The organism is Bacteroides sp. Marseille-P3684 (genome assembly GCF_900291465.1).
Taxonomy (GTDB): domain Bacteria; phylum Bacteroidota; class Bacteroidia; order Bacteroidales; family Bacteroidaceae; genus Phocaeicola_A.
Map to the genome: position 1 here is coordinate 1 of NZ_LT985808.1, position 57,671 is coordinate 57,671.

Consider the following 57,671-nt stretch of genomic DNA (forward strand, 5'->3'; position numbering starts at 1 on the left):
TGCCGACGGCTTCCTTCAGATTTCACCTCGCGATGAACACCCTTGCCTGGGGCTATGTAATTCCCGCTATTAGGGCTTACTCGGGACTTGCACCCGTTAGACAACACTCATGCCGAGCGTACTAAAATGACGTCCCGGCTGTTCTGTTCCAACAACCGGGACGTCAAATGCGATCAGTACGCTATCTATATACTCAGAAAAGTCAATTCATCCACACCGGCTTTTCCTCCCCTGCACTCCAGATACCGCACAGGGCGATGTCAAACACAAGCACCGAGTGGGCGGGGATGTTGTCGCGGTCGGTGGTGCCATACCCCAAGGCTGCGGGAATATAGACCAACCAACGGTCGCCCTTGTATTGCCAGTCGGACAGGCGACGGTCGCCTTCGTACATCTCCTGCAAGGCTGTGGTAAAACCGGTGACCAGTCCACTTACGGCGAACGTGGAGGGAGTGGTAATCTCATAGTCCAAGTCGGAAGTGAACGTTCCGTCGAAACGCTCGCCATTGATAAGGGTACCCTTGTAGTGCACGTACACCGAGTCGGTATACAGCACGGAGCGGCAGTCAGACGCCCCCAAGGCCGCATCGGCAAGTTTCCGGGCGTCCTGTAATACCTTCACGTAGATATAGTCATCCACCTCACCTTCCGCCACGGGAACATTGACGCCCGTGGAGCCGGTGCCCGAAGTATAATCCTGCAAATAGGAGCGGAAGATCTTCCATTCTCCCGAAGCCTCATGGGCATGCGCCACATCGGCAATGGAGTCCAGAAAATGTTCGTTGCGCACTTTCCAGTCGGCGTACGGGTCAGCCTCCTTGGTCTCATCGCAGGATGTCAATGCTCCCATACTCAACAACAGCAGCCCAATCAGCAGAAACAAACTTTTCTTCATAGATTCATCCTTAAATCAGTGTCTTCAACAGACTGGTTATACTTACCTTGTCGGCGATGATGCCGTTCAGCTCTGCAATGGGCACACGCTCCTGCTGCATCGTGTCGCGGTCACGCAGCGTCACGCAGTTGTCTTCCAGCGTCTGATGGTCGACGGTGATGCAATAGGGGGTACCGATGGCATCCTGACGGCGGTAACGCTTGCCGATGGAGTCCTTCTCGTCGTACTGGCAGTTGAAGTGGAAGCGCAGGTCGCTGATGATTTCGCGCGCCTTCTCAGGCAGACCGTCTTTCTTCACCAGGGGGAGCACCGCCAACTTCACGGGAGCGAGTGCGGCAGGCAGTTTCAGCACGACGCGGGTCTCACCGTTCTCCAGGGCCTCTTCCTTGTAGGAAGCACACATCACACTCAGGAACATGCGGTCTACACCGATGGAAGTCTCGATGACGTACGGGGTATAGGACTCGTTCAGCTCGGGGTCGAAGTACTTGATGCTCTTGCCGCTGTACTTCTCATGCTGGGACAGGTCGAAGTTGGTACGCGAATGGATACCCTCCACCTCCTTGAAGCCGAAGGGCATCTTGAACTCGATGTCCGTAGCGGCATTGGCGTAGTGGGCCAGCTTCTCGTGGTCGTGGTAACGGTAGTGGTCTTCGCCGAAGCCCAGTGCCTCGTGCCATTTCAGACGGGTCTCCTTCCACTTCTTGAACCACTCCAGCTCGGTGCCGGGGCGAACGAAGAACTGCATCTCCATCTGCTCGAACTCGCGCATGCGGAAGATGAACTGACGTGCCACAATCTCGTTACGGAAGGCCTTGCCGATCTGGGCAATGCCGAAGGGCACTTTCATGCGGCCGGTCTTCTGCACATTGAGGAAGTTCACGAAGATGCCCTGCGCCGTCTCGGGGCGGAGGTACACTTTCATGGCACCGTCAGCCGTCGAGCCCATTTCGGTGGCGAACATCAGGTTGAACTGACGCACCTCGGTCCAGTTCTTGGTACCGGAGATGGGGCAGACGATTTCCTCATCGAGGATAATCTGGCGCAACTCGTTCAGGTCGTTGGCGTTCATTGCCTTCGAATAGCGTTCGTGCAAGGCGTCGCGCTTTGCCTGGTGTTCGAGCACGCGTGCGTTGGTGCTGCGGAACTGAGCCTCGTCAAAGGCGTCACCGAAACGCTTGGCTGCCTTTGCCACTTCCTTGTTTATCTTCTCGTCGTATTTGGCTATTTGGTCTTCAATCAGGACATCCGCCCGGTAGCGCTTCTTCGAGTCGCGGTTGTCTATCAACGGGTCGTTGAAGGCATCCACGTGACCCGAGGCCTTCCAGATGGTAGGATGCATGAAGATGGCCGAGTCGATGCCCACAATGTTCTCGTGGAGCAGCACCATGCTCTGCCACCAATATTGCTTGATGTTGTTTTTCAACTCTACACCCATCTGACCGTAGTCGTACACTGCGCCCAGACCGTCATAGATGTCGCTTGACGGAAATACGAAACCGTACTCCTTGCAGTGCGACACGATCTTCTTGAATACATCTTCTTGTTGTGCCATTGTATTTAAATCTTTTTCTTTGCCCGTATGCTCGGTGGGCAAGCTGGCCTCTACATAAGGTCCGGACTTGCCGCCCCTTCGTATGGAAGGAAGTGCAAAGTAAATGATTTTTTTCGTATCCGTCCGTATCTCCTTGCCAGTCTTATTATTCTTTCACACTAGAATGGCAGTAAATAAGGGCTTTTCGTTACAATCTCACACATCGGGACCGTACCGGATGACAACTGCGAAACGACTTCCGGCTCCTGCTTGCACCGCTGCCCAAGGGGCGGCGGAATGCTATATATAATAAGGTATAGGAGGACGGAGTTCCCTCCACCGGCATGCCTCCCGGTCCGTCCGATATTAAAATTCCCTAAAAAGGGCAATGCCGGCTGATTTTCAGGCGGACGTCCTTTTGCCGGTTGGAGAAAAGCGATACATTTGCATTAACAACATTGTTAGTCACTTCAGTTAAACCAATCTGACAGCACCATGCAGACAACAGACAGACACACGGAAGACACTGAGACCAAAATCCTTAAGGCTGCCGAGAGGGAGTTCCTGGAAAAGGGCTACGGAGGAGCGAGGACCACATCCATCGCCGAGGCCGCCGGCGTCACGCACGCCATGCTTCACTACTATTTCCGTACGAAGGACAAGCTTTTCGAACGGATTGTCACCGAGAAGATGGGACTGCTGAGCGAAATCATGCTGAGCGCCATCGAGGAGAGCGACCTGCCCCTGCCTGACAAGATACGGCAGGGGGTGGAGCGGCACTTCGACTTCCTCACGGCAAACCCGGACCTGCCGCGCTTCATCGTGAACGAAATCTACAGCCGTCCGGAACGTATCAAACTGATGACGGGGGAGCTGCAGCCGACTGCCACCCGGGTGCTGCACAACTTGCAGACGGAAATCGACCGTTGTGCGGCACAGGGACTTTGCCGACGGGTGGACGCACGGATGCTGCTCGTCGACATCGTGTCTCTCAATGTATTCCTGTTCATCGCCACCCCAATCCTGCAGGGGGCGCTGGGAGGTCTCTTCGGGAGCAGGGAGGAATTTTTCCGGATGCGCAGGGAGGAGAATGTACGGACCATACTGACTAAACTGGGAATCGAATGAATACGCTCAGACATTACTGGCTCCTGGCACTGATGTGCTGCACCGCCATACACCTCGCGGCGCAGGAGCTGACCCTGGAGGAATGTGTCGGACGGGCGCAGGCGAACTACCCGCTCATCCGCAAGTACGACATCCTGGAACGGACGACCGCGGTCAACCTCTCGGACATCCGCAAGGGCTGGCTGCCGCAGCTGTCGGTCTACGGACAGGGCACCGTGCAGAACGAGACGCCTTCCTTCCCGGACGCGCTCGCAGGGATGCTCCGACAGAACGGGATGAACCTGGAGGGACTGGACAACTGGCAGTACAAGGTCGGCGCGGACCTCAGCCAGACCGTGTGGGACGGCGGGGCGTCCCGGTCGCAACGGAACGTCGAACGGGCACGCGAGGCGGAGCGGCGGACGTCGGTGGACGTGCAGCTCCATGCCGTCCGGCAACGGGTGGAGGACCTCTTCTTCGGCATCCTGCTCGTGGAGGAACAGGTGCGTCAGACGGAAGCCACCCTGTCGCTGCTCCGGAGCAACCTGGAGCGGCTGAGGGTGATGCACCGCAACGGCACCGCCATGCAGTGTGACGTCGACAGGATGGAAGCGCAATGTCTCGTCTCCCGGCAACAGCTGACGCAGGCGGAGAGCACGGCGGCAACCTTCCGCAGACTGCTCGGACTCTTCGTCGGGGAGCCGCTGGAGGGACGGACGCTGGCGCTCCCGGACGCGGAGCTTCCCACGGACCTGACGCCGGCACGCCCCGAGCTGAAGCTGTTCGACGCACGGTTGCTCACCAACGAGGCGCGGCAGGCGGACGTCACGGCGGGCGTCATGCCCCGTGTCGGACTGTTCGCCCAGGCGTACTACGGCTATCCGGGATTCAACTACTTCGAGAGCATGATGCAGCACGACCTCTCGCTCAACCTGCTGGCAGGCGTAAGAGTCTCCTGGAACATCGGGGCGCTCTACACGAAGCGGAACGCCCGGCAACGGCTGCGCCTCTCGTCCGCCGACATCGCTGCCGAGCGGGATGCCTTCCTCTTCAACAACCGGCTGGAGGTGCGGGAACAGCTCGACCGCATCGACGAGCTGAAGAGGGTCATGGAGGACGACAGCCGCATCGTCGAACTGCGCACCAACGTGCGGCGGGCTGCCGAGTCACAACTGACGAACGGGGTCATCGACACCACCGACCTGCTGGGCAAGCTGACCGACGAGAACCGGGCACGGCTCGACGCGTCCTACCACCGCATCCAGCTGCTGCAACACATTTACCAACTTAAACACACCGTGAACCAATGAAACAGACTGCCTTTCTCCTTGCTGTCGCCTGCCTGGCGGGTGCCTGCGGGAACGACCGGGACTATGATGCCACGGGCATCTTCGAAGCCAACACCGTGACCGTCTCCGCCGAGACGGCGGGGAAGATTCTCCGCCTCGACCTCGACGAGGGCGACAGCCTCACCATGGGACAATCCGTCGGCATCGTCGACACCACTCAGCTCGCCCTCCGGCGGAAACAGCTGCAAAGCCGGCAACGGGCCGCCGAACAGACCTCGCCCGACATCGCCGCACAGGCGGCAGCCCTGCGTGCACAGATTGCACACCAGCAGGAGGAGTGCGCCCGCATCGGACGGCTGCTGGCGGACGGAGCGGCGACCGGGAAACAGGCGGACGATGCACGCGCCCGGCTGAACGTCCTGCGCGGACAGCTCGATGCCCTCCTCTCCACCCTCGGCAAGAACCGCAGCTCCATCAGCGAGAATGCGTCCGCCTTGCAGTATGAACGGGAGGAGGTCGAGGAACAGCTGCGGAAGAGCCGCATCACCGCCCCGCTCACGGGGACAGTCCTGCTCAAGTATGCCGAAGCGGGGGAATATGCCACGCCGGGGCGTCCGCTGTTCAAGATGGCGGACCTCGACAAGGTCTACTTCCGCTGCTACTTCACCGCCGCCCAGCTCGCCCACCTCAGGTTGGGACAGGAGGTGACCGTCATCGCGGACTTCGGCGGGGACGAACAGTACGAATACCCGGGACGTGTCACCTGGATTGCGCAGGAGAGCGAGTTCACGCCCAAGGCCATCCAGACCCGCGACTCCCGGGCGAACCTGGTGTATGCCGTCAAGGTAGCCGTGAAGAACGACGGACGGCTGAAGCTCGGACAATACGGGGAAGTGCGCCTATGAACAGCCTCATCGACATCCGCGGACTCACCAAGGACTACGGACGGACCACCGCCCTCCGCGAGGTGACCTTCTCCGTCCCCGAGGGGAGCATCTTCGGGCTCATCGGACCCGACGGAGCCGGGAAGACCACCCTCTACCGCATCCTTGCCACCCTGCTCACCCCCGACCGGGGTACGGCGACCGTCGCCGGACTGGACGTAGCCCGTGAGTTCAGACAGCTGCGCACGCTCATCGGCTACATGCCCGAACGCTTCTCACTCTACCCCGACCTGACCGTCGACGAGAACCTGCACTTCTTCGCCTCGCTCTTCGGCGTGAAGGTCAGGGACCACTTCGACCTCATTGCCCCGATATTCAGCCAGCTCGCCCGCTTCCCCAACCGCAGGGCAGGAGCCTTGTCCGGCGGCATGAAGCAGAAGCTGGCACTGAGCTGCGCCCTCATCCACCGTCCGCGCATCCTGCTGCTCGACGAGCCCACCACCGGGGTGGACGCCGTGTCGCGCAGCGAGTTCTGGGGGATGCTCGCCACCCTGAGGGAGAAGGGCATCACCATCCTCGTCTCGACCTCCTACATGGACGAGGCAGCGCGTTGCGACCGGATTGCCCTGCTCCACCGGGGACGCATCCTCGGCATCGACACGCCCACGCGCCTCACCGCCCGGCTCGGGGACCCGCTCTACGCCGCTTCCGCCGGGGAGATGTACCCACTCCTGCTTGCCCTGCGCGGCATGCCGGACGTGAAGGACTGCTACACCTTCGGGGCGACACTCCACGTGGTCGCCGACGAAGGGTTCGACCCGGACGGGACGGAGACCGCCCTCCGCCGGCAGGGACTGGCGGACGTCCGCATCCGTCCGGTGGAAGCCACCATCGAAGACCTGTTCATCAAACTTGCACAACATGAAGACTAGCGAAAACGTCATCTCCGTCCGCCACCTCACGAAGCGGTTTGGCGACTTCACCGCCGTCGACGACCTCAGCCTCGACGTCCGGAAGGGGGAAATCTTCGGCTTCCTGGGCGCCAACGGAGCCGGCAAGACCACCGCCATGCGCATGCTCTGCGGACTCAGCCGCCCCACGTCGGGCAGCGGCACGGTCGCCGGGTTCGACATCGTCCGCCAACCGGAGGACATCAAGCGGCACATCGGCTACATGAGCCAGAAGTTCTCACTCTACGGGCAGCTCACCGTCCGCGAGAACCTCACCCTCTTCGCCACCATCTACGGCATGCCGGCATCCGACATCCGACGGAAGGCCGACGAAGCCTGCCGCGCCCTGGGCATGGACGGCGTCCGCGACCGCCCCGTCAGAGACCTGCCCCTCGGCTGGAAGCAGCGGCTCGCCTTCACCGCCGCCACCCTGCACACCCCGGACATCGTCTTCCTCGACGAGCCGACGGGCGGAGTCGACCCTGCCACCCGCCGGAAGTTCTGGGAGATGATTTACCGGGCTTCGTCCGAGGGTATGACCCTCTTCGTGACGACCCACTACCTCGACGAGGCGGAGTACTGCCACCGCGTGTCCATCATGGTCGACGGACGCATCCGGGCGCTCGACAGTCCTGCCGGGCTCAAGCAGCAGTTCCGCGCCGCGACCATGGACGAGGTGTTCCGCATCGTGGCACAGGATGCCCGTCGCACGTAAGCCCGTCCCCGTTCACCGATTGCCAACAACCAAACAGCCAAGCCATGTCCATCTTCCGCTCACTCATCCGGAAAGAGGTGCTCCACCTCCTGCGCGACCCGCGCACGGTCACCGTCGTGCTCGTCATGCCCGTCGTCCTGCTGCTGCTCTTCGGCTTCGCCATCTCGACCGAAGTCAACGGCGTCCGGCTCCTCGCCGTCGTCGGTCAGCACACCGACGAGACCCACCGCCTGCTCGAACGCTTCCGCTCCAACCCCTGTTTCACGCTCGAAGGCATCGTCGCCCCACACGAGGCGGACGACCTGCTGCGGCAGGGGAAGGCGGACGCCGTCCTCGTCCTCCGCACCGACGGCGGACAGCTCACCCATCAGGTCATCACCGACGCCTCGAACACCAACCTGGCGCAGACCGCCACCGCCTACATCGAGAGCGTCGCATCCGGCGAGTCCTCCTCGCCCATCGTCCTCCATACGCTCTACAATCCGCAGCTCAAGAGCGCCTACCAGTTCGTACCCGGCATCATGGGGATGATATTCATCCTCATCTGCTCCATGATGACCTCCGTGTCCATCGTCAGCGAGCGGGAGTCGAGCACCATGGACCTGCTGCTCGTGTCGCCCGTCCGTCCGCGGACCATCATCCTGGGCAAGCTCGTCCCCTACTTCCTGCTCTCGTGCCTGCTCCTCGGACTGATGCTCACCCTGAGCTACACCGTCCTCGGGCTTCCGTTCTCACCGAGCGCACTGCACGTCGTCTGGCTGAGCCTCCTCTACATCATCCTCGCCCTCGGACTGGGGATGCTCGTCTCCACGCTCGTCTCGACCCAGGTGGCGGCACTCCTCGTGTCGGGCATGCTGTTCATGGTGCCTGTCATCATGCTCTCGGGCATGATTTTCCCCGTCGAGAACATGCCGGTGGCGCTGCAGGGCGTGTCCTGCCTCATCCCGGCACGCTGGTACATCTCCGCCCTGCGCGTACTGATGATCCAGCAGCTGCCCGTCCGCCACATACTGCCCCAGACCGCCGTCCTCGCCCTCATGACGCTCGTCGTCCTGACGCTGGCTGCCAAGAAGTTCAACCTACGAAAATGACCCGCCCATGCAGACTCGAATCCTACGCATCCTCCTCAAGAAGGAACTCACACTGATGCTGCGCAACCCGCTCATCCCCCGCCTCATCGTGGCCATGCCGCTGCTCGTCATGCTCGTCATCCCCCTGGTGGCGGACCTCGACGTGAAGGACGTCGGCGTGGCGGTGGTCGACCGTGACCACAGCCTCCTGTCACGCCGCCTGGTGGCGGACATGGACGCCTCGGCATCCCTCACCGTGACGGCAGTCTGCGACACCTACGACGAGGCACTCCGCCACATCGAGCGAGGCGACGCGGACGTCGTGCTGACCATCCCCTCCGGCTACTTCCGCGACCTCAGCGGGGGCAAGTCTCCCCACCTCGACCTGAGTGCCAACGGGGTCAATGCCACCAAGGGCATCCTCGGCGCCCAGTACGCATCCCGTTCGCTCCTGCAGACGCTCACACGGTGGTCGGCGGAAGAAGGGACGGCTCTCCCCGAAGCTGCGACCGCCAGCGTCCTCAACCGCTACAACCCGACGCTCAACTTCCGCAACTACATGATACCCGCTCTCATGGTGGTGCTGCTCATCCTCATCTGCGGCTTCCTGCCCGCGCTGAACCTCGTGAGCGAGAAGGAGAGCGGGACCATCGAGGCGATGAACGTCACCCCCGTGGGGCGGTTCACCTTCGTCCTCTCCAAGCTCATCCCGTTCTGGGCGATCGGCCTGCTCGTCGTCACGGTCGGGATGCTCGTCGGCTGGCTGGTCTACGGACTCGTCCCTGCGGGGCACATCGCGTACATCTACCTTGCCGCCATCCTGTTCACCCTCGTCATGTCGGGGCTTGGCGTGAGCATCGCCAACCGTTCGTCGACCCTTCTGCAAAGCATCTTCGTCATGTTCGCTTTCATCGTCATCTTCCAGCTGATGGGCGGTCTGTTCACCCCCATCGCCTCCATGCCCCGTTGGGCACAGGTCCTCACCTACGCCATTCCCCCACGCTACTTCATCGAAATCATGCGTGCGGTCTACCTGAAGGGCGCCGGCATCGCCGACCTGTGGCAGCAATACGCCGCCCTCGCCGCCTTCGCTCTCCTGTTCTGCCTCGTCGCCGCGAAAACATACCGGAAGAGAGAATGAAGCAATTGACAAGGGACAATGGACTAGGAACAATTGCCTTTCGGCATGAGGTTGTTTCCACCCGACCATGAATGTAGGGGCGACATAACACAATTGACAATTGACAATGGACAATTGACAATTACCTTGCGGCGTGGGGAATGTGACTGCAAGGCGATAATTGTCCATTGTCAATTATCAATTGTTAATTGAATATGTTGGACCGGGCGACCAGACCGGTCGCCCCTACACCGTGGGTATTTCCCTATTGTCACAATGACACCGTTTTCCCGGTTTTAACATCACATTTTCCCGATTTGCCGTTTTTAGCTAACGCACAAATCCGCAAATTCGTCCCTTCTGGAAAATCGCGCGTTAAATATTTTAAGAAAGGCCCGTCAGAACGTGCCTAAATAAACGTAAGTTTACACAAATACATCCTTTCTAACATGAAAAGAGCATCCGCCTCCCCCCTTTTTACGGTCAAAAGCACCTGTGACTGGCTTCGTACGGACGCGTCCGCACCACCGTACCGACGTGTCCGCACGCTCGTAGTCGTTCGTCCGTACGAAAACAGGCACCTGTCCCCATTTTTTAGCGACCGAAGGGGCACGATTTCCGATGTGTGAAATTGCGTCCTTCCGTATGAAAAGACCGACGGAAGGGAATAAATACGGAGAAGAATACGGCAAAAGGGAAGGGAACAGTCGGAAAAACCGTCCATGTGCATTTCACGAATCGCCCGAGAAGCCCCTTCCCGGTCACCAACTCGTATTTTGCCGCAACGAAGGCCCTTCACGGACGGTTCGTTTGACGTTTTGACAGAATGACAATCGGGGGTGATTGGATTAAAAAATCTTATCGGCCGGGGTCACCCTTGCACAATCACTTGCCACCACTTATTTTTACGCCCAAAAAAGAATATGAAACGTTGTGTGCTTCAGGCTCTCACGCAGAGCCTTTCTCGCCCCCTCCTCGCCCTCGCAGTGTTGGGACTCCCCCTCCTCCCCGTCCGTGCCACCACCGGGAACGAAGATGACATACCACACCACCGCATCGACCTGACAGGCAACATCCTGACAGCAGACCTCTGGCAGGTCGGAGTGGGTTATCACTGGATGGCGCTGCCCTACGTCGGTGTCGGCGGTTCCGTCGGTTTCTGGGGAGCGTTGCACATGGAAGGTACCCCACGCGGCAAAGGGTGGACAGTCACCGACGACCCTGAGTCCCCCACCAACCTCTACCTCCGTCCGTCGGTCTTCCTCGTGTCCCCGCCCCTCCTGCGGACACACTTCACGAACTTCCATCTCACCGGAGAAGCCGGACTGCTGCTGAACATCCCCTACGAACGGGTAGACATCACACGCTACGACAGGGTACCGGGCATCCCGACCGACTATGACCACATCAGCAGCCACAAGGGGCGCATCCATGCCTTCGAGCTGCGCGTGGGCGTCTCCTCCGGCATCGACGACGGACTGACCCTCTCCGTCGGCTACCAGCTCTCCACCCTCGACCCCTACGCCATGCGGCGGGACCTCTCCTACGAAGGGGTGCGGTTCGACACGTTCTACCCCAAGGCGCGTGTCCTGCACGGTGCCTACCTCTCGCTCTCGATTTACCTGTAAGCCCTCCCGATGCGGTGTCCGCTTCTTTCTCCAACGGAAGAGGCGTCCCGTCACCCCGTCTGCCGCTTTCTTCCCGACATGCCCTGCGCCCGTCGGGATGCTAATATTCCTTCATTTTCCCGAAAAGACGGACGAAAAAGCAAGGGATTCCGCGACAAATTGACTATTTTTGCGCAATATACATGAACAGTGGAACAACAGCTATGAGCGATAACATCCAAGACACAGAGACACCAACCAACGAACATTCGGACTATCGGCCTGCCGACACACGCGATGACAACGTGCGCCACCAACTGAGCGGCATGTACCAGAACTGGTTTCTGGACTATGCCTCCTACGTGATTCTGGAACGTGCCGTGCCGCACGTGAACGACGGACTGAAGCCCGTGCAGCGCCGTATCCTCCACTCCATGAAGCGGCTCGACGACGGACGCTACAACAAGGTGGCAAACATCGTGGGACATACGATGCAGTTCCACCCGCACGGCGACGCCTCCATCGGCGACGCCCTGGTGCAGCTGGGTCAGAAGGAGCTCCTTATCGACCATCAGGGAAACTGGGGAAACATCCTCACGGGCGACGATGCAGCGGCTCCGCGTTACATAGAGGCACGCCTGTCGAAGTTCGCCCTCGACGTGGTGTTCAACCCGAAGACGACGGAATGGAAGCTGTCCTACGACGGACGCAACCGCGAGCCCATCACGCTCCCGGTGAAGTTCCCGTTGCTGCTGGCGCAGGGTGTGGAAGGTATCGCCGTGGGACTCTCGTCGAAGATACTGCCCCACAACTTCAATGAGCTGTGCGACGCCGCCATCGCCTACCTGCACGGCCAGCCGTTCCACCTCTATCCGGACTTCCAGACGGGCGGTTCCATCGACGTGTCGCGGTACAACGACGGCGAACGGGGCGGCAGCGTGAAAGTCCGTGCGAAAATCAACAAGCTGGACAACAAGACGCTCGTCATCACGGAGATTCCCTATGGCAAGACCACTTCGACCCTGATAGACTCCATCCTCAAGGCAGTGGAGAAGGGCAAAATCAAGATACGGAAGGTGGAGGACAACACGGCGGCACATGCCGAGATACTTGTCCACCTGGCACCGGGCGTGTCGTCGGACAAGACGCTCGACGCGCTCTATGCCTGCACTGACTGCGAGGTGAACATCTCGCCCAACTGCTGCGTCATCGACGACAAGAAGCCCCACTTCCTCAGCGTGAGCGACGTGCTGCGCAAGTCGGTGGACAACACCCTCAACCTGCTGCGGCGCGAACTGGAGATACGCAAGGGAGAGCTGCAGGAAAGCCTGCACTTCGCCTCCCTCGAGAAGATATTCATCGAGGAGCGCATCTACAAGGACCGTCCGTTCGAACAGGCGGAGGACATGGATGCCGCCTGCGCACACATCGACAAGCGTCTGACTCCCTTCTACCCGCAGTTCATCCGCGAAGTGACAAAGGACGACATCCTCCGCCTGATGGAAATAAAGATGGGACGCATCCTCAAGTTCAACAGCGACAAGGCGGACGAGGCCATCGCACGCATGAACGAGGAGATAGCCGAAATAGACAAGGAACTGGGCAACATGGTCGAGGTCACCTCGCGCTGGTTCCGGATGCTCAAGCAGAAGTACGGCAAGGACCATCCCCGCCTCACCGAAATACGCAGCTTCGACACCATCGAGGCTACCAAGGTGGTGGAGGCGAACGAGAAGCTGTACATCAACCGCGACGAGGGCTTCATAGGCACGAGTCTGAAGAAGGATGAGTTCGTGGCGAACTGCTCGGACATCGACGACGTCATCCTCTTCTACAGCACGGGCAAGTACAAGATTGTCCGCGTCCCCGACAAGATGTTCGTGGGGACGGACCTCATACACATCGATATCTTCAAGAAGAACGACAAGCGCACCATCTACAACGTGGTCTACCGGGACGGTGCCCAAGGCGACTACATGATCAAGCGCTTCTTCATCACCGGCATCATACGCGACCGCGAATATGACTGCACCTACGGCAAACCGGACTCGAAAGTGGTTTACTTCACGGTCAACCCGAACGGGGAGGCAGAGGTCATCAAGGTCACGCTGAAGCCTGTCCCCCGCCTGCGACGCATCACCTTCGAACGCGACTTCGCCGAGGTCCCCATCCGTGCGCGTGGTGCCCGCGGCAATCTGCTGACGCGGAACGAGATTCACAAGATTGCGCTGAAGCAGCGTGGCGGTTCGACGTTGGGCGGACGGAAGGTGTGGTTCGACACCGACGTGCAACGCCTGAACTACGACGGACGCGGCAAGTACCTGGGAGAGTTCCAGAACGACGACCAGATTCTCGTGGTGCTCAAGAACGGCGACTTCTACACGACGGACTTCGACGAGAACAACCACTTCGAGCGTAACCTGAGCTTCCTCGAGAAGTTCGACCCGACGAAGGTGTGGACGCTCGCCCTCTTCGACCACTCCCAGAAGGGACACCTCTACCTGAAACGCTTCGTCTTCGAGAGCACGGCACGTCACCTGAACTACATGGGCGACAACAAGCGCAACGAACAGGTACTCCTCACCGACGAGTGTTATCCGCACCTGCAGGTGGTCTTCGGGGGCGAAGACAGCTTCCGCGAACCGCTCGACATCGAGGCGGAAGAGTTCGTCGCCCAGAAAGGCTTCCGTGCAAAAGGCAAGCGGGTGACCTCCTACCAGGTCGCCGCCGTCAATGAGCTGGAGCCGACACGCAAGCCCGAGCCCAAGCCTGAACCGGAAAAGAAGGAAGAGCCCGAGCCTGTGAACGAGGACCCCGACGCACACAAGAGTGACAGCGACATCATCGACGAAATCACCGGTCAAATGAAACTGTTCTAGCCATGAGACGTAGTATCCTGCTCCTCGCCATCCTCTTCACCTGGGCGGTCTCCGCGCTGAGTCAAGAGAACAACAGCCTCCCCATCAACCACTTCGTGACACGCTCCACGCTGGTGGGCGTCGGTTACACACAGATACTGGACACCTACCTGTCCCCCGCCGAATATGCGGGCATCGAAGGACGCTTCCTGCACGAACGCATGCGCATGACCAAGCTGTTCGGCGGACGTGTCTCCACCCAAAGCATGGTGCAGAGCAACCTCGCCTACACCGAGAATCGGTCCGGCTCCGGCAGCGAGTTCGCCGGGATGGTGAACTGGACCTACGGACTGCACTACCACTTCCCGATAAACGGGAACCTGCGTATCCTCGTGGGCGGACTGGGCGACGGAAACCTGGGCTTCATCTACAACACGCGCAACTCCAACAACCCGGCACAGGCCAAGGCATACATCAACCTCACTGCCTCGGCGATGGCGTTCTACAAGTTCCGCATCGGACAACGACCCTTCTCCGTACGTTACCAGGTGAACGTCCCCTTCATAGGGGCGATGTTCTCCCCGGGTTACCAACAGTCGTACTACGAAATCTTCACCCTGGGCAACCACGACAAGGTGGTACGGTTCACCTCCCTGCATAACCAGCCGTCGATGCGTCAGCTGCTCACCCTCGACATCCCGGTTGGAGGGACGACCCTCCGCGTGGGCTATCTGGGCGACTACCAGCAGTCGAAGGTGAACAACATCCGCTGCCACACATACTCCCACGCCTTCATGGTGGGCTTCGTGAAGAACTTCTATCTCATCAAACACAAAGACCCGTTGCGCAAGCAACTGCCGTTCTAATCCTCCTGCAACATGAAACATTCACATGGACTTTTTCATACCTTATTCTATCTGCTGACTCTCGGACTGTTCTCGTGTATTGACGCCGAAACGTACAACGACAGCCCACGGGGCAACTTCGAGGCATTGTGGCACACCATCGACGAGCAGTACTGCTTCCTGGACTACAAGGCACAGGAGTACGGGCTTGACTGGGACGAAGTGCACGAACGTTACAGCCGCGATATCGTCGACAACATGACGGACAAGGACCTGTTCAATGTGTTCGACCGGATGCTTGCCGAACTGCGCGACGGACACGTCAATCTCTACACGGGCTTCGATGTGGCACGTTACTGGGACTGGTACGAGGACTACCCGAAGAACTTCAGCGACAGCATTCAGCGCATTTACCTCGGCAAGGACTACCACATCGCCTCGGGACTGAAGTACAAGGTGCTCGACGACAACATCGGCTACATCTACTACGAGAGCTTCAGCGATGCCGTGGGCAACGGCAACCTGAGCGACATGTTGCAGGAGCTCGCCATCTGCAAGGGGCTCATCATCGACGTACGCAACAACTCCGGCGGACAGCTGACCAACGCCGACCGCATTGCCGCCCGCTTTACCAACAAGAAGGTATTGACCGGCTACATCTGCCACAAGACCGGTCCGGGGCACAGCGACTTCTCCGAACCTTATCCGGTCTACCTGGAGCCATCGGGCAGCGTGCGCTGGCAGAAGCCCGTCTGTGTGCTGACAAACAGAAGCTCCTACAGCGCCACCAACGACTTTGTCAACACCATGAAGCAACTGGAGAACATCACCATCGTGGGCGACCGCACGGGAGGAGGCTCCGGTCTCCCCTTCTCCTCGGAACTTCCCAACGGGTGGTCCATCCGTTTCTCTGCCAGCCCCATGTACGACCCGCAGATGAACCACCTGGAGTTCGGCATCGATCCGGATGTGCAGGTGGACATGAGTGCCGATGACATGCGGCGCGGCAAAGACACGATAATCGAGACCGCACGCCGCATTTTGAATGAAAAGGCTTTGTGATAAAGAAAAATCCGTTTATCTTTGCACCGCTAAATAAGGTAATATGCCTTCCTGCGCTTGTGGCGTAATTGGTAGCCGCGCCAGACTTAGGATCTGGTGTCTTACGACGTGTAGGTTCGAGTCCTATCAAGCGCACTTCATAAAAACGCCGAGTAGATATTCATTAACTACTCGGCGTTTTTTATTGGCAGGAGCTTTACCTTTTTTGACACAATCGATGGAATGACCTACTACCTAACCATCAATAACAGGCTGAGAGACGAAGAATATTGATAAAAACCATAAGACCTAAAATAAGAACCCATGGCACGAAATTTTGGAAAAACCTGGTGGGGAGAACAGTGGCTGGGTGCATTGACGCACATCGACTACGCCAACCGTATTCCACGCGGGGCTTCGTATGCACGCAAAGGAGCTGTAACAAAGCTTGCAATCAATAAAAATAAAGGAGAAATCAAAGCGACTGTCCAAGGAACACGCAAATACAAGGTCCTCCTATCCCTTCCTCCTTGTTCTCCTACGAAAGTGAAACAACTGATTAACAAGATACTTTCCCAACCCATGATCCTTTCACGCCTGTTGAATCGTGAGCTGGACCCAGCATTGTTGCAGATAGCTCAATCGATTCATCTCAATCTGTTTCCCCGGACGTGGAATGACCTTAAAATGAGTTGTAGCTGTCCGGACTGGGCTGTGCCGTGCAAGCACATTGCTGCAGCCATCTATAAGGTGAGCCAGGAAATCGATAACAATCCTTTCCTGATCTTCGAATTGCATGGGGTCGATTTACTACAAGAGATACGAGACAGAGGCATTCGTCTGGATACGAAAGAGCTCCTGTCTCCCGTGGAATGGCACACATTGGTGCATCCGGATAAAGAGAGAGAAAGGACTTCAGTGCCCGAAAGATTCACGCCAGATATGTCCAACCTCCCTCCGATGGGAAAATTGCAATGCAAACTATTGCAACCGTCCCCTGCATTTTATGACGCTGGAGATTTCCTGTCCATTTACCAGAAGGGCACGGAACGGTGCAGCCGGTTAGCAGCAAAACTCCAGAGGTACGGAGTTCAGGCACTACCTCCCGAAGCTTACCAACAGGAAACGATATACCCATCCACAAAGTTACAAGTTCGTTTCAATGACCACGACCAGCCCTCCGCCCAGTTGTCAGACAATGCTATGGATGAGTCCCGAACCATATCTTTCTCTACACTGTTTGCCTCGCTGCTGAGCCTGAATCCTGATGACCTGGGTCGCTATCAACCCGAAGTGGAGCTACTCTATCAGGTAGCCCAGTGGGCACTGGGACTGTGGACTATGGGAGCCGTGGTTCCCCAAATAGTAAGCCTGCGGGAACAGAGCTATGTCGTCCGCTGGCTACCTACGCCACTGAACGAATATGTCTCCCGATGCTCGACCGAGCTTGACCGCGTACTGCCTGCAGGTCTAGTTGAGTATCAAGAAGGCGACCAAGCCCTGCCAGTGGAACATCCTGAACAGTGGCTGACATCGTTCTTCTTGAAACAAGTGCAGACATGGGCTGCTCCCACCACTTTGATTCATCCAGTCAGCAACCTGTTCTTCGGGACAGGACCTGTATCATTCTCACAAATCGGAGAGAAGAACATTCCTGGTGGTATAAAAGCATGGACAGATTGCCTTTTCATGGGGAATCAACGTTTCCGCCCGCTTCTCCAAGTCGATGAGACCTCACACGGATTTGCTTTGTCCATCCAGGTAACGGATACTTCCTCTCAACAGTCCTTGCCAATCCCGCTATCCGTTATACTGTCAGACAAACAGTACGAAACCAGCCGCTATGAGATTCTGAAAGATTTATCCGTCTTGACCAAGAAGATTCCCAAGCTTACGGCTTACATGAATGAAGGGGCGACAGAACCTGTATTTCTCTCCATGCAGGATATCGTTCCTTTCCTTTTTGAAACAGTCCCCTTCATACAGCTCTTACAGGCTAAAGTCCTCCTTCCCCAATCCATGAAGCATCTGATACGGCCCAAAGTGTCGGTGCAGTTGTCAAAACGCGCTACGGACAGCCGAGCATTTATCCGATTGGATGACCTGCTGACTTTCCACTGGCAGATAGCCTTGGGTGATGATTGCCTGCCGCCTTCAGAGTTTGAGAAGTTGTTAGGCAATGCTTCAGGCCTTATCCGCTATAAAAAGCAATACATCTATGTCGATGCCAATGATTTGGCACGTATCCGGAAGACAGTCAACGAAAGCAAACCGCTGTCCACCGCACAGATGCTACAGGTAGCTCTGTCGGGCGAGTATGATTCCGCACCCGTCTTACTGACCCCTGAAGTGAAACAGCTGATTCAAGGATTAAGGGAACAGCGCGAAATAGCCCTTCCGGACAATCTGCATGCAACACTTCGCCCTTACCAACAGCGAGGATACGAGTGGATGTACCGCAACCTCCAACTGGGCTTTGGCTCCATAATAGCTGATGACATGGGATTGGGGAAGACCTTGCAAGTAATCACATTGCTGTTGAAATTAAAGCAGGAAGGTGCACTTGTACAGAAAAAGGCCCTGGTAGTGGCTCCTACTGGATTGCTCACCAACTGGCAACAGGAAATCAAGCGTTTCGCTCCTTCATTGTCGGTCATGATGTATCACGGAGGAAAACGTTCTGTTGACACATTCACTGCTGATATCCTATTGACATCCTATGGCGTGCTACGCTCGGATTCCGCCCTCATAAAGAAAGAGCGATGGGAAATCATGGTCATTGACGAAGCGCAAAACATCAAGAATCACACGGCAGCCCAAAGCAAGGCAGTACGCAGCATTCCTGCAACTACCTACATTGCCATGAGTGGCACACCCGTCGAGAATCGGTTATCGGAATTTTGGACACTGATGGACTTTGTAAATCATGGCTATCTGGGGACAGAGAAACAATTTAGTTCACAATATGCACAGCCCATCCAGTGCCATGGTGATCAGCAGGTCTGTGAACGATTCAAGAAAGTGACGGCTCCCTTCATCATGCGACGGTTGAAAACCGACAAATCCATCATCAGCGACTTGCCTGACAAGATAGAACATGATGAATATATCCTACTGACACCCGGCCAGGCAGCACTCTACCAACAGACCTTGGAAGAGGCCATGAAAGGCATAGAAGACATCAAGGAGGGAGAAGACACCCAGGCAATGTTCAAACGACAGGGATTGATCCTCCAAATGATTATGGCCCTGAAGCAGATTTGTAACCACCCCACTCAGTTCTTAAAAGATGACAACAGAAAGGCAGAACTTTCAGGCAAGACGATGTGGCTCCTCGATTGGGTACAGAGTATTGTGGAGAGTCATGAGAAGGTGCTCATCTTCACCCAATTCAAAGAAATGGGAGATCTGTTGTCGACTTTCATACAAGAGCGCTTGGGACAAGCCCCGATGTTCTATCACGGCGGTTGCACCATCAAACAACGCAACTCGATGGTGACTCGTTTCCAAAACGACCGCACCGAACAGGTATTCATCCTTTCACTCAAAGCGGCAGGGACTGGCCTAAATCTGACAGCTGCCACTCACGTCATCCATTATGATTTGTGGTGGAACCCGGCTGTAGAGGCACAAGCTACAGACCGTGCCTACCGCATTGGGCAACATAAGAATGTACAGGTACATCGCTTGATAACCCGAAATACTTTTGAGGAAAAAATAAGCCGGATGATTCAGGAGAAACGGCATCTCGCCGAATGGACTGTAACCTCCGGTGAGAACTGGATAGGCAAACTTTCCAACCAAGAACTACGTGAGCTCTTCGGATAATCCCCAATCGGTCATTAAGAACTTTGAGCGGTTCGATGGCCTATTCAGATTAAAAAAAGGCTGCCCCGAACGAACGGGACAGCCTTTCTGTCTTCAAATATATTACTGTAAATCGTGAGTTTTCACAAACTCGGTATGCGGTGTGAGGAGTTACTCCACTTCGCTGTAGTCAAGCACATTCTTGCGGTTGGCAAGGATACGGTCGTATTCCTCTTTCGAGCCTACGATGATTTTGTCATACTCGCGCAAGCCCGTACCGGCAGGAATCAGGTGACCGCAGATAACGTTCTCCTTCATACCTTCCAGCTTATCCACCTTACCGTTAATGGCAGCTTCGTTGAGCACCTTGGTCGTCTCCTGGAAGGAAGCGGCTGACATGAAGCTCGAAGTCTGCAATGCGGCACGTGTGATACCTTGCAGAATCTGCGTCGAGGTAGCAGGCACAGCGTCGCGCACTTGCACGAGACGGAGGTCACGACGCTTCAGCATACTGTTCTCATCGCGCAGCTTGCGTGCTGTGACAATCTGGCCCGGAACGAGTGTCTCTGAGTCACCCGCATCGGTAACGACTTTCTTGCCCCAGATGCGGTCGTTCTCCTCCATGAATTCGAACTTGTCGACAATCTGTTGTTCCAGGAAGCGGGTATCACCCGGCTCGTTGATTTCCACCTTGCGCATCATCTGACGCACGATGATTTCGAAGTGCTTGTCGTTGATCTTCACACCTTGCAGACGGTATACGTCCTGTACCTCATTGACGATGTACTCCTGTACTGCCGTGGGACCCTTGATGGCAAGGATGTCAGACGGCGTGATGGCACCATCGGACAAAGGCGTACCGGCACGCACATAGTCGTTCTCCTGAACAAGGATCTGCTTGGACAACGGCACGAGGTACTTGCGGACATCACCGACCTTCGAGGTCACGATGATTTCACGGTTACCACGTTTCACCTTACCCATGGTCACCTCACCGTCAATTTCGGAAACCACGGCGGGGTTCGACGGGTTACGTGCTTCGAACAACTCGGTAACACGGGGAAGACCACCGGTGATATCGCCTGCCTTACCTACGGCACGCGGAATCTTCACAAGGATGTCACCCGGCTTCACGGTCTGGCCGTTCTCGACTACCACGTGACCGCCCACCGGCAAGTTGTACGTACGGATGAGCGAACCTTCTTCAGACATGATACGTACGGAAGGCACCTTGGTCTTGTCTTTCGACTCGGTGATGATGATTTCACGCAGACCGGTAGCTTCGTCCGACTCCACCTTGTAAGTCACACCTTCGATAACCGATTCGAACTCAATCTTACCGGCAGCTTCGGTGATGATTACGGCGTTGAACGGATCCCACTTGGCAATCAACTTGCCTTTCTCTACCACTTCGCCGTCGTTGGCATAAAGCTTCGAGCCGTAAGGCACGTTGTGGGTCGAGAGTACAATGTTGGTATTCGGGTCGATGAAGCGTACTTCAGCCAGACGGCCTACGACAATCTTCACCGGTTCACCAGTCTCTTCTACGGTATCCACCGTACGCAGCTCCTCAAACTCCAGACGGGCGTCATGTTTTGCCACAATGCTGGCATTGGCAGCCAAGTTACCGGCGATACCACCGGCGTGGAACGTACGCAGCGTCAACTGTGTACCCGGCTCACCGATGGACTGTGCAGCGATGACACCGACAGCCTCTCCCTTGTGTACCATCCGGCTGGTGGCGAGGTTACGTCCGTAGCACTTCGCACACACACCCTTCTTGGACTCACAGGTCAATACCGAGCGGATTTCAACGCTCTCAATCGGGGAGTCTTCAATCTTCTGGGCAATCTCTTCGGTGATTTCTTCACCGGCTGCCACAATGAGTTCACCCGTAGTCGGGTGGATAATATCGTGAACGGAAACACGTCCGAGGATGCGTTCATACAGGGTAGCGATGACCTCATCGTTGTTCTTCAACGCGGTACATACCAAGCCACGGAGTGTTCCACAGTCTTCTTCATTGATAATCACGTCGTGCGACACATCGACCAGACGACGAGTCAGGTATCCGGCATCGGCAGTCTTCAATGCAGTATCCGCCAAACCCTTACGGGCACCGTGGGTAGAGATGAAGTACTCCAACACGGACAAACCTTCCTTAAAGTTCGAAAGAATCGGGTTCTCGATGATCTGTGCACCTTCTGCACCGGCCTTCTGCGGCTTGGCCATCAAACCACGCATACCGGACAACTGACGAATCTGCTCTTTAGAACCACGGGCTCCGGAATCCAACATCATGAATACGGAGTTGAATCCCTGGTCGTCGGCAGAAATGGTCTTCATCAGGATGTTCGACAAGTCGTTGTTGACGTGTGTCCATGTATCGATGACCTGGTTGTAACGTTCGTTGTCGGTGATGAAACCCATGTTGTAGTTCATCATGATTTGCTCCACCTCCTCGTTTCCTCGTTTTACCAGTTCTTCCTTCTCCTTTGGGATGATGATATCGCCCAAGTTGAACGACAGACCTCCCTTGAATGCCATGTAGTAACCCAGGTTCTTGATACCATCCAGGAAGTCGGCTGCACGTGCCACACCGACGCGCTTGATTACGTCGCTGATGATGTCGCGCAAAGATTTCTTCGAAATGATGGTATTGATGAATCCGGCTTCAACAGGAACAATCTCATTGAAGATGACACGACCGACCGAAGTCTCACGCATCACTTTGACAATGTTGCCATTCTCGTCCAGGTCTTCTACGATGACTTTCACCGGAGCATGGATATCGACCTTGCCCTCGTTGTAAGCAATCAAGGCTTCTTCCGGACCATAGAAAATCAGGCCTTCGCCCTTGGCACCCTTACGCAGCTTGGTGATGTAGTACAGACCAAGCACCATATCCTGTGCAGGCACAGTAATAGGCGCACCGTTGGCAGGGTTGAGGATGTTGTGCGACTGGAGCATCAGCATCTGTGCTTCCAGGATAGCCTCGTTGCTCAGCGGCAAGTGGACCGCCATCTGGTCACCGTCGAAGTCGGCGTTGAACGCCGTACATGCCAACGGGTGCAGCTGGATAGCCTTGCCTTCAATCATCTTCGGCTGGAATGCCTGGATACCCAGACGGTGCAATGTCGGCGCACGGTTGAGCAATACCGGGTGACCCTTCATCACATATTCCAGGATGTCCCAGATAATCGGTTCCTTGCGGTCTACAATCTTCTTGGCAGACTTCACGGTCTTCACGATACCGCGCTCGATCAGCTTACGGATGATGAACGGTTTGTAGAGTTCGGCAGCCATCAGCTTGGGAATACCGCACTCGCCCATCTTCAACTCCGGACCAACGACAATAACCGAACGTGCGGAGTAGTCGACACGCTTACCCAACAGGTTCTGACGGAAACGTCCCTGCTTACCCTTCAAGCTGTCGGAGAGTGATTTCAACGGACGGTTGGCATCCGTCTTCACCGCACTCGACTTACGGGAGTTGTCAAACAGAGAGTCCACAGCCTCCTGGAGCATACGCTTCTCGTTACGCAGAATGACTTCAGGTGCCTTAATCTCAATCAGACGTTTCAGACGGTTGTTACGGATGATGACACGACGGTAGAGGTCGTTCAAGTCGGAAGTGGCGAAACGTCCGCCATCCAACGGAACCAAGGGGCGCAATTCAGGCGGGATGACCGGCACGATGCGGATAATCATCCACTCCGGCTTGTTGCGTCCACGCGATGCACGGAACGACTCAACCACCTGCAGACGTTTCAAGGCTTCCGTCTTGCGCTGTTGGGAAGAATCACTGTTGGCACGGTCGCGCAACTCATAGGACAGTGCATCCAGGTCCAGCGAAGCCAGCAGGTCATAGATGGCTTCCGCACCCATTTTAGCAATGAACTTGTTGGGGTCAGTGTCTTCGAGCATCTGGTTCTCCCGGGGAAGGGTATCCAGAATGTCCAGATATTCCTCTTCAGAGAGGAGGTCATATTTGTTGATGCCGTCTTCAGCCTTCACACCCGGCTGAATGACAACGTAACGTTCGTAGTAGATAATGGAATCAAGCTTTTTGGTCGGCAATCCGAGCAGGTAGCCAATCTTGTTGGGCAATGAGCGGAAATACCAGATATGTGCCACCGGAACGACGAGCTGGATGTGTCCCATACGCTCACGACGTACTTTCTTCTCGGTCACTTCCACACCACAACGGTCGCAGACAATGCCCTTGTAACGGATACGCTTGTACTTTCCGCAATGGCATTCATAGTCTTTCACCGGACCGAAGATACGTTCGCAGAACAGACCGTCGCGTTCCGGTTTGTAAGTACGGTAGTTAATGGTTTCAGGTTTCAGCACCTCGCCGCTCGAATTCTCAAGGATTTCTTCGGGAGAAGCCAAACCGATGGAGATTTTAGTAAAGTTACTCTTTATCTTTGTTTCTTTTCTGAAAGCCATACTTGTTTGATTATAATGTAAAGAGTTTAAAGAGTTGTATATTGGTAGAAGATTGGGATTCGGAAGGATCCCGTCACTTCCGAATCTCAATCACATATCAGATTATTCCAGCGTGATGCTCAAAGCCAGACCTCTCAACTCATGCAGCAATACGTTGAGCGACTCGGGGATACCCGGGGTAGGCATCGGCTCGCCCTTCACAATGGCTTCATAAGCTTTCGAACGTCCAACGACATCATCGGACTTAATGGTCAAAATCTCTTGCAGGATATGGGCAGCACCGAAGGCTTCAAGTGCCCAAACCTCCATTTCTCCGAAACGCTGACCACCGAACTGTGCTTTACCACCCAAAGGCTGTTGGGTAATCAATGAGTACGGACCAATGGAACGTGCGTGCATCTTGTCTTCAACCATGTGACCGAGCTTCAGCATGTAGGTCACACCGACGGTTGCCTGTTGGTCAAATGCCTCACCGGTTCCACCGTCATACAAGGTCGTCTTGCCATAGCGGGGCAGACCGGCCTTATCGGTCCATTCATTCAGGTCATCCAGGGTAGCACCGTCGAAAATCGGTGTTGCAAACTTCACACCGAGCTGCTTTCCGGCACGTCCGAGAACTGCCTCGAAAATCTGACCGATGTTCATACGCGAAGGCACACCCAGCGGGTTCAGTACGATATCTACCGGAGTACCGTCTGCCAGGAACGGCATGTCTTCCTGACGAACCACACGTGACACGATACCCTTGTTACCGTGACGTCCGGCCATCTTGTCACCGACACCGATCTTACGCTTCTTGGCAACGTATACCTTCGCCATCTGCACGATTCCGGCAGGAAGTTCATCACCGATTGTGATGGCAAACTTCTTGCGCTTCAACTCTGCATCCAGCTCTTTGTATTTCTTCAGGAAGTTGATGATCAAGTCGCGGATCATGTCGCTCTTGTGCTCATCAGCCACCCACTTGCTCAACTGAACGGCGGTGTAGTCCAAGCCTTCCAGGTCGCGACGGACAAACTTGGCACCCTTGGCAATGATTTCCGTACCCAGGTAATCCTTCACGCCCTGTGACACCAGACCGTCGGTCAACGTCATCAGCTTGTCTACCAGGATACCCTTCAGGTCAGCCACCTTGGCATCAAACTCTTCATCGATTTTCGGCAACAGGGCCTTGTCTGCCATCTTCGAGCTACGGGTCTTGATTGCACGCGAGAACAGGCGCTTGTCGATAACCACACCCTTCAACGACGGAGAAGCCTTCAACGAGGCATCCTTCACGTCACCTGCCTTGTCACCAAAGATGGCGCGCAGCAGTTTCTCTTCCGGTGAGGGGTCAGACTCACCCTTCGGCGTAATCTTACCAATCAGGATATCGCCCGGCTCGATGCGTGCACCGACACGTACGATACCGTTCTCATCCAAATCTTTGGTGGCATCTTCGCTCACGTTGGGGATATCGGAAGTCAATTCCTCCATACCGCGTTTGGTCTCGCGCACTTCCAATGAGAACTCTTCCACATGGACGGAAGTCAGGATATCTTCACGGACAACACGTTCGTTCAGCACGATGGCATCCTCATAGTTATATCCCTTCCAAGGCATGTAAGCCACCAGCAGGTTCTTACCCAAAGCCAGCTCACCGTTCTCGGTAGAGTATCCCTCGGTCAGGATATCGCCTTTCTTCACACGTTGACCCTTGTCGCAAATCGGACGCAAGTCAATGGTCATATTCTGGTTCGTACGACGGAACTTGGGAATGCGGTATTCCTTCAAGGCCGGTTCGAAACTTACAAACTCTTCATCCTCCGTCCGGTCATAAAGGATGCGGATGGTCGTGGCATCCACGAACTCGATCACACCATCTCCCTCGGCTGTAATCTGCGTACGGGAATCCTCACACAACTGCTTCTCGATACCGGTACCCACAATCGGAGCCTCGGTACGGAGCAAAGGTACTGCCTGGCGCATCATGTTCGAGCCCATCAATGCACGGTTCGCATCGTCATGCTCCAAGAAGGGAATCAACGAAGCTGCGATAGAGGCAATCTGCTGGGGCGACACATCCATCAGTTCTACCTGTCCCGGTTCAACTACCGGATAATCTGCATCCTGACGAGCCTTGACCTTGCTGCGGATGAACGTACCGTCGTCATTCAACGGCGCGTTGCCCTGAGCAATAATCTTGTTCTCCTCTTCTTCAGCAGTCAGATAGACAATATGTTCATTATCCAGGTCCACCTTGCCGTCACCGACTTTACGGTAAGGCGTTTCGATGAAGCCCAGATCGTTAATCTTAGCATAAACACACAACGAAGAAATCAAACCGATGTTCGGTCCTTCCGGTGTTTCAATCGGACACAAACGGCCGTAGTGGGTATAGTGCACGTCACGCACCTCGAATCCTGCACGGTCACGCGACAGACCGCCGGGACCCAACGCAGACAGACGACGTTTGTGGGTAATCTCGGCCAGCGGGTTTGTCTGGTCCATGAACTGTGACAAGGCGTTAGTTCCGAAGAAGGAGTTGATCACCGAAGAAATCGTCTTCGCATTGATCAGGTCTGTCGGAGTAAACACCTCATTATCGCGTACGTTCATGCGCTCACGAATCGTACGTGACATACGAGCCAGACCGATGGCAAACTGGTTGGCGAGCTGTTCACCAACCGTACGCACACGACGGTTGCTCAAGTGGTCGATATCATCAACGACGGCTTTCGAGTTGACAAGCTCGATAAGGTACTTGATGATTTCGATAATATCTTCTTTCGTAAGCACTCTGACATCCATATCGGTGGAGAGGTTCAGCTTACGGTTGATTCTGTAACGTCCTACGTCACCCAAGTCATATCTCTTCTCCGAGAAGAACAGGTTGTTGATGACCTCACGTGCACTGGCATCATCAGCCGGGTCAGCGTTACGCAACTGACGATAAATGTACAGGATGGCTTCCTTCTCCGAGTTGCTCGGGTCTTTCTGGAGCGTATTGAAAATGATGGAATAGTCCGACTGGTTAGCCTCCTCCTTATGAATCAGCACCGTGGATACGCCCGATTCGATGATTTCATCAATGTGCTCCTGTTCCAAGATGGTCTCACGGTCAATGATGACCTCGTTACGTTCAATGGAAACCACCTCGCCGGTATCTTCGTCTACAAAGTCTTCCACCCATGTCTTCAATACACGAGCAGCCAGCTTACGCCCAATATATTTCTTTAAGGTTGTCTTGTTGACCTTGACTTCTTCCGCCAGATTGAAGATTTCAAGAATATCCTTGTCATTCTCAAAACCGATAGCTCTCAACAACGTGGTGACAGGCAGTTTCTTCTTACGGTCGATGTAAGCATACATCACATTGTTGATGTCTGTGGCAAATTCAATCCAAGAACCTTTGAAGGGGATGATACGTGCCGAATAAAGTTGGGTACCATTGGCGTGTACGCTCTGTCCGAAGAACACGCCGGGCGAACGGTGCAGCTGTGAAACGACAACACGTTCGGCACCATTGATAATGAACGTTCCATTATCCGTCATGTAAGGAATGGGGCCCAAGAAGACATCCTGTATCACTGTGTCGAAATCCTCATGATCCGGGTCAGTACAATACAATTTCAGTTTGGCTTTCAAGGGCACACTATATGTCAGTCCACGCTCCAGACATTCAGCGATAGAGTAACGGGGCGGGTCAATGTAGTAGTCCAAGAACTCAAGAACAAAATTATTTCTTGTGTCAGCAATGGGGAAGTTCTCCGCAAAGACCTTATACAAGCCGTCATTTTTACGCATTTCAGGAGGCGTATCCAGCTGCAAAAAGTCGCGGAATGACTTCAATTGTACTTCCAAGAAATCCGGATAAGGCATCGGATTTTTGATAGAAGCAAAATTAACTCGTTGATTTACAGTATTTGAAGACATCTGTTAATGAATTTGTAGAACTTAATTTAATTATAGACACAAAAAGGTTAAGAACCCCTAAGTAGTGAGGTTCTTAACCGAGTTACCTGATTACTCAGGCTATTCTTATTTAAGTTCAACTTCAGCGCCAGCTTCTTCCAAGGTCTTCTTCAATGATTCAGCTTCGTCCTTAGCAAGACCAGCCTTCACTGTGCTAGGAGCACCGTCTACCAAGTCTTTAGCTTCTTTCAAGCCAAGGCCGCAAGCTTCTTTCACAGCCTTAACGACTTGCAATTTAGCTGCGCCTGCGCTCTTCAACACTACGTCGAAGGAAGTCTTCTCTTCAGCAGCAGCGGCACCACCGGCAGCGGGACCAGCAGCAACTGCTACAGCTGCAGCAGCAGGTTCAATACCATATTCTTCTTTCAGGATAGTTGCCAGTTCATTAACTTCTTTTACTGTCAAGTTAACCAATTGTTCTGCAAAAGCTTTCAAATCTGCCATTTTTGTATGATTTTAATTGTTTATTACTAATTGATTTTGATAATTATTCGGGTCTTTCACCAAGAGTCTTAAGAACTCCGTGAAGGGTGTTGCCACCTGATTGAAGAGCAGAGATAACGTTCTTCGCGGGCGATTGCAGCAATGCAATGATTTCTGCGATAACTTCGTCCTTGCTCTTGATATTGGTAAGAGTATCCAACTGATCAGCTCCTACGTAGAAGCTTTCCTCAGCATAAGCTGCTTTCAGGCCCGGAATGCCATCTTTAGCTACTTTCTTGAGCAGCTTGGCGGGAGCATTTGCTACATTGGCAAACAATACAGCAGTGGTACCTTTCAAGCAATCATATAACGGAGAGTAATCTTCCTCCAAGCTCTCAAGGGCCTTGTGAAGCAACGTGTTCTTCACAACCACCATCTTGATTTCCTGCTTGAAGCATTCTCTTCTCAAGGCTGCGGTTTCACCTGCCGTCATGGCAGTCACGTCAACCAGGTAGAAATGTCCGTATTCCTTTACAGTCTCAGCCAGCTGAGTTATAATCAAACTTTTATCTTCCTTTCTCATGATTCCTCCTTGTTATTAGTTTTCCTCTACTGATTTCGGGTCAACCTTAATGCCCGGACTCATTGTACTAGAAAGATAAATACTCTTGATATATGTACCTTTAGCCGCAGCAGGTTTCAGCTTGATGATTGTAGCCAGGAACTCTTTCGCATTCTCACGGATTGCATCAGCAGAGAATGAAATCTTACCGATGGAAGCGTGAACGATACCGCTCTTGTCTACCTTGAAGTCAATCTTACCTTGCTTAACCTCTCTGACAGCCTTGGCAACATCCATAGTTACAGTGCCACTCTTGGGGTTCGGCATCAATCCACGCGGACCGAGGATACGACCCAGAGCACCAATCTTACCCATGATAGACGGCATGGTGATGATCACATCAACATCAGTCCATCCACCTTTGATCTTTTCGATATATTCATCAAGACCAACATAGTCAGCGCCTGCCTCTTGTGCAGCAGCTTCAGCATCCGGTGTACACAGAACAAGGACTCTTGTAACCTTACCTGTACCGTGAGGAAGTGAAACGACACCTCTCACCATCTGGTTTGCCTTACGAGGGTCAACACCTAGACGTACATCAATATCGAGTGAAGCGTCGAACTTGGTATAGGTCACTTCCTTCACCAACTCTGCAGCTTCCTTCAGTGAGTATGCTTTCCCTGCTTCAATTTTCGATGCAGCCAACTTTTGATTTTTTGTCAGTTTACCCATTGTAATTGAAGTTTATTAGTTATTACCCGGGAAATCCCCTTTAATACTGATACCCATACTTCTAGCTGTACCGGCAACCATAGTCATGGCAGCTTCTACAGTAAAGCAGTTCAAGTCTACCAACTTGTCCTGAGCAATTGCGCGAACTTGATCCCAAGTCAGCTCAGCCACCTTCTTACGGTTGGGTTCTGCAGAACCGCCCTTAATCTTGGCAGCTTCGAGCAATTGAATTGCTACAGGAGGAGTTTTGATTACGAAATCAAAAGACTTGTCCGTGTAGTAAGTTATGATTACAGGCAAAATCTTGCCTGCCTTGTCCTGGGTTCTGGCGTTGAATTGCTTGCAAAACTCCATGATGTTGATTCCCTTGGAACCCAAAGCAGGACCTACGGGAGGTGACGGATTTGCAGCGCCTCCTTTAATCTGTAATTTGATTAATCCAGCAACTTCTTTAGCCATTGTCTTCTTGTTTTATATAAATGTTTATTGTAAAGAACGACATACGTAACAGGATACGTCATTCTTTCTCTACTTGCATAAAGCCTAATTCAAGCGGTGTCTTACGCCCGAATATCTTTACCATCACTTTCAGCTTCTTCTTTTCGCTGTTCACTTCTTCGATCAATCCGCTGAAACCACTGAAGGGACCTTCCGTCACCTTGACAGTCTCACCGATTTCATAGGGGATGTTCTCCTCCATTTCCGGTTGTCCGTCAACGATACCCAGGATACGGTTTACTTCAGATGTTCTCAAAGGAGTCGGGTTATCCATGCCACCTAGGAAGCCAATCACATTGGGAGTGTTTCTCAAATGATGAGTGACTTCACCCACCAAAGCTGCTTCCACCAAAACGTAACCGGGGAGATAGCTCCGTTCCTTCACAATCTTCTTGCCATTGCGAACCTGGTATACTTTTTCGGTCGGAATCAGTACCTGAGATACATACTCGCCCAGGTCACTATTGCGGATATCTGCCTCGAGATATTCCTTGACCTTGCTTTCTTTTCCACTGACGGCACGCAGTACGTACCACTTCTTTTCAATCTCAGACATACTTTTTCAGATTAATGCGGGTAGACAAGTTCCATAACCCATTGGAAGAAAGAATCCATAGCGAAAACCACCAGCGCGATGAGCAGGGAAGCATATAAAACAACTACCGCACTGTTAGTAAGTTCTGAACGAGTTGGCCAAGACACTTTATGGACAAGTTCGTCATAAGATTCCTTACAATAATTCACTAAACTCTTAAACATATTCATTTTGTATTTAGCACGGGAAGAGAGGCTCGAACTCCCGACACCCGGTTTTGGAGACCGGTGCTCTACCAACTGAGCTATTCCCGTAAATAAACTCCCGACTAGGACCAGTCGGGAGTTTACCTATTCTATTCTTATGGATTAGTCGAGGATTTCAGTAATCTGACCTGCACCTACCGTACGACCACCTTCACGGATAGCGAAGCGGAGACCTACGTTCAATGCAACCGGATAGATCAACTCAACAGTGATAGTTACGTTATCACCCGGCATTACCATTTCAGTTCCTTCCGGCAAAGTGATTTCACCGGTACAGTCCATGGTACGGAGGTAGAACTGAGGACGATATTTGTTGTGGAACGGAGTGTGACGACCACCTTCCTCTTTCTTCAAGATATAAACCTCTGCCTTGAACTTAGAGTGAGGCTTAACCTGACCCGGGTGGCAAAGAACCATACCACGTTTGATTTCGTTCTTGTCAACGCCACGGAGCAACAGACCTACGTTATCGCCGGCTTCACCCTGATCCAACAATTTGCGGAACATTTCAACACCGGTAACAACAGTCTTCTTGTCTTCACCAAGACCGAGGATTTCAACTTCGTCACCAACCTTAACAACACCGGTTTCAATACGGCCAGTAGCAACAGTACCACGACCAGTGATTGAGAACACGTCTTCAACCGGCATCAAGAAAGGTTTATCAACATCGCGCGGAGGCAGAGGAATCCAAGTATCAACAGCATCCATCAACTCCATGATCTTCTCTTCCCATTCAGGAACACCGTTCAAGGCACCGAGGGCAGAACCACGAATGATAGGAGTGTTGTCGCCGTCGAAATCGTAGAACGAAAGGAGCTCACGCATTTCCATTTCTACCAATTCCAACATTTCCTCATCATCAACCATATCGCACTTGTTCAAGAATACGACCAAACGAGGAACGTTTACCTGACGAGCCAACAGGATGTGCTCACGAGTCTGAGGCATCGGACCGTCGGTTGCAGCAACTACGATGATAGCACCATCCATCTGAGCGGCACCAGTTACCATGTTCTTCACATAGTCGGCGTGTCCCGGACAGTCTACGTGAGCGTAGTGACGGTTTGCAGTTTGGTATTCAACGTGAGAAGTGTTGATAGTGATACCTCTTTCCTTCTCTTCAGGAGCGTTATCGATCTGATCGAAAGACTTAACTTCAGAAAGACCTTTCTTTGCCAACACAGTCGTGATAGCAGCAGTCAAAGTAGTCTTACCGTGGTCAACGTGGCCGATCGTACCGATGTTAACGTGCGGTTTTGAACGTTCAAATTTCTCTTTAGCCATAGCTTTATTGTTTTTTATCGATTAGTAATTCAAAAATAAGCTGCATTTATAAGAGCTGTTAACGAGACTTGAACTCGTGACCTCTTCCTTACCAAGGAAGTGCTCTACCACTGAGCTATAACAGCAGGATTACAAAGAAAAGAGCGGAAGACGGGACTCGAACCCGCGACCCTCAGCTTGGGAAGCTAATGCTCTACCAACTGAGCTACTTCCGCGTTTTTCCTGTGGGCAAAGATGGATTCGAACCACCGAAGGCGTAAGCCAGCAGATTTACAGTCTGCCCCATTTGGCCACTCTGGTATTTGCCCGTTTCTTCTGAGCCTCTTGTCGGATTCGAACCAACGACCCCGAGATTACAAATCACGTGCTCTGGCCAACTGAGCTAAAGAGGCGTTTATGCATAGCCGTTCCACTAGTCCTAGTGAAACGGCTGCAAATTTAGGTATTTATTTTGAATCACAAAAGCTTTTGTGAACTTTTTTACTTACCGCGCTGTTTTTCCTTGAATTTCTGTAACTGCTTGGCCAGCGCATCCAAACTCAAATCAACGGCTTCTTCAAATGTGTCGCAAACCTTCTCCGCATACAGGTCCGAGTTGGGTACATAAACCTTGATACCCGCTTCCTTATTTTTGGCAGTTTCGGGCTTCACGACTTTCAGTGACACCTCTACCTTTCTTATTTCATCGCAATACTTCTCTAGCTTGGCAACTTTCTTCTGGATAAAAGCTTGCAGTTGTTCCGAAGCATCAAAATGAATTGATTGAATTCTGATTTCCATATAAACCTCCTTTTCTTTAGGCTCTAGGATGAGCTTGTTTATAAATCTGTTTCAGTTCCTCGAAACTCGTGTGCGTATAGATTTCCGTAGTCTTCAGGCTCGCATGTCCGAGCAGTTCCTTCACCACTTCCAGATTGACATCATGATTCAACATCGAGGTGGCAAATGTATGCCGTAATACGTGCGGACTGCGTTTCTTCAACGTAACGACTTCCGACAAACTTCTTTTCACCAAATTATACACAAGTCCGGGATATAGCCGCCGACCGTCCGTCCTGACAAACAGGGCATCGGAGTCGCGCACCGGAACAGCTTCGTTTCTGAGTTGGATATAGGCCTCCACATCATGGCGAAGCTCTTCGCCAAAGGGGATCAGGCGTTGTTTGTTTCTTTTTCCTGTCACCTTGATTACGGAAGCACTGAAATCGACGTCCTTGTCATCCAGCCCGATGAGCTCGGCCTGACGCATGCCCGTCAGATAAAAGGTCTCCAGAATCAAGTGGTCGCGAACGCTTTCAAAGTCGCCTTCGTCCGGCGTCTCGTCCAGAAGTCTGTCCATGTCCTGCTCTTTCACAAAAACAGGCAAAGGCTTTTTCTTCTTCGGACCGACCATCTTCAGCATGGGATTCTTCGTCACCAAGCCTCGGAGAAGCAGGAACCTGTAGAATGAGCGCAAGGCACTCAGCTTACGGTTCACCGAAGTTGCCGTGTAGTCATCATCCATCAGTGTCATCACCCATTGGCGGACAACATCCACATCCATCGTCTGCCACGTCAACTCCGCATCCACATTCGCGAAGTATGCTTCAAACTGCCGCAAGTCATTCCCGTAACTCAACAACGTGTCCGGTGAATAGTTGCGTTCCACTCGAAGATACTCCAAGAAAGAATCTACCAACATAAGAATCGTTGCTACTATAATTCAGCAACGAATATATGGAAATTCGGCAATAAATTCAAGAATTTTGCGAAATAATTATTCTTCTGTTTGCTGAAGTTTCTGTACGTAGATGGCATGTTCCATCTTAAGTCTTTTAAGTACAGACGGTTTGTCATACTGTTGTCTGCTTCTCAGCTCTTTGATGACACCGGTCTTTTCAAATTTTCTCTTAAACTTCTTCAGCGCTTTCTCAATGTTTTCGCCTTCTTTTACAGGTACTACAATCATTTTGCTTTTGTTTTTATAGAGTTAGTTATTAATTATATGCATTGCAAAGTGGGCGCAAAATTACATATACTTTCCTTATTTACAAAACATTCCTTCACTTTTCTGAAAAAAGGATGCAAAAAGGCTCCCGCCTGCCTCTCATGCGAGGCGGACGGGAGCCCTATCTGCAAAAACGACAGTATGCAAGTTTATTTGATGTTCGGGTTCAGCTTGTTCCACTCGGAGATGGCAGGAAGAACGCCCATGGCGATCACTTCGTCGCGCAACTCGCAGAGGTGAGCATAGCTCTTGTCCAGAGCAGCCTGCTCTTCAGCAGTTCCGTTCAAGGCATTGCAGTGGCAGCCATCAGCCGTGATGGAAGTTTCCCATGCCATCATGATGTGGTCGTATTTTTCATTGGAAACATACGTACCTGCCGGCCAGCGGAAAGCCTTGCCACCCATGGCAGCTGCAATCATCTCGATGGAAACGTATGCCGGGCTCTGGAAGGAAGAACGGCCACGAAGTGCGATGATGTTGGCACCACCCTTGGTCACCTTCTGCTGGATTTCAGCCCATTGCTCTTTGGTCAGCGCATCGGTACCGATGATGTCGGTCAACGGCTTGCCATTCACCTTGGCAGTAGAGGCAAACACAGCCATCTGCTCGCCGTGACCACCGTATGTACGGCAGTTTTCAACAGCATCCATGGCTACACCGAAGTGTTTTGCCAGTTCGCTGCGCAGACGGGTTGAGTCGAGGGCAGCAAGTGTAGTCACCTGAGAAGGTTTCAAACCGGAATATAACAAGGTAATCAAACCGGTGATGTCAGCGGGGTTGAAGATAACCACAATGTGTTTTACATCGGGGCAGTATGCCTTTACGTTCTTACCGAACTCTTCGGCAATAGCAGCATTACCTTTCAACAAATCCTCACGGGTCATACCGGCCTTACGGGCAGCACCACCTGAGTTCACGATATATTTAGCACCGGTCAAAGCTTCCTTGATGTCAGAAGTGAAAGTCACATTCACACCTTCAAAGCCGCAGTGGTACAGTTCTTCAGCCACACCTTCCAAACCCGGAGCATAGGGGTCATACAGACAGATGTTTGAAGTTAAACCCATCATGATAGCTGTTTGAGCCATGTTTGAACCGATCATGCCGGCTGCACCTACGATAGTAAGTTTTTCGTTTGTCAAGAAATTCATAGTCTATCTATTTTGATTACATTTTGTCTAATTCTGTTCGCAAATTTAGCCATTTATTTGAATTGTGTCCGTCAGCAAGATTTAATAATTTATAAATGTAAGTCCAAGTGTCGCTCGTGGAACGGACGTATGCCATCAGCCTGCCATTTTGTTCAGACGAGTTGGCAATCCGGCGGCATTCCTCACTCTTTGTCAAACCGACGGAAAGCTTCGGCAACGGCATGAAAGGCTTCCTTGGGTGCCCAGGGAGGCATCCTGCGTGAACGCGCATCGTCTGACGGATAGGTCTTTACCAGGCTGTAAGAGGTCATATCGGGGTCGAAGCCCTGTTCACGGTAAGGGGAGATGGGAAAGGAGAAAACATAAATGAACAATCCCTGAATGCCTGAATCCTGCAACAGACTGATTTGCGTCCGGACATAGTCCGCCTGTTCCCGTTCACTTCTTGTCGGGGTGACGCCTCCTTCATACACAGGCGCCCCTTCGGCATCCGTTCCCTGCAGGATGGCATATCCGGCTCCTCCCCTTTTGGCAGCCCCTTCATAGGCACAACAACCGACCTCCATCACGATGACCGGCTTGCCCTGTTCCTGATAACGGCGGATGCCTGCCACATAGTCCGCATCGGTCTGCACATCACGATAGTAATCCACCCCAATCAGGTCAAACATTTCCCAGTTTACGGTTTCCCAGGTACCGGAAGAATAGGTCACACGCCCTTTGAAGTGCGAACGGACGGCACGGCAGACAGCACTCAGAATCCGGTTCAACGTCGCAATGCTCGCTTTCGCCTTCCCCACATAGGCTTCTCTTTCCTGGATATCGGACGGAGGCATCAGGGAGCTCACCCTTTCTGCAATGTTGTTACCGGGGAGCACCCCTTCATTGAACAACGAGTATTCACATCCTGCCACGAACACCAGGTCGATGCCTTTGCTTCGTAATTCCTCCGCGGCCTTCGCTGCTTCAGTCATGTAGGCCACCGTTTCCCCGGCTCCTACATTCATCTTCCACGGATTGAAGAACACGGTCAGTCCGGCTGCATGTGCGATTTCAGTCGCCATCTTCAGACGCTCTATATCCTCACCTTCAATCCGCACGGCATTGGCATGCAACGTATGGGCTATCACACCCATGTCATATTCCACCAAAGCGGCATCAAACGTATCCACCGAGCAGGACTCGGGGGTAAATTTCAATCCGACATCATAGACCACGCCTCGCCAGCCCAACGTCGTCTGCGCCAGACTGCCCGTACATAAAAAGGGGAGCATCATGATTAAAAGTTTTTGAAGATTCATAGTTTCCAAATCTGTTAGAGTTGGTCCTCAACCAGCAAAAGCCAAACAGGTTCTTTTATCTGTATGGGATTCTTCCTGCTGAAAGTCCTCACAAAGGTATCAAATAAAGTCCTCAATACAAACTGCCATATTAGTTGTAAAAGAGAAGTCTATTCCACAGACAATCACATTGCAAGCAAAAGCGCCCTTATACCTTTCACAAATTCCCATTTTCCCGTTTTCAGCTAACGTGCATTCTTGAATAAAGAGACAAAACAGCAAGCGAATGCAAAAGAACGCTAACAGAAACGCCCGAAAAAGGCTTTGATTTTAGAAAACTATACATTTCGTTTTCGGAATATTGCCCAAACGTGCCCGGAACAATAGTGTTTCGCGAGCCAAACAATATAGTTTGAGGCGTCAAACAATATAGTTTCACCTGCCAAACACGATTGTTTCGTGCCCGGAAGTCAAATCTTTGGAAAATAAAAGAGAAAAATTCGGAGTTTCACTCTCTGGAAGAAGTGCTGTGTCAACAAATCAGAAGGTAATAAAAGAGCAGGGGAACAGCCAAGGCAGGTATCAGAAAGAGATGCCACAGACTTTATTCTGTCCGTCGGTCAACCGGAACAGGGACAAAGCCGACAATGTGTATTTTGCGAATCGTTTGAGAAGGCCTGTTTTGGGCACGAAGCTGCATTTTGGTGCGAAGAAGGGCACTGTAGAAGGCTTCATTTGACATTTTGTCAAACTGGGGAAACAGCTCCCGTCGGTCGGGGAAACACGAACAGGGACAGGTGCACCCTCTCCGCAAAAGGGAGAGGGCGACACCGGATCAGTTTCCGTCGGGCTTTTCAATCTCCGTGAACGGAGAGAGGCTCCACTTGAACGTCTCGAAGCTGTCAGGATGGGCGGGGTCAAAACTCTTGTAGTCACTCCGCAGGTATTGGACTAGGGGCAGGCCGGCTTTCTTCATGCCTTCGATGACACACTTCGCCACTTCATAGGCACCGAAGGCATTGAAGTGGGTGTTGTCCTTCAGCTCTCCGGTCTGACCGGGATAGGTATTGGCAGGATAGTGAACATAGAGCTGCCTGGAGTCTTCCTCTCCCAGTGTCTCACAGAGCACCTTGGTCATCTCCTGCAGGTCGATGAGGGGCAGGTGCTCGCGGGCTGCAATGTCGCGGATGGCAGCAGGATAATCCTCGTGGGTGTCCAGAATGTGTCCGTCTGCAGAGAACTGGCGGCGGCGCGTCGGTGTAATCAGCACAGGATAGGCGCCCCGGGAACGTGCCTCGTCAATGAACTGCTTGATGTAATAGGAGAAGGAGTAATAGGCACCGATGCCGGGACCGCGCTGTTTCTGGTCGTTATGTCCGAACTCCACCAGCACATAGTCGCCTGCCTTCAGTTGGGTGAGCAGTTTCTCCAGACGGAAGCCTGCGATGAAGGTGTTGGCAGCCAGTCCCGACTCGGCATAGTTGGCGATGCAGACCTTGTCGGTGAAAAAACGGGGAATCATCTGTCCCCAACTTGCCCACGGTTCGTTGTCGTTGTCGACAACCGTGGAGTTGCCGCAGAGGAACACCGTCGGCACATCATCCACCCGTTCGATGACGAGCGAATGCAGGCGGGGTGCGTCTCCGTTGAACTCCAGTGTCAGCTTGTCATCCCAGTTAAGCTTCTTGCGTTCGCGAGGTTTGATTTTCACCCGACGGTCGCCTGCTATCAGTGTGTTCCGCTTGTTGACGGTGAAAGACTCGGTACGCAATTCCCCCTTCCGTGTCGGGATGTTCTCGAGGAACAACCGACGGGACTCGCCACGGACGGTCGTCATGCCTGCCGACTTCCGGCTGCCCAGTGTCACCGTCACACGATAGTTGCCGTCGGGCACTTCGACTGAAAAGAAGAAGGGAACATTCCCCTTACCGTCCCAGGCAGGCTGGAGGTCATAGCCATAGCCCTTCTCATCGGAATAGACACTCTCGGACGTCACCTTGGTGAAGCCCTTCTCCGTCTTCTTCCCCGTGGAGAAGTCAAAACGGAACGTCTGTGCCTGGACAAGGACAGAGCCAGCCACCAGCCACACAAACAACAGAAACTTTTCTTTTTTCATACTTGTACAGGTTAAGTTCGCATGCGTCCCGCTCGTCAGCGGACAAGCCGTCAGTGAACAGACCTGCCTGCCGCAACCCGGACTTGCGAAAGTTGAATACATGAGGGTCACAACGCTTGAGTCCTCCTTCCTCCACATCCGGACGAAAGAGGCTTCACCCTGCAAATTTACAGGTTCGTCCTCATCCCTTCCATGTATATTTCCTCCCTTTCCCTGCAAAATACTCCTTTCCCGTCCGTGATTTGTGCTAAATTCCATCAATGCGTACGGAGACACATCCCTCTTTCTGCAGAATAGCCCTACCTTTGGTCATCGAAATCAAAAACCATACGACCCATGAAGAAATCTTTATTAGCCCTGACGGCATGCCTGCTGAGTGCAGTTACCCTGACGGGACAACCCCGATACGACTACGACAAGCTGCAACGCGAAGACCTGGGACGCGGCGTCGTAGCCATCCGCAAGGACGCTTCCACCGTCTGCCTTTCCTGGCGCTACCTCTCCTCCGACCCGACAGACACCGGCTTCAACATCTATCGCAACGGACGGAAAGTGAACACGGCTCCCGTCACGGCCTCGACCTTCTTCGAGGATACATACACCGACGACAAGGCGGCAGTCTACGAGGTGCGCCCCGTAAACCAAGGCAGGGAGAACCACCGCAAACGGGGACAATATACCCTCCCGGCACATGCCCCGACAGGCTATGTGAATATCCCTCTCAACCGTCCGTCTGACGGAACGACTCCCACCGGGGATACCTATACTTATATACCCAACGATGCTTCCGTCGGTGATGTTGACGGAGACGGGGAATATGAAATCATCCTGAAGTGGGACCCGAGCAATGCCCACGACAACTCCCACGACGGCTATACGGGGGAGGTGCTGCTCGACTGCTACCGCCTCAACGGTGAACAGCTCTGGCGCATCAACCTGGGACGGAACATACGCGCCGGGGCACACTATACTCCCTTCATCGTCTATGACCTCGACCACGACGGCAAGGCTGAAGTGGTCGTCCGCACAGCCGACGGGACTACTGACGCAAAAGGAAACATCATCGGCAATGCCCGGGCAGACTACCGTTTTGCCGGAGAACCCGGACGCACAGCCAAACACTCTACCCTCCCCTACAACCAGGGACGCATCTTCGAGGGGAAGGAATATCTCACGGTATTCTCCGGACTGACGGGAGAGGCACTGCACACCATCGACTACATTCCGCAACGGGGTGACCCGCAGAGTTGGGGCGACAGCCGTGCCAACCGTAGTGACCGTTTCCTGGCAGCCGTAGCTTATCTGGACGGCATTCACCCCAGCGTCATCATGTGTCGCGGCTATTACACCCGTACCGTCCTTGCCGCCTTTGACTGGGACGGCAGGCAGCTGCACGAGCATTGGGTGTTCGACACCGACCAACCGGGCAACGAGGCGTATGCCGGACAGGGGAACCACAACCTGCGTGTAGGGGATGTCGACGGCGACGGATGCGACGAGATTGTCTACGGTTCCATGACCGTCGACCATGACGGACGGGGACTTTATTCCACCGGTATGGGACATGGCGACGCCCTCCACCTCACGCAGTTCTCTGCCGATGACCCGCACCTCCAGGTATGGGCCTGCCACGAGAACAAGCGCGACGGCTCCACCTTCCGCGATGCTGCTACCGGAAAGGTCATCAGCCAGGTACCCTCGGACATCGACGTGGGACGTTGCATGGCTGCCGACATCGACCCGGTCAACCCGGGTGTGGAGATGTGGTCCATCCGTTCGGGAGGCATCCTCAACGTCAAGGGGGATGTGGTGGCACGTCGCCCCCGGAGATTGCCCATCAACATGGCGGTATGGTGGGACGGTGACCTGCTGCGCGAGATGCTCGACGGCAACACCGTGAGCAAGTATGACCGGAACACCGGAGAATGCCGTCCGCTCATCACTTTCGACGGGACGCTGAGCAACAACGGAACGAAGAAGAATCCCTGTCTTCAGGCGGACATCGTGGGTGACTGGCGGGAGGAGGTGCTCCTGCGTTCGGCAGACAACGCATCGCTCCGGCTGTACGTCAGTCCCATTCCAACAGCCTACCGCTTTCACACCTTCCTGGAAGACCCGGTATACCGCATCAGTGTCGCAACCGAGAACGTAGGCTACAACCAACCGACGCAACCGGACTTCTACTTCGGACCGGACCTGAGAGGGACCTTCCGTGGATGCCGACTCGATGACTAAACGGCCCATCCCGGAATACGGGATAGCCAAATAGTCAAAAAAAGAGGGTGGAATGGGAGCTTCAGGACTTGCCGTTCTTGCTAATTTGCTATTTTTGTAGCCTTGGAACCATAACTGAAGCAACCATGAAAGAAGCGATCATCGAACGACTGGAGCAGTTGCGCCGCTGCCTGCGCGAACACTCCTTATCCGCATTTATCATTCCCAGCACCGATCCTCATTCGGGTGAATACGTCCCCGACCATTGGCAGACCCGTGAATGGCTCACGGGGTTCAACGGCAGTGCGGGTACTGCCGTGGTGACTCTCGACGATGCAGCCCTCTGGACCGACTCCCGCTATTTCCTCCAGGCTGCTGAACAGCTCGAAGGGACAGGCATCCGACTCATGAAGGACCGTCTGCCTGACACACCTTCCATCCCCGCATGGCTGGGCGACACCCTCTCAGCTGGAGCTACGGTGGGCATTGACGGATGGGTGAACTGCATCGCCGACGCTGAGGAGCTGCGCCACGAGCTGTCCGCTTACGGACTTCATCTGCGCACGGATTACGACCCCGTGCAGGAGTTGTGGGACAACCGTCCAGCCCTCCCCGACTCTCCCGTCAACATCCATCCGCTGGAATATGCAGGCGTGAGCTGCCGGGAGAAGTTGGCAGCCATCCGTCAGACCATCCAAAGACAAGGCGCGGAAGGCATCCTGCTCTCCACGCTCGACGACATAGCCTGGACACTCAACCTGCGCGGCAACGACGTGCATTGCAACCCCGTCTTCGTGAGCTATCTGCTCATCACCGGACACGAAGCGGTCCTCTACATCAACCCGAAGAAACTGACACCCGACGTGAAAGCCTACCTCTCCGAAGAAGGAGTCATGACGGAAGACTACACCGACCTGTGTGACGACCTGCACGACTATCCGTATGCCACACTCAGCCTGGACCCCGCACGTACAAGCGAGGCCGTCCGCCAGTCAGCAGGCACGGCACACACGCAGGTCCTGCTCCACACATCGCCCGTTCCACTGATGAAGGCTGTCAAGAACGATGCTGAAATAGCAGGATTCCATGCAGCCATGCTGCGCGACGGCGTGGCGATGGTACAGTTCCTCAAGTGGCTGGAAGAGGCTGTTCCGCAAGGTGGGGAGACCGAGATGAGCATCGACCGCAAGCTCCATGCGTTCCGTGCCGGACAAGCCCGGTTCAAGGGAATCAGCTTCGACACCATTGCCGGCTACAAGGAGCATGGCGCCATCGTCCACTATGAAGCGACACCGGAGACCGACAAGGCATTGGCTTCCGAAGGACTGCTGCTGCTTGACAGCGGTGCACAGTACGCCGACGGCACCACAGACATCACCCGCACCCTTGCACTCGGACCGGTGAGTGACGACGAGATGCGGGACTACACCCTGGTGCTGAAAGGGCACATCGGACTGACCCGTGCCTGCTTCCCCCAAGGAACATGCGGCACCCAGCTCGACGTACTGGCACGACAAGCCATGTGGCGTGAAGGGGCAAACTTCCTGCACGGCACCGGACACGGCGTCGGTGCTTACCTGAATGTGCACGAAGGTCCTCACCAGATACGCATGAATCATGTCCCCACCCCACTCCGTCCGGGTATGACTGTGACCGATGAGCCGGGCATTTACCGGGACGGACGCTATGGCATCCGTACGGAGAACACCCTGCTGGTCGTCCCCTACCGCACCACGGAGTATGGCGAATTCTATACCTTCGAGCCGCTGACACTCTGTCCCATCGACACACGTCCCATCGTCCGCTCACTCCTGACGGAAGAGGAAACGGAATGGCTCGACAACTACCACCGGACCGTGTATGAGAAGCTCTCTCCCCTGCTCGACGAGGAGCACCGCGTCTGGTTGAAAGAGAAAACTAAACCGCTTGGCAATTGACAAGGAACAATTGACCATTTAAATCTGTATACCTATTATTTATGGCACTGATCAAATCTGTACGGGGCTTTACGCCCCAAATCGGGGAGGACTGCTATCTCTCCGAGAACGCGACGGTTGTGGGTGATGTGGTAATCGGCAACCATTGCAGCATCTGGTTCAACGCCGTGCTGCGTGGCGATGTGAACAGCATCCGCATCGGCAACAATGTGAATATCCAGGATGGCAGCGTGCTCCATACGCTCTATCAACGTTCGACCATCGAAATCGGCGACTATGTCTCCGTGGGGCACAACGTGACCATCCACGGTGCACGGGTCGACGACTATGCACTCATCGGCATGGGCTCCACCCTGCTCGACAATGCCGTGGTAGGCAAAGGCGCCATCGTGGCTGCCGGTGCACTGGTGCTGAGCAACACCGTCATCGAACCCTACACTTTGTGGGCAGGTGTTCCTGCCAAGTTCGTCAAGAAGGTATCGCCCGAGCAATCGCAGGAACTGAACAAGAAGATTGCGGAAGGCTACCTGATGTATGCCGGATGGTATAAGGAAGAAGAGTGATTCCCCGTCATCGGGGAACCGTAACATGCAACCGGCGCTGACTCTGCGTAGATGAGAGCCAGCGCCGGTTTTTATTTTCTGCGGAAGGACGGAAGGAAGGGTCAGAGATTTCCTATCTCGTCCAGGTTCTTCTGAATGTCCGCATCACTCAAGGTGTAGTTCTGCAAGTCCCCGGAGAGGTACTTGTCATAGGAAGCCATGTCGATGAGTCCGTGACCGGAGAGATTGAACAGGATGACACGCTCCTCGCCCGTCTCGATGCACTGCTTGGCCTCGTTGATGGCGGCGGCAATGGCATGACAGGATTCGGGAGCGGGGATGATACCTTCGGTGCGTGCGAAGAAGCAACCTGCCTCGAATGACTCCAGCTGGTTGATGTCGACAGCCTCCATCATCTTGTCCTTCAGCAATTGCGAAACGATGACACCGGCACCGTGGTAGCGCAAGCCACCGGCATGGATGTTTGCCGGAGCAAAGTTGTGCCCGAGCGTGAACATGGGCAGCAACGGCGTATAGCCTGCCTCATCTCCAAAGTCATACTGGAACTTGCCGCGTGTCAGCTTCGGGCAGGATGCAGGTTCCGCAGCGACAAAACGGGTCTTCTTTCCTTCCAGGATATTGTGACGCATGAAGGGGAAGGAGATGCCGCCGAAGTTGGAACCTCCGCCGAAGCAACCGATCACCACATCGGGATACTCACCTGCCAGTTCCATCTGCTTCTCGGCTTCCAGACCGATGACAGTCTGATGCAGGGTGACATGGCTCAAGACGGAACCGAGCGTGTATTTGCAGTTGGGTGTCATGCGTGCCAGCTCGATGGCTTCGGAGATGGCAGTACCCAATGAACCCTGGTAGTTGGGATGTGCGGTCAGAATGTCTTTTCCGGCACGGGTTGACATCGAAGGCGACGGAGTGACCTGTGCCCCGAAGGTCTGCATGATGCTACGCCGGTAAGGCTTCTGCTCATAGCTGATTTTCACCTGATAGACAGCAGACTCCAGTCCGAAGACCTTTGCCGCATAAGACAGGGCGGCTCCCCACTGTCCGGCACCGGTCTCTGTGGTGACGTTCGTCACACCCTCCTTCTTGCAGTAGTAAGCCTGTGCCAAGGCGGAATTGAGTTTGTGGGAACCCACAGGGCTGACGCTCTCGTTCTTGAAATAGATATGTGCCGGGGTCCCCAATGCCTTTTCCAGTCCGTAGGCGCGCACCAGAGGTGTGCAACGATAGTACTTATACATCTCACGGACTTCTTCGGGTATTTCAATCCAGGCATCTGTCTGATTCAATTCTTGCCGACAAAGTTCCTCGGCAAAGATGGGGTACATATCCTCCGGCTTCAACGGCTGCTTGGTTGCAGGATTCAAGGGTGGCAACGGCTTATTCACCATGTCTGCCTGAATGTTGTACCAGTAGCGGGGAATCTCGTTTTCAGGCAGCATGTAACGTTTCGTTTTTTCTTTCATTGTTCTTATTATTTACAAATTTCATTTACAATATGCAAGGCATCTCATCATTTTTGCCAACAGGTTGCAAGTTTAAGTAATAATTGTGGGAATGGCAAGAGCTGGAGGGAAAATGTGTATATTTGCACAAGTTGGGTTGAAGATATGTGGAAAATAGACATAAAATAGGAGTATAACAGGAAGGTATAAGTATTGCTAAATAACAACTATGATTTACGGTTACATACGTGTCAGCAGTGATAAAGAACTTAATATTAGAACTTTTGAAAGCTGGCGTATCACGCCGAAAAATAGCTCCAAATAAAGAAGTATATGAATAAGCATCGTTTATAAACGATATTTATACACACTTTATATCGTATATAAACGATAAAATGTATATCTTTACACTAGATTTTAGTATTAATGCGAAAGGTATATGACAAAAGATTTGATAAAACTGCTTATTTCGGAATATCAATCATATGTATCAGGAGTTGAACTCATCCCTCGTGATGTGGAACTTGTGGACGGACTTAATTATGTATTTGTGGGATTGAGGCATGCCGGTAAATCATACTTGATGTTCCAACGCATAGCGCAATTGATAGAGCAAGGGCATAAAAAAGAGGAAATATTATATTTCAATTTTGAGGATGACCGAATAGATTCCTTGGAGGTAAAAGATCTCGACTTAATAAAAACATGCTATGAGGAAATGTATGACTCTCGTCCAATATTCTTCTTGGACGAGATACAATTGGTGGATAGATGGGAAAAGTTTGCGCGTAGGTTGGCAGACCAAAAATATCAAGTATACATCACTGGCAGCAATGCAAAAATGCTGAGTAGCGAGATTGCAACCACACTTGGAGGCAGGTATATGATATATGAAGTGTACCCTTATTCTTTGAAAGAATATCTGAAAGCCAGTGGTATTGATATATTTGAAAAGAATGCAATGTTTGTATTTGGAAAACAGATTGTGAAGTTGACGAATACTTATTTTCAACATGGTGGGTTACCGGAAACTGTAGGCATGAAAGAAACACGTTCATGGATGAGCAACCTGTTCAGCAAAATATTCTTCGGCGATTTAGTGGCAAGATACAGAATACGCAATGATTATGCGTTGCGTGTGATGATACGCAAAATGGCTGAAAGCGTGAAGCAGCCTCTTTCATATAACAGAATTGCAAGCATTGTCAGTAGTACAGGCAAAAAACTAAGTACAGATGCAGCTATCGATTATATAGGATATATGACAGACACTTGGCTCATATTACCCTATGAGAATCTGTATGGCAAGTTACAAGACAAGGAGACAAATCGCAAATATTATTTCACGGATAATGGCCTGCTCCATCTTTTCCTTGTTGATGCCAATACTTCTTTGCTTGAAAACATTGTAGCAGTAACCCTCCGACGCAAATATGGTGATGGAAGTTATTTTTGGAATAGCAAGAATGCAGAAGTCGATTTTGTAGTTCCTGAAGAAAAACTGGCTGTACAGGTGTCATATTCCATGACTGATGCAAACACATCTAAACGTGAGATAGATGGACTAATAAAGCTACATTCGATTCAACCAATCAGCACAATGATTGTCGTAACGATGGAAGAAGAGAACATTATTGAAAAAGATGGTTTTCATATAGAGCTTGTCCCTTTATGGAAATGGTTGCTTAAATTCTAACATATTTGGAGGATTACATTCTCTATATGATTCATTAAGGTTTAGAAGACTCACCAAACCACAAGCAGCTTTTCCTATAAAAGCAATTCACAGAGATATGACACTATCTTTTTGCAACCAGTTCTTCACTTCTGCTTGACAAATTTACCCAAAACATACGTTTCAGCTAACGCGTATTTTTGAGGAATCGGGCAAAGTAGGTTATTTTAGGAATATTCATGCGAGACGGAACGCATAGATATTCAGAAGCAGGGGCAAAAACGAATATTTATACTGCGAAACAATATTGTTTGAGAAGTCAAACACTTGTGTTTGGCACGTGAAACAATATTGTTTGACGACCCAAACAATATTGTTTCGTCCGTCGAATAAAAATGTTTGGAGTAAAAAAGACCTGTTTTACGGTTCTTATACATTAATTTATGTTCATTCACCTTTAGTTTATCCGTCAGGACGCACAATGCGAGCGTGTGATTATGCACAGCTTTCGGCTGAAGGAAGAACTCACCGCGGCTATATCCAATCAATACATAGACAAAAGACAGGCAAATGCGGTCCTATCATTTCAAAGTGTATTTTGCGAATCGCCTGAGAATTCAAAAAAATCCAGCAAGCCGTATTTTGGCGCGAGCATCGCCGTTTTCAGGGCATTCGTTTGACAAATTGACAACACCGTCTTTCAGATGAGAGGGAAGTGTCAAAATGATAATATCGCTTTCAGAAAAGTGTTAGACAATTTGCGAATATAGGAATAAGGAAGTATCTTTGTACACATAAAGACAAGGCATTATGTATATCGAGTTCGATAAAGACTACTTGCGTGAGTTGTACGAGCTAGGACGCACAAACGACAAGAGGCACCGCTACCAACCTGAAGTAATAAGGGGCTACCAGAAAGCTGTTTTTCTGCTTTCATCTGCCAATGCTATTACTGACTTGTTCCAGAACAATGCTCTAAATTATGAAGTCTTGCAAGGTGATAAAAAGGGTATCTCTTCCGTGAGAATAAACCGCAAATACAGGCTTGAATTTACCGTACATGAAGTCTTTAACGAGCAAATAATTACACTTTGCCGTCTATTGGATATCAGCAACCATTACAAATGACATTCGATATGGAAACAGCAAAGAAAACATATGCACCGCATGAGTTACAGCCGTCCACACCAATACACCCCGGTGAAATACTGAAAGACGAGTTAGAGGCTCGCAACATATCGCAAAGGAAGTTCGCCGCCCTCATCGGCGTTTCTTACTCCGTACTTAACGAAGTTGTGAACGGTAAACGCCCAGTAACAACTGAATATGCATTGAAAATCGAGGCGGCAACGGGCATCCCTGCCCATGTATGGGTAAACATGCAGTCTGCCTACAATATGCAGACTGCACGGCGAAACAGTAAACTTGCCGCTGTGCTTGAAAACATACGCAAAGCTGTTGCAGTTCTCTGACAGGGTATAGGTAATCCTCCCACCTGCCTCCTCCCCTAAGCCCGGGAATATTCCTGCTTATCGTATGTGTGCAAAAAAGCCGTGCATCCATGTACAACGTACATGAGACACACGGCTATGTTTGTGTTGCATGCGTCGAACACACCACTGCCTTACTTCTGCTCCCGCACAAAGACCACGCAACAGGTGCCCACCAGCAGCAACAGACCTGCCAGCAGGAGCATGCTGCCTTCCGGTGCCAACCCATCGTCAGGGGTAAGGACACGCAGAATCAAGCCACCGGTAGCTGCCGCCACAATCTGCGGCACACAAATCGTTCCGTTGAACAAACCGAGGTAGGTGCCCATGTGTCCACCGGAAAGGGAGTTCGTCAGGATGGTGAAAGGCAGGGCAAGCATGGCTGCCCAGGCGCAACCTATCAGCAGGAAGGACACGAAGAGAGCATAGACATCGTGCATGAAAAAGGTGGAGATGAAACCGGCAGCACCCAGGAACAGGCTCAATGAATAGACGAAGCGCCAGTTCTTGAACAGGGGGATGACGGCAGCCCAAATCACGGAACCGACGGCTTGCACGGCAAAGTAGACACCGACCCAGTCGCCTGCCGTCTGATATTCCACCGAACTGGTGTCGAGCACCACACGGTTCACACCGTCGATGACACGTTCCACCACGGGGGCATCGAAGACATTGGCGGCAATCGCCCCGTTGGTGTAGGTCCACATGAACATGAAGGCTGACCAGCAGAAGAACTGTACCAGTCCTACGGTCCAGAAGGCTTTGGGGGCACGACGCAGGAGGGTGAAGACACCAACCTTTTCCGTCCGGGTGTCGTCGGCTATCCCGTGGTATTCGGCATAGAGAGCGGGAGGATACTCCTTGACCTTTGCCGTGGTGTAGACCACGCAGAGGATAAGGATGAAGGCACCTATATAAAAGGAATAGATGACGGAGTCGGGTATCACACCTTCGGGTGCAACCTTGCTGATGCCTACGGTTGCAAACAGGAAGGGAAAGAGGTAGCCTGCCAGGCTGCCGGCATTGCAGAGGAAGCTCTGGATGGAATATGCCAGCCCCTTCTGCTTCTCATTGACCATGTCGCCCACCATCATCTTGAAGGGCTGCATCGCCATGTTGATGGAGGTGTCGAGCAGCATCAGCGAGAGCAGTCCGAAAATCATGGCAGTGGAGACGGTCATGCCGAAACTGCCGGCATTGGGAAGGAGGCACATGACCAGTACCGCCACCAGTGCCCCCACAAACAGGTAGGGGATACGACGTCCGAAGCGCGTCCAGGTGCGGTCGCTCAATGCACCGACGACGGGTTGGACCAGGATGCCCGCCAGCGGCGGAAGAATCCAAAAGAAACTCAGGCTGTGAGGGTCTGCACCCAGGGTTGAAAAGATACGGCTGATATTTGCACTCTGCAAGGCGTAGGCTATCTGCACGCCAAAAAATCCAAAGCTGATGTTCCACAACTTCCAGAAACTTAAATCCGGCATTACTTTCATGGCTGAACAAAACGGTTTTAGTTTGATAATATATAAAGGTGTATATAAAGAGAGACTTTATTGAGTTGCAGTGGGAAAGTAATGGAGATGACGGCGGGCGACGTGTCAGAGGTTCATCACCTGCTGTTCGAAGGTATCCTTGTCGCCCCGGGCCTTGCCCCGTATCTTGCTGCGGTAGTTGTAGACCGTCGCCAGGGAGTAGCCCAGGAAGTGGGCGATGCTGTTGGCGTCGGTCACTCCCAGTCGGATGAGCGCAAAGATACGAAGTTCTGTATTGAGTAGTTCATTCTGTTTGGGATAAATTTTGCCCTCATCGGTCAAAAGTTGGTTAAAATCGGTGATAAAATTGGGGAAAAGGTCAAGAAATGACTTGTCAAACTCCTTGTAGAACGCTTTCCGCTCGTCTTGCAGGAAGTTGTCCGAGCGTACCAGCTTGACCAGCTCGTCCATCTTCGAGGCACGCAAGAGCTTGTCGAGCGAGAGTCGGTATTGCTCCAGCTTCTCCAGGTACATCACGCAGCGGTCCAGGTAACGGGCAATGTAGACCTCCTTGATTTTGCCTGTTTCTTCCAGCGTACGGTTGGCAGCCATCAGCTGTCCGTTGGCAATCGAGAGGTTCTGACGCATCTGCGCCAGCTTCTTCATGCTGATATAGAGGTAGACGGCAAGCGTGATGAAGAGAATCGCCAGTATGCTCACACTCACGGAGATGACGTACTGAAGGTCGTGCTTCTTCTCTTCCAGGTCACGGTAAGCGCGTTCGACGATTGGGTAGAATTCCGTGACTTCGAGGAAACGCAGACGGGCGTTGCATGCCACCGCATCCTCCATGGAGCATGCCATATAGCGGTATGCCCGTGCCAGGTCTCCCTGTTCATACATCAGCCTTGCCAACCGTTGGAGGGAGGCATATTCGCGGGCAGCCATACGGATGTCAACCAGTGCAGTACGGGCAAGGTAGTAGATTTCGTGCTCCACATCCCCCTTCTTCTGCCAGGCCTCGAACAGCGTGTAGTTCAGGTAGGCACGGTTGGGCATGGTCATTCCGTCTTCATCATGCGACGCCAACAGCGACAGCGCCTCGTCGGGGTTGCCGGCAAGCAGGAGCCTTTCTGCACGGACGATGTCGGTGGAGAGTCCCGGACCAATGATGCTGAGGATGGAGTCGCGATAGGCTTCCGTGATTTTCAGGTATTTCTCCTTGGCAGGTTGGTAGGCGGTGTAGTCGGCAAGCCAACCGTGATACGCCCGTTGGGTGTGGTAGTAGTAGAGCAGTCCGCCTGTCGAGAGAGCATCTTTATGCACGCGTGCCAGTTCGGTGCCTGCCTCGTTGTACATGCCCATGACACCCATCACTTCGGCACGGTTGATGCGCACTTCGTTTTCCAGGTCGAGACGGTTCAGCCGGGGCAGCAGCCGGGCTTTGCGTTCGACATAGGCAAGGGAGGAATCTGCCTGGTAATGCAGGTATTCATAGAACAGTGAGCCACAAAGGTCGCATTGCTCCTGTGGGGTGGTTGCCGTCTGCAGGACTTGCTTCAGGCTGTCAATCCTCGCTTCCTTCAGACGGTGGTAGTCGCTCTTGTGACGGATGGTCCGGTCCAGTTGTTCCAATATTTCTTTGGTCTGACGGTCGTAATCCTGTCCGAAAAGTGGAGCCGCCGTCCACCCGAACAGCATCCCCATCAGGAGAAAACAGGTCTTCATGGCTTTCATTTGCATATCTTTCGTGGTTCGTAGCGACAAACATACGAAAAAAGAGGTAGAAGCACTCCATAAACACCTTTATTTTTCCGGAAAAAGCTTCCTTCTGACTTATATTATCCGGGTATCCGGTAAAAGCTATTCACCTCATTTACAAAGGACTAATATTTCTACTGACTTATATTTATTTTCCAGCCTACCCAAAGGCTGTTGATAGTGCCTATCTTTGTACAAAACCAAATGAGAATATCATGAAAACGTTGCTAATGACTTTGATGACCTGCTTGCTGGGAACAGTCTCGCCGACGGTTGCCGCAAACACCTTCCATGTAAAGAAAGTATCACCCCCGTTCTGGTGGGCTGACATGAAGAATCCCCAATTGCAAATCATGCTCTATGGTGACGACCTTGCATCTGCCGACGTCTCCATCCGGGGCGAAGGCGTTCTCCTGCAAGAGACCGTCGTACTGGATAATCCCAACTACCTCCTATTATATGTCGACCTGTCACAAGCCAAGCCGCAGACGTTTGACATCCTCCTTCAGAAGGGACGGCAGAAAGCCATGGTGCCCTATGAACTGAAGGCACGTACGCGACGGGGCAGCGACATCCAAGGCTTCGATGCATCCGATGTGCTCTACCTCATCATGCCCGACCGTTTCGCAAACGGTTCGACAGCGAATGACGTTATCCCCGGCATGCTCGAACAGGGTGTGGACCGCACGGAGCAATATGCCCGTCACGGGGGAGACCTGAAGGGCATTGCCGATCACCTGGACTATCTGGCTGACCTGGGCATCACCGCCATCTGGCTCAACCCCATTCAGGAAAACGACATGCCCGAGGGGTCCTACCACGGCTATGCCATCACGGACTACTTCCAAGTCGACCGTCGGCTGGGTACGAACGAGGAGTTCCGCGAACTGACCCGGCAGGCACAGTCCCGTGGCATGAAGGTGGTCATGGACATGATATTCAACCACTGCGGTGCAGAGAATCTGCTGTTCAAGGACAAGCCTTCGAAGGACTGGTTCAACTTCCGCTCGGAATACGTACAGACTTCCTACAAGACGGCTTCCGTCTTCGACTCCCATGCGGCAGACTATGAACGCACCATCGCTACCGATGGTTGGTTCACCCAGTCAATGCCCGACTTTAACCAACGCAACCGCCACGTGGCGCGTTACCTCATCCAGAGCAGCATCTGGTGGATCGAGTATGCGGGTATCAACGGCATCCGTCAGGACACGCATCCTTATGCCGACTTCGACTTCATGGCGCAATGGTGCCGGGAGGTGCTTGCCGAATATCCGCACTTCAACATCGTGGGCGAGACCTGGCTCAACAGCAACGTGCTGGTGTCTGCCTGGCAAAAGGACAGTCGGCTGGCAGCTCCGCGCAACTCGTTCCTGCCCACCGTGATGGACTTCCCCCTGCAAGGGCTGATGAACCGTGCCTTTGACGAAGAGACCACCGACTGGAGCGGCGGGCTGTACGGGCTCTATGACTACCTGACGCAGGACTTCGTGTATGCCGACCCGATGCATCTGCTCATCTTCCTCGACAACCACGACACCTCCCGTTTCTATACGAAGGAAGAGCAGACTGCCAACCTCGACCGCTACAAGCAGGCACTGGCCTTCCTGCTCACTACCCGTGGCATTCCACAACTCTACTACGGGACGGAGATTCTCATGGCGGCAGACAAGGCGGAAGGTGACGGATACCTGCGCCGCGACTTCCCGGGCGGTTGGCAGGGCGACAAGACCGACTGCTTCACCCGTGCCGGACGGACGGAACTGCAGAACGAGGCGTTCGACTATGCACGCAAGCTCCTCAACTGGCGAAGGGGCAACGAGGCCATCGCCAAGGGGACGCTGAAGCACTTCTCCATCGCCAACGGGGTGTATGTCTACGAACGGCGCTACGGAGACCATTCGGTGGTGGTCATGCTCAACGGGACGGACCGTCCGCAGACGCTTGACCTGAAGCCTTACGCCGAAATCCTTCCGCGGAAGGAGGCGACGGACTTCCTGAGCGGACAGACCCGTCAGCTGACCGACAAGCTGGAACTGAAGGCACGCGACGTACTCCTCCTCGAATTCTGACCGGAACACAAACAAATCATCCCTATACCATTATCCTTATGAAACATTCACTCATACTCACCCTCTGCTGCTTCCTCGGGCTTTCCGCCGGGGCACAGCAACTGAAATCACCCGACGGCAACCTGACGCTGGACTTCAGCCTCAACAACCAGGGAACGCCGGTCTATGAACTCACGTACAAAGGTCACCCCGTCATCAAGCCGAGCCGGCTGGGACTGGAACTGAAGCGTGAGGATGCCAACAAGAAGACCGACTTCGAATGGACCGAGCGCAAGGATGCCGACCGTCTCGATGCCAAAGCTGACCTGATGACCGGATTCAGCATCAACCGGACGCAGACCGCGACGTTCGATGAGACATGGACCCCGGTGTGGGGCGAAGAGAGCCGCATCCGCAACCACTACAACGAGCTGGAGGTGACGCTTGACCAGGCAGCCACACAACGGCAACTGGTGCTCCGCTTCCGCCTGTTCGACGACGGACTGGGCTTCCGCTACGAGTTCCCGCAACAGCCGGAGCTGAACTACTTCGTCATCCGCGAAGAGCGCACGGAGTTTGCCATGGCGGGAGACCACACGGCTTTCTGGATTCCCGGCGACTATGACACGCAGGAGTACGACTACACCACCTCGCGCCTCTCCGAGATACGGGGACTGATGAAGAAAGCCTACACCGAGAACTCCTCGCAGACGCTCAGCTCGCCCACCGGCGTACAGACGGCTCTGATGATGAAGACCGACGACGGACTCTACATCAACCTGCACGAGGCGGCACTCGTGGACTACCCGTGCATGAACCTGAACCTCGATGACCGCAACCTCGTGTTCCGCTCCTGGCTGACACCGGACGCACGGGGCGACAAGGGCTACATGCAGACGCCCTGCCACACGCCGTGGCGTACGGTCATCGTGAGCGACGATGCCCGCGACATCCTTGCCTCGCGCATCACGCTCAACCTCAACGAGCCGTGCAAGCTGACGGACACGTCGTGGATCAAGCCTGTCAAGTATGTGGGCGTCTGGTGGGACATGATTACCGGACGGGGCACCTGGGCGTACACTGACGACCTGGCAAGCGTGAAGCTGGGCATCACCGACTACACGAAGACCAGACCCAACGGCCGCCACTCCGCCAACACGGAGAACGTGAAACGGTACATCGACTTTGCAGCGAAGCACGGCTTCGACGCCGTCCTCGTGGAAGGATGGAACGAAGGATGGGAGGACTGGTTCGGCAAGAGCAAGGACTATGTCTTCGACTTCGTGACACCGTACCCGGACTTTGACGTGGACGAGCTGCAACGCTATGCCGCCTCGAAGGGCGTGAAGATGATGATGCACCACGAGACCTCCTCGTCCGTGCGCAACTACGAACGCCACATGGACCAGGCGTACCGCTTCATGGTGGACCACGGATACAACGCCGTGAAGAGCGGTTACGTGGGCGACATCCTTCCGCGCGGAGAGCACCACTACGGCCAGTGGATGGTCAACCACTATCTATACGCGGTACAGAAGGCCGCCGACTACAAGATTATGGTCAACGCCCATGAGGCGGTGCGCCCCACCGGGCTGTGCCGCACCTATCCCAACCTGATAGGCAACGAGTCGGCACGTGGCACGGAGTATGAAGCCTTCGGCGGCAACAACGTCAACCACACCACCATCCTGCCCTTCACCCGCCTCATCGGCGGACCGATGGACTACACGCCGGGCATCTTCGAGACACACATCGACAAGATGAACCCGGACAACCACTCGCAGGTGCGCTCCACCCTCGCCCGTCAGCTGGCACTCTACGTCACCATGTACAGTCCGCTTCAGATGGCAGCCGATGTGCCGGAGAACTACGAGCGGTTCCTCGACGCCTTCCAGTTCATCAAGGACGTCGCCATCGACTGGGACGAGAGCCGTTACCTGGAAGCGGAACCGGGCGAGTACGTCACCATCGCCCGACGCGCCAAGGGCACCGACAACTGGTTCGTGGGCTGCACGGCAGGCTACAACGGACATGTGTCCAAGCTCGCCTTCGACTTCCTGACCCCGGGAAAGACCTACGAGGCAACCATCTACGCCGACGCCAAGGATGCCCATTGGCAGACGAATCCCCAGGCATACACCATCACCCGCAAGAAAATCAACTCCCGCTCCAAGCTCACCCTGCGTGCGGCTGTGGGCGGAGGCTATGCCATCAGCATCAAGCCGGTGGAATAAGCCACGGCACATACATTCTTACTTTACTATCGGATTCTTAACTTAAACACAATAGCATGAAGATGAACTCAATCATTCAAGTCTCCAGCAGACAACTCATGGTCCCGGCAGCATGCCTGATGCTCTCCGTGCAGGCTTTCGCACAGCAAGCCATCACGGTGAAGGGCGTTGTCAGAGATAAGGCCGGCATGGAACTCATCGGCGCAAGCGTCGCCGTCAAGGGTTCGACGAAGGGTGTCATTACCGACATCGACGGACGCTTCACCTTGAAAGCCAACCAAGGTGATGTCCTGGTCATCTCCTTCCTGGGCTACCGCACCCGGGAGGTCCCCGTCTCTCCCACGATGGATGTTACCCTGGAAGAGGCAACTGAATTGCTCGACGACGTCGTGGTCATCGGCTACGGTACGGTGAAGAAGGACGATGCCACCGGCTCGGTGAGCGCCATCAAGCCCGACGAACTGAGCAAGGGTATCACCACCAGCGCACAGGACATGCTCGCCGGCAAGGTCGCCGGTGTGAGCGTGATAAGCAACGACGGCGCTCCGGGCAGCAGTTCGACCATCCGCATCCGAGGCGGCTCGTCGCTCAACGCATCGAACGACCCGCTGATTGTCATCGACGGACTACCCATCGACAACAGCGGCATCAAGGGTATGCCCAACGGACTCTCCATGGTCAACCCGAACGACATCGAGACCTTCACCGTCCTGAAGGATGCTTCTGCCACCGCAATCTACGGTTCGCGTGCCTCCAACGGTGTCATCATCATCACCACCAAGAAGGGCAAGAGCGGTTCGGGACCGAAGGTGAGCTACAACGGCTATGTCTCCATGGCAACCGCAACCAAGAAATACGACGTCCTCAGCGGCGACGAATACCGTGCCTACATCCAGCACCTGAAGGACAACGGCGCACAGCTCGACACCCCGCTGGGCGATGCGAACACGGACTGGCAGGACGAAATCTTCCGCGAAGCCGTGAGCACGGAGCACAACATCTCCGTCACCGGAGGCTTGAAGAACATGCCTTACCGCGTCTCGATGGGATACAACTACAACGACGGCATCATCAAGACGTCCAACTACCAGCGGTTCACGACCGCAGTAAACCTCGCCCCGTCGTTCTTTGACGACCACTTGCGATTCAACATCAACGCGAAATACATGCACGGGAAGAACCGGTTCGTGGACGCCGGCGTCATCCTGGGTTCGGCACTCGCCATGGACCCGACACGCCCGGTCTACTCGGACGACCCCGACGCCGTGAAGTTCTTCGGCGGCTATTACCAGAAGTCGGTGGGCTTTGCCGTGTCCGACCCCAACTGGACCGCCAAACCCTATGAGAACTCTCCGCGCAACCCGGTCGCCGAACTGCATCAGAAGAACGACGGCTCCCGCAGCGACGACTTCATCGGCAACATCGAGATGGACTACCGCGTGCACTTCCTCCCCGACCTGCGCATCCATGCCAGCCTCGGCGGTGAATATGCAGAGGGCACGCAGCGCACCGTCATCTCGCCCTACTCCTACAGCAACAACTACTACGGATGGGACGGCATGCAGACGGAGTTCAAGTACAGCACGACGCTCAATGCCTACGCCCAGTATGTCAAGGAGCTGGGCAACCACACGCTCGACGTGATGGTCGGCGGCGAGGAACAGCACTTCCACCGCACCGGCTACTCGCAGGGCGCCGGCTGGGACAGCTACCTCCAGCAGAAGTACAAGGAGGAGAAGCGCAGCGAGAAGGCATACGGCACCCACAACTCCCTGGTGTCCTACTTCGGCCGTCTGAACTACACGCTCCTCAACCGATACCTGCTCACCTTCACGATGCGCTTCGACGGTTCCTCCCG

41 protein-coding genes and 6 tRNA genes (1 of these 47 running past the window's edge) are annotated in these 57,671 nt (G+C 53.6%); 22 read left to right on the plus strand and 25 right to left on the minus strand.

The genetic code is table 11. The features are described 5' to 3' along the window. Positions 1-202: 202 nt before the first annotated feature. Positions 203-895 carry an FKBP-type peptidyl-prolyl cis-trans isomerase gene (locus tag C8275_RS00005; protein ID WP_106483610.1) on the minus strand — a complete coding sequence of 231 codons (693 nt, stop codon included), beginning with the start codon at positions 893-895 and terminating at the stop codon, positions 203-205. A 10-nt stretch (positions 896-905) separates the two neighbouring features. Further along, entirely contained in the window at positions 906-2,450 is a 1,545-nt protein-coding gene (locus C8275_RS00010; RefSeq protein ID WP_022383832.1) for a glycine--tRNA ligase, read from the minus strand. 474 nt (positions 2,451-2,924) lie between these two features. Between C8275_RS00010 and C8275_RS00015 the strand changes: the two genes are divergently transcribed. From C8275_RS00015 to C8275_RS00075, 13 genes are all read left to right on the plus strand, one after another. After that, positions 2,925-3,557, plus strand: coding sequence for a TetR/AcrR family transcriptional regulator (locus C8275_RS00015; RefSeq protein WP_106483611.1), 633 nt, complete (start codon positions 2,925-2,927; stop codon positions 3,555-3,557). Then, positions 3,554-4,846: a TolC family protein gene (locus C8275_RS00020; protein WP_106483612.1), complete on the plus strand. Its 1,293-nt coding sequence runs from the start codon at positions 3,554-3,556 to the stop codon at positions 4,844-4,846. The genes C8275_RS00015 and C8275_RS00020 overlap by 4 nt, the downstream gene beginning before the upstream one ends. Beyond that, positions 4,843-5,730: an HlyD family secretion protein gene (locus C8275_RS00025; protein ID WP_106483613.1), complete on the plus strand. Its 888-nt coding sequence runs from the start codon at positions 4,843-4,845 to the stop codon at positions 5,728-5,730. Before C8275_RS00020 ends, C8275_RS00025 begins: the two co-directional genes overlap by 4 nt. Continuing rightward, positions 5,727-6,641: an ABC transporter ATP-binding protein gene (locus C8275_RS00030; RefSeq protein WP_106483614.1), complete on the plus strand. Its 915-nt coding sequence runs from the start codon at positions 5,727-5,729 to the stop codon at positions 6,639-6,641. Before C8275_RS00025 ends, C8275_RS00030 begins: the two co-directional genes overlap by 4 nt. After that, on the plus strand, positions 6,631-7,374 hold the full coding sequence (locus tag C8275_RS00035) for an ABC transporter ATP-binding protein (RefSeq protein ID WP_106483615.1): 744 nt from the start codon (positions 6,631-6,633) through the stop codon (positions 7,372-7,374). Before C8275_RS00030 ends, C8275_RS00035 begins: the two co-directional genes overlap by 11 nt. A 44-nt stretch (positions 7,375-7,418) precedes the next feature. Continuing rightward, positions 7,419-8,465, plus strand: coding sequence for an ABC transporter permease (locus C8275_RS00040; RefSeq protein WP_106483616.1), 1,047 nt, complete (start codon positions 7,419-7,421; stop codon positions 8,463-8,465). 7 nt (positions 8,466-8,472) lie between these two features. After that, complete coding sequence (locus C8275_RS00045) at positions 8,473-9,585, plus strand: ABC transporter permease (RefSeq protein ID WP_234395668.1); 1,113 nt, start codon at positions 8,473-8,475, stop codon at positions 9,583-9,585. A 902-nt stretch (positions 9,586-10,487) separates the two neighbouring features. Then, positions 10,488-11,192 (plus strand): hypothetical protein, encoded by a 705-nt coding sequence (locus C8275_RS00050; RefSeq protein WP_106483617.1) that lies wholly within the window; start codon positions 10,488-10,490, stop codon positions 11,190-11,192. A gap of 203 nt (positions 11,193-11,395) precedes the next feature. Then, positions 11,396-14,050: a DNA gyrase/topoisomerase IV subunit A gene (locus tag C8275_RS00055; RefSeq protein WP_106483618.1), complete on the plus strand. Its 2,655-nt coding sequence runs from the start codon at positions 11,396-11,398 to the stop codon at positions 14,048-14,050. 2 nt (positions 14,051-14,052) lie between these two features. Further along, positions 14,053-14,895, plus strand: coding sequence for a DUF3316 domain-containing protein (locus C8275_RS00060; RefSeq protein ID WP_106483619.1), 843 nt, complete (start codon positions 14,053-14,055; stop codon positions 14,893-14,895). 12 nt (positions 14,896-14,907) lie between these two features. Then, entirely contained in the window at positions 14,908-15,936 is a 1,029-nt protein-coding gene (locus C8275_RS00065; RefSeq protein ID WP_106483620.1) for a S41 family peptidase, read from the plus strand. Positions 15,937-15,989: 53 nt separating this feature from the next. Continuing rightward, positions 15,990-16,071 (plus strand) — tRNA-Leu (locus tag C8275_RS00070). Between the two features lie 168 nt (positions 16,072-16,239). Continuing rightward, the gene (locus C8275_RS00075; RefSeq protein WP_106483621.1) at positions 16,240-19,743 is read left to right on the plus strand and encodes an SNF2-related protein; all 3,504 of its coding nucleotides are present in this window, start codon (positions 16,240-16,242) and stop codon (positions 19,741-19,743) included. A 150-nt stretch (positions 19,744-19,893) separates the two neighbouring features. Here C8275_RS00075 and rpoC read toward each other — a convergent pair whose 3' ends face one another. From rpoC to C8275_RS00180, 20 genes are all read right to left on the minus strand, one after another. Then, positions 19,894-24,177 (minus strand): DNA-directed RNA polymerase subunit beta', encoded by a 4,284-nt coding sequence (gene rpoC, locus C8275_RS00080; RefSeq protein ID WP_022383536.1) that lies wholly within the window; start codon positions 24,175-24,177, stop codon positions 19,894-19,896. 102 nt (positions 24,178-24,279) lie between these two features. Then, the gene (rpoB, locus tag C8275_RS00085) at positions 24,280-28,092 is read right to left on the minus strand and encodes a DNA-directed RNA polymerase subunit beta (RefSeq protein WP_022383535.1); all 3,813 of its coding nucleotides are present in this window, start codon (positions 28,090-28,092) and stop codon (positions 24,280-24,282) included. 105 nt (positions 28,093-28,197) lie between these two features. Continuing rightward, entirely contained in the window at positions 28,198-28,575 is a 378-nt protein-coding gene (gene rplL / locus C8275_RS00090; protein WP_106483622.1) for a 50S ribosomal protein L7/L12, read from the minus strand. A gap of 43 nt (positions 28,576-28,618) precedes the next feature. After that, positions 28,619-29,137: a 50S ribosomal protein L10 gene (rplJ, locus tag C8275_RS00095; RefSeq protein ID WP_022383533.1), complete on the minus strand. Its 519-nt coding sequence runs from the start codon at positions 29,135-29,137 to the stop codon at positions 28,619-28,621. Positions 29,138-29,152: 15 nt separating this feature from the next. After that, the gene (gene rplA / locus C8275_RS00100) at positions 29,153-29,851 is read right to left on the minus strand and encodes a 50S ribosomal protein L1 (protein ID WP_022383532.1); all 699 of its coding nucleotides are present in this window, start codon (positions 29,849-29,851) and stop codon (positions 29,153-29,155) included. 15 nt (positions 29,852-29,866) lie between these two features. Further along, positions 29,867-30,310, minus strand: a complete 444-nt coding sequence (gene rplK, locus C8275_RS00105) for a 50S ribosomal protein L11 (RefSeq protein ID WP_106483623.1) — start codon at positions 30,308-30,310, stop codon at positions 29,867-29,869. A gap of 58 nt (positions 30,311-30,368) precedes the next feature. Then, positions 30,369-30,905, minus strand: coding sequence for a transcription termination/antitermination protein NusG (gene nusG / locus C8275_RS00110; RefSeq protein WP_022383530.1), 537 nt, complete (start codon positions 30,903-30,905; stop codon positions 30,369-30,371). Positions 30,906-30,916: 11 nt separating this feature from the next. Continuing rightward, the gene (gene secE / locus C8275_RS14925) at positions 30,917-31,114 is read right to left on the minus strand and encodes a preprotein translocase subunit SecE (RefSeq protein ID WP_106483624.1); all 198 of its coding nucleotides are present in this window, start codon (positions 31,112-31,114) and stop codon (positions 30,917-30,919) included. 11 nt (positions 31,115-31,125) lie between these two features. Next, positions 31,126-31,198, minus strand: a tRNA-Trp gene (locus C8275_RS00120). A 54-nt stretch (positions 31,199-31,252) separates the two neighbouring features. Then, a complete protein-coding gene (tuf, locus tag C8275_RS00125; RefSeq protein WP_022383528.1) occupies positions 31,253-32,437 on the minus strand; it encodes an elongation factor Tu in 1,185 nt (394 codons plus the stop codon). Between the two features lie 53 nt (positions 32,438-32,490). Then, a tRNA-Thr gene (locus C8275_RS00130) sits at positions 32,491-32,562 on the minus strand. Between the two features lie 17 nt (positions 32,563-32,579). After that, a tRNA-Gly gene (locus C8275_RS00135) sits at positions 32,580-32,652 on the minus strand. 10 nt (positions 32,653-32,662) lie between these two features. Continuing rightward, positions 32,663-32,745 (minus strand) — tRNA-Tyr (locus C8275_RS00140). A gap of 10 nt (positions 32,746-32,755) precedes the next feature. Then, positions 32,756-32,829, minus strand: a tRNA-Thr gene (locus C8275_RS00145). 88 nt (positions 32,830-32,917) lie between these two features. After that, positions 32,918-33,217, minus strand: a complete 300-nt coding sequence (gene hpf, locus C8275_RS00150) for a ribosome hibernation-promoting factor, HPF/YfiA family (RefSeq protein ID WP_022383527.1) — start codon at positions 33,215-33,217, stop codon at positions 32,918-32,920. 16 nt (positions 33,218-33,233) lie between these two features. Next, positions 33,234-34,118, minus strand: coding sequence for a tyrosine recombinase XerC (gene xerC, locus C8275_RS00155; protein ID WP_022383526.1), 885 nt, complete (start codon positions 34,116-34,118; stop codon positions 33,234-33,236). Between the two features lie 75 nt (positions 34,119-34,193). Then, positions 34,194-34,385: a 30S ribosomal protein S21 gene (rpsU, locus tag C8275_RS00160; RefSeq protein ID WP_022383525.1), complete on the minus strand. Its 192-nt coding sequence runs from the start codon at positions 34,383-34,385 to the stop codon at positions 34,194-34,196. Positions 34,386-34,573: 188 nt separating this feature from the next. Then, positions 34,574-35,575, minus strand: coding sequence for a malate dehydrogenase (locus C8275_RS00165; RefSeq protein ID WP_022383523.1), 1,002 nt, complete (start codon positions 35,573-35,575; stop codon positions 34,574-34,576). 182 nt (positions 35,576-35,757) lie between these two features. Next, positions 35,758-36,852, minus strand: coding sequence for a hypothetical protein (locus tag C8275_RS00170; protein ID WP_199881825.1), 1,095 nt, complete (start codon positions 36,850-36,852; stop codon positions 35,758-35,760). A gap of 838 nt (positions 36,853-37,690) precedes the next feature. Further along, entirely contained in the window at positions 37,691-38,971 is a 1,281-nt protein-coding gene (locus C8275_RS00180) for a rhamnogalacturonan acetylesterase (protein ID WP_106483626.1), read from the minus strand. A 336-nt stretch (positions 38,972-39,307) separates the two neighbouring features. Here C8275_RS00180 and C8275_RS00185 point away from each other — a divergent pair, with 336 nt between their 5' ends. From C8275_RS00185 to C8275_RS00195, 3 genes are all read left to right on the plus strand, one after another. Beyond that, positions 39,308-41,206 (plus strand): rhamnogalacturonan lyase, encoded by a 1,899-nt coding sequence (locus tag C8275_RS00185; protein WP_106483627.1) that lies wholly within the window; start codon positions 39,308-39,310, stop codon positions 41,204-41,206. Positions 41,207-41,331: 125 nt separating this feature from the next. Further along, positions 41,332-43,122, plus strand: coding sequence for an aminopeptidase P family protein (locus C8275_RS00190; protein WP_106483628.1), 1,791 nt, complete (start codon positions 41,332-41,334; stop codon positions 43,120-43,122). Positions 43,123-43,163: 41 nt separating this feature from the next. Next, the gene (locus C8275_RS00195; RefSeq protein ID WP_022383518.1) at positions 43,164-43,685 is read left to right on the plus strand and encodes a gamma carbonic anhydrase family protein; all 522 of its coding nucleotides are present in this window, start codon (positions 43,164-43,166) and stop codon (positions 43,683-43,685) included. A 101-nt stretch (positions 43,686-43,786) separates the two neighbouring features. Here C8275_RS00195 and C8275_RS00200 read toward each other — a convergent pair whose 3' ends face one another. Beyond that, positions 43,787-45,151, minus strand: a complete 1,365-nt coding sequence (locus tag C8275_RS00200; protein WP_106483629.1) for a TrpB-like pyridoxal phosphate-dependent enzyme — start codon at positions 45,149-45,151, stop codon at positions 43,787-43,789. 418 nt (positions 45,152-45,569) lie between these two features. Here C8275_RS00200 and C8275_RS00205 point away from each other — a divergent pair, with 418 nt between their 5' ends. The 3 genes from C8275_RS00205 to C8275_RS00215 all read left to right on the plus strand — a co-directional run bounded on the left by C8275_RS00205 (position 45,570) and on the right by C8275_RS00215 (position 48,277). Next, on the plus strand, positions 45,570-46,826 hold the full coding sequence (locus tag C8275_RS00205) for an ATP-binding protein (protein ID WP_106483630.1): 1,257 nt from the start codon (positions 45,570-45,572) through the stop codon (positions 46,824-46,826). 789 nt (positions 46,827-47,615) lie between these two features. Further along, on the plus strand, positions 47,616-47,933 hold the full coding sequence (locus tag C8275_RS00210) for a type II toxin-antitoxin system RelE/ParE family toxin (RefSeq protein ID WP_022385090.1): 318 nt from the start codon (positions 47,616-47,618) through the stop codon (positions 47,931-47,933). A gap of 8 nt (positions 47,934-47,941) precedes the next feature. After that, positions 47,942-48,277: a HigA family addiction module antitoxin gene (locus C8275_RS00215; protein ID WP_022385089.1), complete on the plus strand. Its 336-nt coding sequence runs from the start codon at positions 47,942-47,944 to the stop codon at positions 48,275-48,277. Between the two features lie 152 nt (positions 48,278-48,429). On the opposite strand, the gene C8275_RS00220 is transcribed toward C8275_RS00215, so the two are convergent. Next, positions 48,430-49,788 carry an MFS transporter gene (locus tag C8275_RS00220; protein WP_106483631.1) on the minus strand — a complete coding sequence of 453 codons (1,359 nt, stop codon included), beginning with the start codon at positions 49,786-49,788 and terminating at the stop codon, positions 48,430-48,432. 105 nt (positions 49,789-49,893) lie between these two features. Further along, on the minus strand, positions 49,894-51,504 hold the full coding sequence (locus tag C8275_RS00225) for a DUF6377 domain-containing protein (protein WP_234395669.1): 1,611 nt from the start codon (positions 51,502-51,504) through the stop codon (positions 49,894-49,896). A 236-nt stretch (positions 51,505-51,740) separates the two neighbouring features. Between C8275_RS00225 and C8275_RS00230 the strand changes: the two genes are divergently transcribed. The 3 genes in view from C8275_RS00230 to C8275_RS00240 are tightly spaced (at most 56 nt apart) and all read left to right on the plus strand, a layout consistent with a single transcriptional unit that may run on beyond the window. After that, positions 51,741-53,600 (plus strand): glycoside hydrolase family 13 protein, encoded by a 1,860-nt coding sequence (locus C8275_RS00230; protein ID WP_369861200.1) that lies wholly within the window; start codon positions 51,741-51,743, stop codon positions 53,598-53,600. 38 nt (positions 53,601-53,638) lie between these two features. Continuing rightward, positions 53,639-55,813, plus strand: a complete 2,175-nt coding sequence (locus C8275_RS00235; RefSeq protein WP_106483633.1) for a glycoside hydrolase family 97 protein — start codon at positions 53,639-53,641, stop codon at positions 55,811-55,813. 56 nt (positions 55,814-55,869) lie between these two features. Continuing rightward, positions 55,870-57,671 carry the 5' portion of a TonB-dependent receptor gene (locus tag C8275_RS00240; protein WP_106483634.1) on the plus strand. Its footprint extends 1,231 nt past the window's final position, so only the first 1,802 of its 3,033 coding nucleotides appear in the window; its start codon is at positions 55,870-55,872; its stop codon lies beyond the right edge, outside the window.

Bases quoted from the DNA above. Each gene is read 5' to 3' on its own strand.
- C8275_RS00195 (WP_022383518.1), top strand. From the start codon at position 43,164: ATGGCACTGATCAAATCTGTACGGGGCTTTACGCCCCAAATCGGGGAG.
- C8275_RS00020 (WP_106483612.1), top strand. From the start codon at position 3,554: ATGAATACGCTCAGACATTACTGGCTCCTGGCACTGATGTGCTGCACC.
- C8275_RS00065 (WP_106483620.1), top strand. From the start codon at position 14,908: ATGAAACATTCACATGGACTTTTTCATACCTTATTCTATCTGCTGACT.
- rplA (WP_022383532.1), bottom strand. From the start codon at position 29,851: ATGGGTAAACTGACAAAAAATCAAAAGTTGGCTGCATCGAAAATTGAA.
- C8275_RS00025 (WP_106483613.1), top strand. From the start codon at position 4,843: ATGAAACAGACTGCCTTTCTCCTTGCTGTCGCCTGCCTGGCGGGTGCC.
- C8275_RS00010 (WP_022383832.1), bottom strand. From the start codon at position 2,450: ATGGCACAACAAGAAGATGTATTCAAGAAGATCGTGTCGCACTGCAAG.
- rpsU (WP_022383525.1), bottom strand. From the start codon at position 34,385: ATGATTGTAGTACCTGTAAAAGAAGGCGAAAACATTGAGAAAGCGCTG.
- C8275_RS00045 (WP_234395668.1), top strand. From the start codon at position 8,473: ATGCAGACTCGAATCCTACGCATCCTCCTCAAGAAGGAACTCACACTG.
- hpf (WP_022383527.1), bottom strand. From the start codon at position 33,217: ATGGAAATCAGAATTCAATCAATTCATTTTGATGCTTCGGAACAACTG.
- C8275_RS00210 (WP_022385090.1), top strand. From the start codon at position 47,616: ATGTATATCGAGTTCGATAAAGACTACTTGCGTGAGTTGTACGAGCTA.
- C8275_RS00050 (WP_106483617.1), top strand. From the start codon at position 10,488: ATGAAACGTTGTGTGCTTCAGGCTCTCACGCAGAGCCTTTCTCGCCCC.
- C8275_RS00200 (WP_106483629.1), bottom strand. From the start codon at position 45,151: ATGAAAGAAAAAACGAAACGTTACATGCTGCCTGAAAACGAGATTCCC.
- C8275_RS00040 (WP_106483616.1), top strand. From the start codon at position 7,419: ATGTCCATCTTCCGCTCACTCATCCGGAAAGAGGTGCTCCACCTCCTG.
- rplJ (WP_022383533.1), bottom strand. From the start codon at position 29,137: ATGAGAAAGGAAGATAAAAGTTTGATTATAACTCAGCTGGCTGAGACT.
- C8275_RS00060 (WP_106483619.1), top strand. From the start codon at position 14,053: ATGAGACGTAGTATCCTGCTCCTCGCCATCCTCTTCACCTGGGCGGTC.
- C8275_RS00015 (WP_106483611.1), top strand. From the start codon at position 2,925: ATGCAGACAACAGACAGACACACGGAAGACACTGAGACCAAAATCCTT.
- secE (WP_106483624.1), bottom strand. From the start codon at position 31,114: ATGAATATGTTTAAGAGTTTAGTGAATTATTGTAAGGAATCTTATGAC.
- C8275_RS00165 (WP_022383523.1), bottom strand. From the start codon at position 35,575: ATGAATTTCTTGACAAACGAAAAACTTACTATCGTAGGTGCAGCCGGC.
- C8275_RS00035 (WP_106483615.1), top strand. From the start codon at position 6,631: ATGAAGACTAGCGAAAACGTCATCTCCGTCCGCCACCTCACGAAGCGG.
- nusG (WP_022383530.1), bottom strand. From the start codon at position 30,905: ATGTCTGAGATTGAAAAGAAGTGGTACGTACTGCGTGCCGTCAGTGGA.
- rplK (WP_106483623.1), bottom strand. From the start codon at position 30,310: ATGGCTAAAGAAGTTGCTGGATTAATCAAATTACAGATTAAAGGAGGC.
- tuf (WP_022383528.1), bottom strand. From the start codon at position 32,437: ATGGCTAAAGAGAAATTTGAACGTTCAAAACCGCACGTTAACATCGGT.
- rplL (WP_106483622.1), bottom strand. From the start codon at position 28,575: ATGGCAGATTTGAAAGCTTTTGCAGAACAATTGGTTAACTTGACAGTA.
- C8275_RS00170 (WP_199881825.1), bottom strand. From the start codon at position 36,852: ATGATGCTCCCCTTTTTATGTACGGGCAGTCTGGCGCAGACGACGTTG.
- xerC (WP_022383526.1), bottom strand. From the start codon at position 34,118: ATGTTGGTAGATTCTTTCTTGGAGTATCTTCGAGTGGAACGCAACTAT.
- C8275_RS00215 (WP_022385089.1), top strand. From the start codon at position 47,942: ATGGAAACAGCAAAGAAAACATATGCACCGCATGAGTTACAGCCGTCC.
- C8275_RS00190 (WP_106483628.1), top strand. From the start codon at position 41,332: ATGAAAGAAGCGATCATCGAACGACTGGAGCAGTTGCGCCGCTGCCTG.
- C8275_RS00185 (WP_106483627.1), top strand. From the start codon at position 39,308: ATGAAGAAATCTTTATTAGCCCTGACGGCATGCCTGCTGAGTGCAGTT.
- rpoB (WP_022383535.1), bottom strand. From the start codon at position 28,092: ATGTCTTCAAATACTGTAAATCAACGAGTTAATTTTGCTTCTATCAAA.
- C8275_RS00180 (WP_106483626.1), bottom strand. From the start codon at position 38,971: ATGAAAAAAGAAAAGTTTCTGTTGTTTGTGTGGCTGGTGGCTGGCTCT.
- C8275_RS00220 (WP_106483631.1), bottom strand. From the start codon at position 49,788: ATGAAAGTAATGCCGGATTTAAGTTTCTGGAAGTTGTGGAACATCAGC.
- rpoC (WP_022383536.1), bottom strand. From the start codon at position 24,177: ATGGCTTTCAGAAAAGAAACAAAGATAAAGAGTAACTTTACTAAAATC.
- C8275_RS00005 (WP_106483610.1), bottom strand. From the start codon at position 895: ATGAAGAAAAGTTTGTTTCTGCTGATTGGGCTGCTGTTGTTGAGTATG.
- C8275_RS00235 (WP_106483633.1), top strand. From the start codon at position 53,639: ATGAAACATTCACTCATACTCACCCTCTGCTGCTTCCTCGGGCTTTCC.
- C8275_RS00225 (WP_234395669.1), bottom strand. From the start codon at position 51,504: ATGAAAGCCATGAAGACCTGTTTTCTCCTGATGGGGATGCTGTTCGGG.
- C8275_RS00075 (WP_106483621.1), top strand. From the start codon at position 16,240: ATGGCACGAAATTTTGGAAAAACCTGGTGGGGAGAACAGTGGCTGGGT.
- C8275_RS00030 (WP_106483614.1), top strand. From the start codon at position 5,727: ATGAACAGCCTCATCGACATCCGCGGACTCACCAAGGACTACGGACGG.
- C8275_RS00205 (WP_106483630.1), top strand. From the start codon at position 45,570: ATGACAAAAGATTTGATAAAACTGCTTATTTCGGAATATCAATCATAT.
- C8275_RS00055 (WP_106483618.1), top strand. From the start codon at position 11,396: ATGAGCGATAACATCCAAGACACAGAGACACCAACCAACGAACATTCG.